We start from the raw sequence: 56,790 nt of genomic DNA, 5'->3' as shown, positions 1-56,790 counted from the left end.
CCCATAGGAGTCTGCGCTGACCCGGCGCCGCCAAAGTGCCTTGCACCAAAAGTGTATAAAGCGAATAAGTTGATACTTTTTCTTTTTAAAAGGAGAAAATGTCTATACAAATTCTTGGCTCATTGATCTTCAACACCGCTTAGTGAAGCCGGCCGAACGAAGACTCCGGCTAGAAGTACAGTGAGTCGGGAGACCCCGCAGGCGCAGCCGAGGGAGCTCCCGCACTGCCTTAGGCTGCGCGAAGTCAGGCCGTCTTCACTTATCGGCTCTTTTTTTGAAAGAGAAAGACTTTGTCTATACACTAAAGAGCATGCAAGTATGCCCTTTTTTATTATGTAAAAAAAGAAAAAAGCTATTCCAATTGGAACAGCTTTTCATTTTACAAGTATGGAGACTATCGGGATCGAACCGACGACCTCTTGCATGCCATGCAAGCGCTCTCCCAGCTGAGCTAAGCCCCCATGATGAAAGTATGTATCTTGTAGCGTCTATGTTAAATTATACTTGTTTTTTTATTTTATGCAAGATTTTTTCAAAAAAACTTCGGGGGATTATTCCCCACGAAGTCGTTTTTCAAGCTCAGCTTTCTTTTCTTCGAATCCCGGCTTACCCAGAAGCGCAAACATATTTACTTTATATGCTTCTACGCCCGGCTGATCAAATGGATTTACTCCAAGAAGGTATCCGCTGATTGCGCATGCTTTTTCGAAGAAATAAGCTGTGTAGCCGAATGTGTAGGCATCCATTGCTGGAATTGATACTGTTAAGTTCGGAACACCGCCATCAGTATGGGCAAGAAGCGTTCCTTCAAAGGCTTTGTTGTTAACGAAATCAACGGTTTCACCCGCAAGGTAATTTAGCCCGTCCAAATCATTTTCCGCTTTTTCAATTGTTAAGGACTTACGTGGATTTTCAACGCGAATAACTGTTTCGAACAAGTCGCGCCGTCCTTCCTGCACATACTGGCCTAATGAATGAAGGTCTGTCGAGAAGTTGGCAGATGACGGATAAATTCCTTTAAAATCTTTTCCTTCACTTTCACCGAACAGCTGCTTCCACCACTCAGAAAAATATTGGAGCCCCGGCTCATAGTTGATCAACATTTCAATCGTTTTTCCTTTATTATATAAAACATTACGGACTGCTGCGTACTGATACGCTTCATTTTCTTCTAGTTCAGATGAGCTATACGCTTCACGTGCATCGCGCGCTCCCTGCATCATCGCTTCAATATCTGCCCCAGCAGCTGCAATTGGCAGAAGACCTACTGCTGTAAGAACAGAATAACGTCCGCCAACATCATCCGGAATAACGAATGTCTCGTACCCTTCTTCATCCGCAACGGTTTTTAGTGCGCCACGTGCTTTGTCTGTTGTTGCGTAAATACGGCTCTTTGCTTCTTCTTTTCCGTATTGCTTTTCAAGAAGGTCGCGGAACAAGCGAAATGCAAGTGCCGGCTCTGTTGTCGTACCAGATTTGGAAATAACGTTAATGGACCAGTTTTTTCCTTCAAGCACTTCAATAAGGTCACTCATGTATGTAGAACTAATGTTGTTTCCTGCAAAAAATACTTGCGGACCATTGCGCTTTTCAGAGGAAAGCACATTATAAAAGCTGTGATTCAGCATATCAATGGCTGCGCGGGCACCAAGATAAGAGCCGCCGATACCGATAACTACTAAAATGTCAGAGTCCTGGCGAATTTTTTCGGCAGATTTTTGGATGCGTGCAAATTCTTCTTTATCGTAATCAACTGGAAGATCGATCCATCCAAGGTAATCACTGCCTTGTCCTGTTTTTTCATGCAAAGAATGATGCGCTACTTTTACAGCATCCTTTAAATAATCAATTTCATGTTCACCAAAGAACGGCAGTGCATTTGAGTAATCAAACTTAATGTGCGTCATGCTTTATAACCCTCCATCTAAACAGTATTTTTCCACTTAACTGTATACGACTGTACGCCGTTTCGCAAGAAAAAAAACAAGAAAAAACCGGGCTTAACTCCGCCCGGCTACAGTGATGCATGCAAGATTGCAACCACGTCTTCCCGATCCAATTTGGCAAAATTCCCAAACGGCCCATTAAATAATGTTTTTTCCGCCATTTCTTCCAGTCGGCTGTCGTCAATATCATAGTCAGACAAACGGGATGGCGCTTCGATCGATGTCCAGAACGCACGCAGTGCTTCGATGCCTTCCAGGCCTATTTCACGGTCTGATTTTCCTTCCGGTTCCACATCAAATACACGTACTGCCAGTTGCTTGAAGCGTTCCGGCTTCACATCAATGTTATGCTTCATCCAATTGGGGAAAAGAATCGCAAGACCGCCGCCATGTGGTATATCGTACACAGCTGATACTGCATGCTCAATATTATGCGTTGCCCAGTCGCCGCGGTATCCCATTTGCAGCATGCCATTCAGCCCAAGTGTTCCGGCAAACATCACTGTTTCACGCAGCTTTTCGTCCTGTAGGTTATTCATAAGCGCAGGAGCTTTTTCTACCAGCGTTTTCATTGTTCCTTCAATCAAACGGTCCTGAACGTCCGTCTGTTCCGCGTTATGAAAGTATTGCTCCAACATATGTGACATCATATCTACAATGCCATAGACCGTTTGATCGCGCGGTACAGTCAGCGTCCATTTCGGATCACAAATTGAAAATTTCGGGAAGGTATGCGGGCTTCCCCAGCCGAGCTTTTCATTTGTATCCCAATTTGTAATAACGGATCCTGAATTCATTTCGGAAGCTGTTGCCGCATGAGTTAAAATCGTTCCAAACGGCAGCGCGTCTTCTACAGCTGCTTTTCGTGTAATAAAATCCCATGGGTCTCCATCAAATTTTGCGGCAGCGGCAATCGCTTTGGTGCAGTCAATCACACTGCCTCCGCCCACTGCTAAAATAAAAGAAACATCATTGGCCCGGCACAATTCCGCACCGCGCTTGACTGTGGAAAGACGAGGATTCGGCTCTACACCTGAAAGCTCTGTAATATTAAAGCCTTGCAGCTGCTCAATGACTTCATCATACAGACCGCTTTTTTTAATGCTGCCTCCCCCATAAACAAGAAGAATGTTTTCGCCAAACGAGGCGACATTGTCCCGTAATTGTGTCACCGTTTCTTTGCCGAAAATCCACTTTACCGGGTTCCAATAAACAAATTGATTCATCATTTTCAGCTCCTTTTCTTTTTCATTATGCGAAAGAAACTGTTTGCTTTTCAACTGATTGACCTCGGCACACAAAAAAACCGGCTGATTATCAGCCGGTTTAAACCCATCCTCTAAACTTGGAAGCCTCTGCCGCACGGCGCACACCGACCATATAGGCCGCAAGACGCATATTGACACCGCGTGTTTGGGCAACTTCGTAAATATTATTAAATGCTTTTATTAAGTTGTCATGCAGTTTTTTGTTTACTTCTTCCTCTGTCCAATAATAGCCCTGATTGTTTTGCACCCACTCAAAGTAGGATACGGTTACACCGCCGGAGCTTGCTAATACATCCGGAACAAGCAGGATGCCGCGTTCTGATAATATTTTCGTTGCCTCAAATGTAGTCGGTCCATTTGCTGCTTCTACAACAATGGACGCCTTAATATTATGAGCATTTTCAGCAGTAATTTGATTGGAAATTGCTGCCGGCACTAAAATATCACAATCCATTTCTAACAGCTGCTGATTAGTAATCGTGTTTTCAAATAGCGTCGTAATGGTCCCAAAGCTGTCGCGACGGTCCAGTAAATAATCAATGTCAAGCCCATCCGGGTCATAAAGCCCGCCGTACGCATCCGAAATACCAACCACTTTCGCCCCGGCATCATGCACAAATTTCGCCAGAAAGCTTCCTGCATTCCCAAACCCCTGTACAATTACACGAGCGCCTTTGATATCAATATTCCGTTTTTTGGCCGCTTCGTGAATACAAATCGTTACACCTTGAGCAGTCGCTTTTTCACGCCCATGTGAGCCTCCAAGGGCAAGCGGCTTTCCAGTAATAAATCCAGGTGAATCAAATTCACGAATACGGCTGTATTCATCCATCATCCAGGCCATAATTTGAGAATTTGTGTAAACATCCGGAGCCGGAATGTCTTTTGTAGGGCCCACAATCTGGCTGATAGCCCGAACATAGCCACGGCTGATATTTTCGATCTCGCGCATAGACAATTGACGCGGATCACATACTACGCCGCCTTTTCCACCACCATATGGAAGGTCTACAATTCCAGCTTTTAGCGTCATCCACATCGATAGCGCTTTCACTTCTTCTTCATTTACTTCAGGGTGAAAGCGGACGCCGCCTTTTGTAGGGCCGGGTGCGTCATTATGCTGTGCCCGGTAGCCGGTGAAAATTTTAACTGATCCATCATCCATTTTTACCGGAATGCGCACCGTCATCATTCGGAGCGGCTCTTTCAACAGTTCGTACATTTCATCCGTATAACCGAGTTTTGTCAGCGCTTCTTTAATGACATTCTGAGTTGATGTGAATAAGTTTAAGTTCTCAGCCATGTACCTTCGCCTCTTTTATTCTCATTTTTTCATCAGTGATTTTTGCTTCCGTTTTCATTTTCATTGTACGCCGGTGCAACGATCATTCGCAAGCAATCCGTCACCCTTTTTTTCGTTCTTCTTTCATAGACTGCTCAATCCATTCCTGCAGCTTGTCCTGCAGCGGATGAAAACCGTCTCCATCGTCATCAATGCGAATACCGCGCCGGTGGTTCCGGCCTCCTTCATCCGTTGCCCGGATTGATAAGCTGATCTTGCTTTCATCTTCATTTACCGATAGCACTTTCACTGTAATTTCATCGCCCACCGTCAAATAATCATGGACATCGCGAACAAATCCATGTGTAATTTCCGAAATGTGAACGAGTCCCTGGCGGCCATGATCGAGCGCGACAAAAGCGCCGTATGGCTGAATACCGGTAATTTTACCGGTCACAATTTGTCCCGGTTCAAATTTTGGTTCCATCAAATCTCTCCAGTTTTTAATTGGTTTCTTGTTTTATGCGTCGCGATATTATAACACACTTTTGCTTGACGTAACATTAATGACCGGCTTTTTGACAAAAAAAAGAAGTGCCGGTTACATGGCACTTCTTTTCTGCTTATCTAAAAAACGACCGATTCGTTTGATTGCTTCCTGAAGCTGGTTCATCGAAGAAGCGTATGAGCAGCGAATATATCCTTCGCCACCTTCACCAAACACAGAGCCCGGCACAACAGCCACTTTTTCTTCAAGCAGCAATTTTTCCGCGAATTGCTCGGATGTTAAGCCTGTTGACTGAATAGAAGGAAACACATAAAAGGCGCCTCCTGGTAAATGACAATCTAAACCAATTTCCTTAAATGACTGCACCATGTAATTGCGGCGCTGCCGGTAATCTTTTTTCATGCTTTCAACATCTGCCATCCCATGCTGTAAGGCTTCAATAGCCGCATACTGTGCAGGTGTTGACGCACACATCATCGCATATTGGTGGATTTTCAGCATAGCGCGTGAAATGTCTTCCGGGGCGCACGTAAAGCCGAGACGCCAGCCGGTCATCGCAAAGCCTTTAGAAAAACCATTAATTAAAATGGTCCGCTCCCGCATTCCATCAAGTGAGGCGATAGAGGTATGCGGCTGATCATACGCCAGCTCCGCATATATTTCATCGGCAATTACAAGCAAATCGTGTTTTTTGACAATCTCTGCGATAGACTCCAAATCCTCTCGATCCAGCTGTGTGCCAGTTGGATTATTGGGATAACAAAGCAGTACCGCTTTTGTTTTCGATGTAATCGCCGCTTCCAGCTGTTCCGGCTGCAGTTTAAATCCCGTTTTTCCCGTTGTACCGATCGTGACGGCAGAGCCGCCTGCCAGTTCAACAAGTGGAGCGTAGGATACAAAACATGGTTCTACTACAATAATTTCATCACCAGGATCAATAATAGCACGCATCGCAATATCAAGTGCCTGACTGGCCCCGACTGTTACAATCACTTCTTCTTTTGGAGAGTACTTTACTCCAAAGCGTTCTGACATGTAGCAGGCAATTTCTGTCCGAAGCTCCAGCAGCCCTGCATTAGCGGTGTAAGAGGTAAAGCCTCGCTCTAACGAATTGATAGCCGCTTCCCGTACAGACCATGTTGTAACAAAATCTGGCTCCCCGACACCAAGAGAAACGACACCTTCCATTGTCGCGGCCAGGTCAAAAAATTTACGTATGCCGGACGGGCGCATTTTTTCCACAGACTGTGCAACGTAACTTTTTTTCGTTAGTGTCATTATGGCGACACCACGATTCGGTTGTCTTCACGCTTCGATGCATAAATCATGCCGTCATGCTTATATTTTTTTAATTGAAAATGAGTAGTAGTTGAAACAACAGAGTCAAGTGTAGATAATTTTTCGGAAACAAAGCGGGCAATCTCGTTCATTGATCTTCCTTCTACCGTGACCGACAAATCGTATACACCAGACATCAAGTAAACCGAGCTGACTTCTTTAAAGCGGTAAATCCGTTCTGCCACTTCGTCAAAACCGACACCTCGCTTCGGTGTGACTTTCACGTCGATCATCGCTGTTACACCTGTGAAATTGTCCATTTTTGCCCAGTCAACGAGTGTGGCGTAGTGGACAATCACTTTTTCTTCCTCCAGGCGGCGAATCGTCTCCGCGACTTCTGTTTCTGACGTACCGATCATTTTAGCAATATCAGCCGCCTCAAAACGTGCGTCTTTTTGCAGAATTTCCAGGATTTCCACTTCTTTTTCATTCAGCTTCATTACAAATCCTCCTCAACGATATCAAAAGCTACATGGCTCATTATAGCAAAAAAGAGAAACGGTTTGTTTAATTAACTAAAATACACGAATATATTTGTTTTTTTTCACAAAGAGCAGGAATGATTATGTTTAATAGAAAGCAGCGTTTTTGCAAGCTGAATAGGGTCCCCTCCCGGCATCGCTGCATCGAAGGAGTGCTCATAAATGCGGCGGATTTTAGCTGCCAGCTTTTCAGCATCATCCTCCTCGTGAACCGCATAAATCGTATCTGCCATTTCTGTGTCGTAAAATCCTTCACCCGCTTTATAAGGATCGAACGTCTGCAATACATCTGCAAGCGCGAAATTCAATTGAGCAGTTTCATTCATTTGTATCACCTTCCAACTTAATGTATGTTTATTGTCAAGGAGAGTGAAAGGCATGTCAAGATTTGATGAAGTCATTGAGCGCCGCGGAACCAATGCGGTGAAATGGGATGGATTAAAAGCAGTATTTGGCCGTGAGGACGTTTTGCCGATGTGGGTGGCAGATATGGATTTCAAGGCGCCTGATGTGGTGATCGACGCGATTAAGCAATCAGCGGATCATGGCGTGTACGGTTATACAGCTGTGCCCGATTCCACACGGGAAGCTATCGTTAACTGGATGAAACACCGGCATGAATGGGCCATTAAAAAGGAATGGCTGCTATTTAATCATGGCGTTGTTCCGTCTATTGGTGCAGCTGTAGAAGCGCTGACAGAACCAGGGGACGCTGTTATTGTACAACCGCCTGTTTACAATCCTTTCTTTGATATGATTGAACGAAACGGCCGTACGCTTGTATACAATGAGTTGCTTCTTCAAGACGGGCATTACCGAATGGATTTTGTAGACCTTGAGAACAAGATGGTGGAGAAGCAAGCAAAAATGATGGTGCTCTGCTCCCCACATAATCCAGGAGGCCGGGTCTGGACAGCGGAAGAGCTGGCGCAAACAGCATCGCTTTGCGAAAAACATGGTGTTATTTTAGTGTCAGATGAAATTCATAGTGACTTAACACGCGCCCCGCATAAACACGTCCCGGTTTCGTCATTGTCAGCGTCATATGCTGATTTCACCATTACACTTGTGGCACCCAGTAAAACATTTAATTTAGCCGGGCTGCAGGCTTCTGCTCTTATCGTACCGGACAAAGCGATTCGCACAAAGCTCCAAACACTGTTTGCCAGACAAGGCCAGTTCACGCTGAATCAAATGGGGATAGCCGGCATGGAAGCCGCTTACCGATACGGCCACGACTGGCTGGAGGAAGTGTTAGACTACATTCATGAAAATATACAGCTTGTAAAAGAGTTTACAGATGAGCATATCCCTGCACTGTCTGTGATGAAGCCGGAAGGAAGCTATCTCGTTTGGGTAGACTGTCGCAAGCTTGGCCTTTCAGACAAAGAGCTGCTTGACCTTTTCCTCGAACATGGTGTTGCGCTTGGAAATGGTGCGAAATACGGTCCGGGTGGAGAAGGGTTTATGCGCATTAATGTCGCCTGTCCACGCTCGGCTGTTGCTGAAACAATGGAACGAATGAAAAGAGCGGTAGAATCTCTTTAATTGAAAAAGCCAAGCCGGCATCCGGCTTGGCTTTTTATACACCTTTTTTGTTTCCCCACACAAATGTATGAAGCTGCGGAAGCACACGTACCCGCTTAAAATCAGGATCCGGCATGACAAGATGAATCAGCCATTCGTATCGCCCGGCTAAATAGGACAGCAGGCGGCTGTCATCCTTTTCGTCAAGCCGGTCATTGCCTACCTGCAGATAAAACGGCACAGTTGGAAACCGCTTGTGTACACCCTTTGCATAATCTAAATCTTCTTCATTAAAAACAACCACTTTTAAGCTGACGGACTGACCGGCTGTCTGTCTTATGATATGAGCCAGTTTATCAAAGTCAGTCTCCATGCCCGAGCTCGGCGGCTTTGGCGAAATCGTCAGTTCGTCAATGTCTTTGAACCAGGGCTGATATTTTGTTCCCTGCGTTTCAAGGGCGGAAGTGATACCTTTTTCTTTAAACAGTTCAAGCAGCCCATCAATATGGGGCAAAAGCGCCGGGTTTCCTCCTGAAATAGTCACATGATCAAATGTATTTCCACCGGCTTCGCAAAGCTCTTCCCAGATTGCTTCGGGTGTCATTTTGCGAATTTCGTCCTTTGCACTCCCATCCCACGTAAAAGCAGAATCGCACCAGGAGCATCGGTAATCACAGCCAGCCGTTCGAACAAACATCGTTTTGCGGCCAATGACCGCTCCTTCACCTTGAACAGTCGGACCAAAAATTTCTAATACCGGGATCATACAAAATCACCTTTTTTCGGACGGAACACCACATAGCTTGTTGGTGTCTCACGCACGAACACCTGCAGACATTTCGGTTTGTTTGGCGTTTCATCCAATTCATTTTGGATCACTTCCCAAATTGTGCGGGCTACCACTTCCGTTGTAGGAAAACGTTCTGAAATATCTTCAGAAAAAAGCCCATCTTCATTTAAAAGAGTATGATCAAAACGTTTATGCACAAGTGACTTGATCAGCTGAAAATTCACTAGAAAGCCGGAATCGTTCAACTGGTCACCGGCAACCGTAATATTTACAAAATACGTATGTCCATGTATATTCCGGCAGGCTCCCGCGTCATCGTGAGGGACATAGTGTGCAGCCGCAAAATGAAAATCCTTATTTAATTCATAGCGGAAATCGTGCGCTGGCGCCGGATAAATTTGCTGCATCATTGCACGCCGCCTCCCTTTTCTTTGAGGTACTGGTCAAGGCCATTTTGACGCAAATGACATGCCGGGCATTCTCCGCATCCAGATCCCTTTACACCGTTGTAGCATGTAAGCGTGCGTTCCCGCACATATTCAAAAGCACCCAGCTCATCAGCAAGCTTCCATGTTTCTTTTTTATCCAGCCACATAAGCGGAGTATGGATCACAAAGTCATGGTCCATCGACAAATTAAGGGTGACATTCAGTGACTTTACAAAAGAATCACGGCAATCCGGATAGCCGCTAAAATCTGTTTCACACACACCTGTAACAATATGGCGAGCCCCCGCCTGCTTGCCCAAAATAGCCGCGAACGATAGAAATAAAAGATTACGCCCTTCCACAAATGTAGACGGCAGCTCTCCTTCTTTTACCTCAATATCAATATCAGAACGAGTCAGTGCACTCGGCGCCAGCTGGTTTAACAGTCCCATATCAAGCACATGATGCGGCACACGTAAATCACTGGCAATTTCTTTAGCCACTTCGATTTCAGCATCGTGCCGCTGACCATAATTAAATGTTACAGCAATGACATCTTTAAATGTTTGTTTAGCCCAGAACAAGCATGTAGTACTGTCCTGTCCGCCGCTGAACACTACAACGGCTTTTTCGTTTTTCAACATATTGGTTTCCTTCTTTCCTATTCGAAAGAAAAGGAACGCGAAGACACGAGAAAAAAACCGGCAGATGACGGTTTTTTTCTTAGTTTTTTATAGAGGGAATTCGCGAACCTCTCCCGCCTGCAGCGGAATGTCTTCTTTCATTTATTTATGAGCCTTAGTTTTTCGGCGTCTTATTGGCTTTTTGGATTTGTTCTTCTAAATGCTTTGTTTTTTCTTCTTCTTTTTTTGAAACACGTTTGATTAGAAGAAACGCGCCGATGGCCATCAGCACAAACACACTCATTGAAATGGCTGCTGGAATGTACTCGCTTTTGTCTTCTGGAAAATATAAAAAATTACCGAAGCCGATAGAAAAAAGTAGACACACACGCTCTGCCCCCATTCGTTGTTCCCGTTTATTATAGCAGGACACCTCCCTAAATCCAACTGTGCAATATTGTTATTTCCATTCGTACAGGAAAATTGATACAATAAGCCATTAAGGAGGGGAAAATATGAATATTGGCGATTTAGTCACAGCCCACTATAAATCCGGTAAGTATATCGGAACAATTACAGGCATACGGCCCGGTACTTATACAGTGAAAATACTATCTGTTTTGCGTCACCCTGCCCAGGGCGATCTGCATAACCCGAACGAAGCGGAAGTACCGTTTTTTCATGAGCGCAAAGCATTGGCGCACTACGAGCAGGCGAATATTCCAGAATCTGCTGTTCACCCATACGAAGAAGCTCTGGCAGACTATAATGAATCTCTTATTGCCGCTGTTCACAAGCTTGAAGCGAGATTAAAAGAACGGCAAAATGCTTTTTCTGCCTGCAGTCTTGAATCACTTCAATCTGTGAAAAAAGAATACGAATTGATGTACAAAGTTTCATTCGAATAGCCCACTTTTGTGAAGAAGAGCCCTTTATTTCCAAACTTATTTCCTTTATTATGGTACATATGCACGTTTAAACCTCGGAAAAGGCGGTTAGTGAATGAGAACGGTTTTAGGATATGTACTCATCATTTTGCTTATTCCTCTCTCTGTTTTAACGTTTTATTATGCGGATGCAGAAGCGGGAAAAGTGAAAAATTTTGATGATTACGTAGAAGAAAAAATAGTCATTAATGAAGTAGATTTGCCTCAGGCAAGCAAGATAAAAGACGCAGATGGTAATACGTATGTTGAACTGCATCAGCCCAACCGGATCGTTGTGTCCGATGACAAAATCCCTTCTTTTTTAAAAGAACTGTTTCTTCAGTCAGAAGACAAACATTTTTATGAGCACTCTGGTATTGACGCTGCAGCCGTTATTCGCGCGTTTCTTGTAAACGCCCAATCAGATGAAATTGAGCAGGGCGCAAGCACCATTACACAGCAGGTAGCCCGCAATATCTACTTGACACAGGACCGGACGCTCGCCCGGAAAATTGCCGAAGTGCTGTATTCGTACCAGATTGAAAAAAAACTAGATAAAGAACAAATACTAGATTTGTATTTAAACGTTATTTATTTTAACAACAACACGTACGGCGTTGAAGCAGCTGCTCAGTATTACTTCCAAAAGCCAGTGGACAAGCTATCAAAAGCACAAATGGCGTTTATCGCCTCCATTCCAAACAATCCGTCCCTTTATGACCCGATTCGACACTTTGAAAATACGAAAAAGCGTCAAGAACGGCTGATTGATATTATGGCACGGGAAGAATTTATTACACCGGAAGAAGCGGAACAAATCAAAAATGAAAAAATCACATTAAATGTACGGAAACGTCTTGATGAATATCCTGACTATTCAACATATGTGATGCATGAATTCAGAGATTTAATTTCGGAATCAGAAGGGTTTGACCAGCAGCTTTTGAATGCAGAAGGCGATGCTCGTAATGCCATTGAGGAAAAGCTGAGCAACCGTGTGGCAGAAGTGCTGGCGTCTGGTGTTATTATCCATACAGCGCTTGATCCAGATATTCAAACCAAAGCAGTGAATGCGGTAAATAATGTACTGGCCGGTTCATCCGTTCAATCATCTGCAGCTGTAATCGGCAATCAGTCGCATGACATCGTCGCCATGTCCGGCGGGAAAGACTTTGAAAAAACAGATTTCAACCGCGCTTTCCAGGGATACCGCCAGCCAGGTTCAACTATTAAGCCTTTGCTTGATTACGCTCCGTATATTGATACGTACGGCGCCAGCGTAAATGAAATGGTATCTGCCGACAAGTATTGCTACCAGGGCTATTGTCCATCCAATTACAGTAAAAGAGAATACGGGATGGTAACCTTGAAGGAAGCATTGGCCAAGTCGCATAATACAGCAGCACTGCGCCTTTTAACCAAAACAGGCATGGAGCGTGCTTACAGCTACCTGGATAAATTTGAATTTGAAAAGGTAACAGAAACAGATCATGTAGCTCCTGCCACCTCACTTGGCGGCTTTGAATATGGTATGACGACGCTGGAAATGGCCAGTGCCTATTCTTCCTTTGTAGATGGGACCTATACGAAGCCCCACGCTATCAAACGGATAACAGATTTTAACGGCAATACGCTGTATGCATGGGACGAAAAGCCGGTCCGTGTTTGGTCAACAGCGACCTCGTACAAAATGCGGGCTTTGCTGACCAATGTAGTGAAAAACGGTACCGGGAAAAAAGCAAACTTTGCCACATCTTATATTGGCGGAAAGACAGGGACAACGAACAGCTATCGTGACCTCTGGTTTGTTGGTTTAACGGAAGGCTATACAGCAGCTGTTTGGACCGGGAAGGATAAATACGAGAATAAATGGGATAACATTCGTTACATGGAATCCTATGCGCCGCACCAGCTGATCTGGAGACGCATTATGAGATAATACACAAAACGCACATCCAAATGGATGTGCGTTTTGTCTTTTTATTATTCGTTTGCTTCGTCGTAAATCGGCACCCAGCCTTCTTTTGTTACAAAAATCCGGACAGCTACTACTTTGCGGTCTTCCATTAGTGTAAAGTAATGTCGCGTGTTGACCGGTACGGAAATCAAATCGCCCGGCTCCAGTTCAACATTGAAAAACTGGCCGTCTTTTGCCTGGATGGCAAAAATACCGTGTCCGCTGACAATAAAGCGAACTTCGTCGTCTGTATGAATGTGGATTTTTTGAAAGTTTGTTAAAAGCTCATCTAGATTCGGTGTGCTGTCAGACAGAGAAATGACGTCGTGCGCCTGGTAGCCGCGGCGTTCTGAAATGTCACGGATTTCCTCACTGAACACATCAAGCACCTGCTGCTTGTCTTCTTCTGACAGAGCATAGTTTTCGCGAAGGTTATTTGGAAGTTTCGTAATATCCCAATTTTCATAAATAACTTCCTGTGCCGCTAGAAACGCATCAATTGCATTTTTATCGGTAATACGTTCGCCTGTTTCCTGGAGTTGAATCACTGCCATTTTTTATCTTCCTTTCAACATCTGTAATTTGATATGCCATGAAAATAAAAATTCATAGGCTTCTAAAAACTTTTTCGCTTCAAATGCATCACGGCCCCACACCGTAATTCCATGATTGCGAATTAAAACAGCACCAGCATCCTGTGTAACATAACGGCCAAACTCTTTCGCAAGTGTTGGAATATCCGCATAGTTCGGGATAATGGGTATTGTAATGGACGCATTCTCTTCCCAAATACCAAATGCTTTAATAATCTCCTGGCCGCTGAATGTCACCTCTCCTGCTTCACCGTACAGCTCGGAAACAACATTGTTATCTACTGTGTGCACATGCAGACTGCAGCCGGCAGCTGTTTTTCCGTATACTTCAACGTGCAGCAGCGTCTCGGCAGACGGCTTGCCGTCAAATCCTTCAATGGCTTTGCCCTGAAAGTCCACAAGCAAAAAGTCTTCATTCGTTTCCTTGCGCTTGTCTTTACCGCTAGCTGTAACCAAAAAAGTCTCGTCGTCTACTTTAATCGAGAGATTTCCGCTTGTACCGGGAAACCAGTCACGGGCAGCCAGTTCTCTTTTAACATCCGCTAAATCATTCCACCTTAATTGCAATGCATTCATTACACTACCTCTTTCACATGGTCGATAACATCCCAAAACGTTTCAAATGGCTTGTGAGAAAGACCAAGCTCCTCGCTTTTTTGCAGCAGCAGATCCCGGGCAATAACAAAATCGGCAAGCTTTGCTGCCTCAAGATCCGTCACTGAATCCCCAATCACAATCATTTCTTGATCCGGCGCAATCCGGCGGACAATGGACGGCTTGCAGCATCCACACTCATTTGTACAATTATCGTCGCACGCATGCGGCCAGTTGATATGAATATGATTGCTGGAAAAATCCGCTGCGTTGCAGTAAATATGATCATCCGGCACGAGACCAGCCAGAATCGGCTTGACAAAAAAATCCATGCCGCCACTGACTATATAAAGCGGAATGCCTGCTTCTTTTGTATACGCGACAAACTCCGCAAATCCTTCTCGAATTTTCGCATCTTCAAGAATAAATTGAGTAATCTCATCCTTTTGAGAAGACGGAAGCAGCGAAAACATTCGGCCCACGCCTTCTTTTATAGAGATTTTTTGAGAAAGAACGCCATCTTTAAGCGCCACCCATTCTGGCGGAGCAAACTGCTTCATAATGGCAATAATATTATCATTCTTTGTAATCGTGCCATCAAAATCACAAATAATAACCGGGTTTTGCATGTTATTTGCTCCCCCATAAATCGAGTGCTGCACGCAGCTCCTCATTTTCCTGTGCCGCCTGCTCAAGCGTCTGGCCGGCTACAACAGCGTCAATCGCCTGACGGAATGCGCGGCCTCCGCCTTCTGCACCATTCGGATGCCCGTGTACGCCGCCTCCTGCATTGATAATGGACTCTTTGCCAAAGTCCTCGTACAGAACCGGTACAAGCCCCGGATGAATCCCTGCAGATGGAACTGGAAACGTTGGTTTATGCACACTGGTTTGGAGGGCCATTTCTGCTGTTTTAAGCGCAGACGGCCGATCAAGCGCCACCGAGCCATACGGAGATGGAAACAGTGTAAAGTCAGCTCCCGCCATCCGCACAAGCTTGCCAAGCATCAGCTCTGTTGAAAAACCGTGATACGGCGCCGATGTGAATGCACCTGAAACAGCAGGATGCGCCATAATTGGCACGTTGATATTCGGATCCTCTGCCAGCTCCTGGAGTACATCCAAGCCGTATGCAAACACATTAAACAAAAACGCCGAAGCACCAAGCTCAATACCCCGATACGCTTTTTCCTTTAATTCACCTGTGCGGCCAGACAAATTAACCGCATAAATGGCTTTTCGGCCGCTCTCTTCGATCACCCGTTTCCCAAGCTTTACCCGCTCTTCAAACGGCGTCAATGGATTATCAAATAAAATTTCATCATCCTTGACAATATCAATGCCGCCAGCGATCTGCGCTTTTAACTGCTCTTCCATATACGCCATATTACGGCCTATGACGCCTTTAAAAATACTCATAAGAAGCGGACGCTCATAAGCGCCAGTCTGTTCACGGATTCCTTCTACACCAAACTTTGGCCCTGGAAAACGGCGGGCGAGGTCTTCGGAAAAAAACAAATCCACCAGACGAACTGCACCATCAAGAGACAGCTTGCCAAATACCGTCACAAGAATTGCCGGCAAATCCGCGCTAAAGTTTGCAGCTGGGTACGCAATCTTCACTTCTGCTCCCCGTCCGTAAACCGTTTCTTCTTCTGTTTCCTGAACGGATAGAACACGCCCTTTATGCTGCTTTAGCTGCTCCTGTTCCAGAAGCGGCAGATCGGTCCACGAACCAATCGTTAAACCAAGTGCGATTCCTTCTGCTTTTTTTTCAAAAGCGCCTTTTTGATCAAACAGGCGGTACGTTGCGATCACTTCGTTCATAGCTTTGCTCCATTCTAAATGCCTACTAGTTTACTAGGATTGTGTCATTTTTCAGTTAATTTGTCAATGAAGCGCCCTCATTCTTCATGGGAAGAAAATAGCCCAAGCTGCCCAATTCGGTCAATGGCTTCCTGAAGCCGTGCTTCCTCCGTCAAAAGCCCAACACGTACATAACCTTCCCCATGAGCACCAAATCCAATACCCGGTGCTGTCACAACATGCGCCTGCTCAAGAAGCAAGTCAGAAAATTGAACAGATGTGTACGGCTTTGGAACTGGAAGCCACGCGAAAAATGAACCGGCCGGAGCCGTGACATCCCATCCGATGGACCGGCAGGCAGCAACTAATGTGTTACGGCGCCCTTCATAACGATCCGACAATTCCCGCACGCAGTCCTGCGGTCCCGAAAGCGCAGTGGCAGCAGCCTGCTGAACGGCACTAAAAAGACTGACGTACATATGATCCTGCAGTAAATTCACAGCAGAAATGACACTTGCATTTCCTGCCAAAAATGCAACCCGCCAGCCGGCCATATTGTACGTTTTAGAAAGCGTGTAAAGCTCCACCCCAACTTCTTTCGCGCCCTGTGACTGCAGAAAGCTGGGCGGCTTCTGTCCATCAAATCCGATTCCGCCATAAGCAAAGTCATGTACGACACAAATATCATGCTCGTGCGCAAGGGCAACTGTTTCATCGAAAAATGCCCGGGTTGCCTGTGCACCAGTCGGGTTATTCGGGTAGTTAAGCAAAAGCATTTTAGCCCGCTCTAGCCGTGCTTTGCCAATTTCTCCGTAATTCGGTAAAAAAAGATTTTCTTCTACAAGAGGCATATAGTCCATTTGAACACCGGCCAGCGCTGCACCAGACCAATAATCCGGATAGCCGGGGTCCGGCACAAGCATATATTCATCTGGATTCATCAAACACATGGGCAATTCAACAAGCCCTGCTTTTCCGCCAAATAAAATGGCGATTTCTGTTTTAGGGTCCAGTTCTACATCATACTCCCGCTTATAAAAGCTGGCAGCAGCTTCTTTTAAAAAGTCCTGTCCTTGAAACGGCGGATATTTATGAAAGTCCGGCCGGTCGGCTGCTTGTTTTAAAGAAGCCACAATATGCTCCGGTGTCGGCTGGTCTGGATTACCCTGTCCTAAATTAATAACGTCATGTCCTGCGCTGACATATGCAGCAGCTTTTTTTGTGAGTGCCGCAAAAAATTGGTCCGGCAGACCCGACAGCAGCTTTGATTGAGTAAATTGCTTCATTCGTTCACCTACTTAAAATTTTCTTGCAATTTCAGTCATAAATATATATATTATTCAACAAATTGTAAATATGTTTGGAGGAATGACCATGTCTTCATATGAACCCCTAACGATAGATTCTGCGGTTGCCCTCGTGAAAAAGCTTGGTTTGCTGGCGGAGACAGATACCGTTTCAGCCAATGAAATTGGCGATGGCAATTTAAATTACGTGTTTCATATAAAAGGAACAGAAAAAAATCTTATTGTTAAACAAGCCCTGCCATATGCCAAAGTAGTAGGCGAAAGCTGGCCGCTGACACTTGAGCGGGCAGATATTGAAAACCGCGCTCTACGTCTGCAAGGTACATTTGCGCCTGCCTATACCCCTAAAGTCTACTATTCTGATAAAGATTTAGCGATTACAGTCATGGAAGATTTGTCTCATTTAACCATTGCCCGGACAGGCCTGATTGATGGAGAAGACTATCCGCTGATTGCGCGCCATACCGGCGAATTTATTGCCCGGACGCTTTACGGAACCTCGGATTTTGCAATGGGGCCGCAGGAAAAAAAGAAGCTGCAGCATACATTTAACAATCCTGAACTGTGCGATATTACAGAAGGCCTTGTATTCACCGATCCATTTTTTGATGCGGAAACAAATGACTTTGAAGAGAGCTTGCGGCCTGATGTAGAAAAACTCTGGCAGGACAGTGAGCTGAAGCTTCATGCTGCCCAGCTGAAGCGTTTGTTTTTAACATCAGGTGATACCCTTTTGCACGGAGACCTTCATACAGGCAGCATTTTTGCAAGCGCTGCTGAAACAAAAGTGATCGATCCAGAATTTGCTTTCTACGGACCATTTGGATTTGACATTGCTCATTTTACAGCCAATTTGTTTATGAATAGTTTATCCCGTGAAGAGGGTCGGCGCGAGCCGCTTTACGAGCATATTGTGACTGTCTGGGATGTGTTTACCCATGAATTCAGCCGGCTTTGGAACGAGCAAAATACAGAAGCATTCGCGCAGACAGAGGGCTATTTGGACTGGCTGCTGGCGGATATCTTCGAGCAGGCTGTCGGCTTTATGGGTCTTGAAATGATTCGCCGGACCATTGGACTTGCCCATGTAAAAGACCTGGATGGCATCGCTGATGATCAAAAACGTCTACAGGCTAAACGATACTCCCTCTCTCTTGGTGCTCATTTTGTTAAAGAGCGGGCTTCGTATTCATCTGCCGATCAGTTAGTTGCATCTGTAAAGGAGGCCATTCGATGAATATTCCACAATCCGTCTTCTGGGAGAATAATTCGATTCAGCTGCTTGACCAGCGAAAACTACCGCATGTAACGGAATATTTAACGTTAGAAACGGTTCCGGCTGTGTTTGACGCAATCAAGTCTCTTGCTGTCCGCGGAGCGCCAGCTATTGGAATTGCAGCCGCTTTTGGCGTCGCATTGTCGGCACTCCGTCATCCATCTGATAACATTGATAAATTAAAGGAGCAGGTATTAATCGACAGCGGCTATCTGTCACAATCGCGTCCGACGGCCGTTAATTTATTTTGGGCCCTGAATCGAATGAACGAAGTGGTTGCCGGATCTGCGACAGCCGCTGCGCTTCGGGAAAATGTGCTTACCGAAGCCCTCGTTATTCAAAAAGAGGACGAAGATGTATGCCGTTCGATTGGTGAACATGCTCTTCCACTTTTCAAAGATGGTAACCGTGTGATGACAATCTGCAATGCAGGATCTATTGCAACAGCAAAATACGGGACAGCACTTGCTCCATTCTTTCTTTCAAAAGAGCATGGAATCAACTTGTCTGTTTTTGCCTGCGAAACACGTCCTGTTTTCCAGGGGGCCCGCCTGACAACCTGGGAGCTGATGCAGGCTGGCGTGGATGTTACGCTGATTACAGACAGCATGGCAGCACACACGATGAAGACGAAAAATATTTCAGCTGTCATCACAGGCGCAGACCGTGTGGCCGCAAACGGAGACTCAGCTAATAAAATCGGCACATTTGGCCTGGCTGTTTTGGCGAAGTCATTTGATATTCCGTTTTATATCGCTGCTCCACTATCTACTTTTGATCTTGATACACCAAACGGTGATGCTATACCGATTGAAGAACGTGATCCAGCTGAAATTACGGAGGTAAACGGAATGCGTGTGGCACCGGAAGGCATTTCAGTGTTCAATCCCGCGTTCGATGTCGCACCAGCAGATTTGATTACCGGCATCATTACAGAAAAAGGAATTGTTAAACCAAATAAGCAGGCTATTGCGGCACTGTTTGCATAAAAAAACGGGCTTCGTTTCGAAACGAAGCCCGTTTTTTTAAAGTGGCAGACCAGCCAGTAAGCCGTTATATACCTTCATGAAAATAAGAGCAAGCAATAAACCAAAGAAAATCCAGAAAACCGCTTCAAACACGATTATCCCAATCATCTGCGGAGTTGTAATATGCGGGCTCAGTTTATAGACGAAATACACCACGTAGGCAACCGCCGTTACGAGAAAAATAATGATCGTTCCGACCGCTGAAGAAAAGCTGACCAATGAAACAAGTCCGCCCAGAAAAAAAATCACAGCCCCAAAACGGGTTTTTTTCAATAGTTCTCCCTCTGCATCTTTCGAGAAAAAAAGCAGTGCCAATTCGTTTGCTGTGTTTGCCAGCAGCTTTAATGTCGCAAAAATCATCGTAAATACGACCATTAAACCGCCGATTACAACGAGATTCACTTCTGTTTTTGTAAAAATGTCGAGCATGGTGTTATACAAGTTTGCTTGTTTCAGTATCTCTACAATGAAGGCTTGTCCAAACATTGAAAGGGATAAGCTGAATAATAGAATGGATAAGAGCGGCATATAGCCGGTTAAATACGAGTTTTTCATCAACATAATTCTCCCCTGTCACAATCAGTCACTGTTCATTATGCAAGAGGTTGATTGTTCTGACAAGTGATTTCCGATCTTTTTTTTGGAAAAAGTCCACAATTTCTGTCAAAATCCGCATAGTTCCTTTGTCGAATTTTTTATTTTTTTTCGTTTAAAACACCGTTACTCTTCATATTTATAACGAGATATCGACTTTTCTTTCGATCCTTGTTTTCGCCTATGCACGATTATTTTTTTTACGTTATAATTTGCATTATACATAAAATATGGGGAGGGATTTTATTTGTCTTTGCTTCACTGGGCCATTCTCGCTCCGTTTTTAATGACCCTGTTTGTTCCATTTATTCATAAGAGAGCATCTGTGATACATACAGGCTGGTTTGTACTGATCCTGCCGATCGTTTTATTCGCGGTCTTTCTACAGTATCTTCCTGTCACGAGAATGAACAGTTCTATTACACAAACGGTCGCATGGATTCCATCACTCGATATTAACTTTACAGCATACATAGATGGGTTAAGTCTCCTGTTTGCTCTTTTAATTACCGGGATTGGTGCACTCGTTGTGCTATATTCTGTTTTTTATTTATCAAAAACAAAAGAGAAGCTAGGTCACTTTTATGTGTATTTGCTTATGTTTATGGGTGCTATGCTCGGGGTGGTCTTGTCCGATAACGTCATTACGCTGTATATGTTTTGGGAGTTTACGTCTATTTCATCTTTCCTGCTGATTGCGTACTGGTATGACCGCGAACGCTCACGTTATGGAGCTTTAAAGTCTATGCTCATTACCGTATTCGGCGGACTGATGATGCTTGGCGGTTTTCTTGTTTTATCGCTTATGGGTGATACCTTTAGCATTCGTGAACTGGCCGCACAGGCACTTGAATTGAATGAAGATCCACTTTTCCTTTTAGCCATGGTTCTTGTTCTGCTCGGCGCTTTTACAAAGTCCGCACAGTTTCCGTTTTACATCTGGCTTCCAGATGCAATGGAAGCACCGACGCCGGTTAGTGCTTATCTGCACTCGGCTACGATGGTAAAAGCGGGGATTTACCTTGTTGCCCGCTTCAGTCCAATCTTTGCCCTTTCCGGCTATTGGTTTTGGATTGTTGGAGCTGTTGGATTGTTCACTATGACATGGGCTTCCTTTAATGCTGTGAAACAAACCGATTTAAAAGGAATTTTAGCGTTCTCAACAGTCAGTCAGCTTGGATTAATTATGTCGCTGCTCGGCGTTGGAGCGGCATCACTTCATGTTGAAACGCTTGACGATCATTTATATACGGCAGCAATTATCGCAGCTGTTTTCCACTTGATCAACCATGCAACATTTAAAGGAAGCTTATTTATGGTGGTCGGCATTATTGACCATGAAACAGGCACGCGGGATATCCGCAAGCTTGGCGGGTTAATGAGCTTGATGCCTGTTACCTTTACGCTTTCTGTCATCGGTGCTTTTTCGATGGCTGGTCTGCCGCCGTTTAACGGTTTTTTAAGCAAGGAAATGTTTTTTGCTTCTATGGTTCATTTACTGGAACTGGATTTGTTCCAGATGGATACATGGGCGATTCTTTTCCCGGTTATGGCCTGGATCGGCAGTGTATTTACGTTTCTTTACAGTATGATGATTGTGTTTAAGGTCTTTACGGGTCGGTTTCAGCCGGAAAAATTAGAGAAAAAACCGCACGAAGCACCAATTGGCATGCTTGTTTCACCAATTATTTTAGCGCTGCTTGTCGTTGTATTTGGCTTGTTTCCGAATCTGCTTTCCTACAGCTTGATTCAGCCAGCTGCCGCTGCCATTGTACCGGCTATTCTGCCGCCGGGCGGTCAGCTCGACGTTCACATTTCCTTTTGGCACGGCTTTAAGCCTGAGCTCTTTATGACCATTGGCGTAATTGTCATTGGCATTCTACTGTATAAACTCATGCCAAAATGGATCAAAATATATGATTACATGCCTGGAAAGGTTACTCTAAATCAGTTTTACAATGCCAGCCTGTACGCAGCAGAACGTGGATCAAACGCGATTACGAATGCTTATATGACCGGCTTTATCCGCAGCTATCTCGTTTATATTTTCACGTTTTTTATTGCCTTACTCGGCTTTACAATGTGGGCAAAAGGCGCTTTTCATTATGATGCTTCCTCTGCTGCGTCGATTGGCCTGTACGAAGCGGGCCTAGTGGTTGTCCTTGCGATTTCCATTGTTACGATTTTACTGGCTAAATCACGCCTTACATCCATTATCGCACTCGGTGCAGTCGGCTATACAGTGTCACTGTTTTTCGTTGTTTTCCGTGCACCTGACCTGGCACTTACGCAGCTTGTTATTGAAACCGTCTCAACTGCGCTGTTTCTTCTTTGCTTTTATCATTTGCCGGCACTATCACGCCACAATGAAAAACGCCGCTTTCAAGCAGGTAATGCACTTGTTGCAGCTGGCGTAGGTGTGATCGTAACATTGATTGGTATTTCGGCACATAGCTCAAAGTTTTTTCCTTCAATCAATGAATATTATATCGAAAACACATATAAAAAAGCAGGCGGCGAAAATATGGTCAATGTGATTCTCGTTGACTTCCGCGGCTTTGATACACTGTTTGAAATTACTGTGCTTTCTGTAGCGGCACTCGGCATTTACGGGTTAATCAAGCTTCGGATCGGGAAAGGCGGCGAAACAAATGAAAACCAATGATGTGATTTTTCAAACCGTCGCCAAAGTTGTTTTTTTTATGATTATCTTTTTTGCAGTTCACTTGTTTTTTGCCGGTCATTACTATCCAGGCGGCGGTTTTGTGGGCGGTCTGCTGACATCAGGTGCGCTTGTTCTGCTTCTTTTGGCTTTTGATATGAAAACAGTCCAGCGCGGCTTTCCGGTTGATTTCAAATGGCTGATTGGCATCGGGCTTTTGTTCTCAATCGGCACAGCTGCCGGTTCTCTACTGTTTAATGTTCCATTCTTTACCCATGCCTACAATTATTTTCAGCTGCCGCTTTTCGGCAAAACCTCGCTGCATACAGCTATGCTGTTTGATTTAGGCGTGTATCTTGTTGTCATCGGTGTAACCATGACCATTATTCAAACGATTGGAGAGAGCGAATAATGGAAATTTTAATGTGTATTGTTGCAGGCCTCCTATTTGCGGCCGCAGTTTATTTAATGCTTTCAAAAAGTCTGCTCCGTATCATTATCGGCACAGGGCTTCTCAGTCATGGGACCCATTTAATGCTGTTAACAATGGGCGGCCTCAAAGGCGGGGCGGTACCTGTTCTTGGAGAGCATGCCTCCCTGTATACGGACCCAATCCCCCAGGCACTGATTTTAACGGCCATTGTTATCAGCTTTGGGGTGACGGCTGTATTCCTTGTTATTGCTTATCGTGCGTATCAGGAGCTGGGTACAGATAATATGGAGCAAATGAGAGGAATGGAAACGGATGATTAATGCCCCCATTTTACCTATTTTAATTCCTCTCGTGTCGGCCGTTTTACTATTGTTTTTACCTAAACACATACAAGCTCAGCGTCTGATTTCTGCTGCTGCTTCTTTGGCTACTGTCGTATCGGCGGCTGTTGTTCTGAATAAAGTGAAGACGGACGGCATCCAAACGATTGATATGGGCAGCTGGCCTGCTCCATTTGGCATCACGCTCGTATCGGATATGCTGAGCATCCTGCTTGTGTTAACGTCGTCTTTTATCACGCTTTGCGTTGTTTTGTATTCGTTCCGTTCGATTGGCAGCGGGCGTGAAACATTTTATTACTATCCAATTGTTCAATTTTTACTGGTCGGCGTAAATGGTTCTTTTACAACAGGAGATATTTTCAACTTGTTTGTTTTTTTTGAAATTATGCTTATGTCATCGTATGTGCTTATTGTAATTGGTGGTACAAGGGTGCAGCTGCGGGAATCAATCAAGTATATTTTGGTGAATGTCATTTCTTCAGCCCTTTTCGTCATCGCTGTTGGGTTTTTATACTCGGTTACAGGTTCTTTAAACATGGCACATATTTCCGTCCGTCTTGCTGACATTGGGGACGAGCCCATCGTAACTGTACTGGCTCTTCTTTTTTTAGTTGTGTTTGGTTTAAAAGGAGGAATTTTTCCGCTTTATTTCTGGCTGCCAGGCTCTTACGCGGCACCGCCTGCACCCGTTTTAGCCCTTTTCGGTGCCCTACTGACAAAGGTAGGCGTTTATGCTATTTTGCGGACTTACACACTCTTTTTCTATCATGATCAGGCATTTACACATGATATTCTAGCTCTTCTCGCGCTTTTAACGATGGTCGCAGGCTCCATTGGCGCTCTTGCTTATAAAGATGTGAAACAAATTCTTATTTACAATATCATTATTGCGGTTGGTGTTCTGTTGTTTGGAATTGCATTAATGACTGAAGACGCGATTGCGGGTACTCTCTTTTATTTAATACATGACATGATTATAAAAGCGGCTTTGTTTATGCTGGGCGGCATCATGATCTGGATTACAGGTACGTCAAAGATGGATAAGATGGGCGGGCTGATCCGACAATATCCAGCTCTTGGCTGGACCTTTCTTACAGCTTCATTCGCGCTTGCCGGTATTCCGCCGCTGTCTGGCTTTATTGGAAAACTATTGATTGTACAAGCCGGTTTTGAAGCAGGAGAATACGTCGGGGCAATTATTGTGCTTCTATCGAGTCTTGCAGTTTTGTATTCAATGGTAAATTTGTTTATGGATGTTTTTTGGAAAAAACCAAAGCTTCCGCAGGTTTATGCAAAAAAACAAACACTCTCTATGTTTGTTCCTGCTGCGGCCCTTGTGGTTCTTTCTGTTTTATACGGCGTTGGAACAGAAGCGGTTTATCCTTATGTGATGAAGGCAGTCGAAGCACTCATCCATCCGGAAATCTACATTGACGCTGTATTAAAGGAGTAGATCGTATGGCTTTTCAAATTTTATTGAATGTTTTTCTCGCCTTTCTGTGGATGTTTTTACAGGTCTCTTTTAGTGCACACACGTTTATTATCGGCTACCTTCTTGGATTAATTGTGATGGCCGGCATGCGCCGCTTTTTTAAAAGCCGCTTTTATCTGCACCGTGTCTGGGCAGTCATCTACTTGTTTCTGTTGTTTTTAAAAGAGTTAATCAAAGCAAACCTGGATGTGTTAAAGCTTGTGCTTCGTCCCAAGTTAAATATCCGCCCGGGCATCTTTGCGCTTGAAACTGAATTAAAGTCAGATTGGGAAGTAACCCTACTGTCGAATTTGATTACACTCACTCCCGGCACACTTGTAATGGATATATCGGATGATAATAGAATTCTTTATATTCATACTATTGATATTGATGATGTATCGGAAGCAGTCGACAGCATTAAAAACTCGTTTGAAAAAGCTATTATGGAGGTGAGCCGCGGGTGATAGAAATCGTTCTTCAAATTTCACTTTTGCTGCTGGCCGCTTCCATGCTCGGGCTTGTTTATCGCCTTGTAAAAGGACCCACTGTTCCAGATCGTGTAGTGGCCCTTGATGCAATGGGTGTGAATCTTGTGTCGATTACGGCTGTTTTATCTATGCTGCTGCATACGAGCAATTATTTGGATGTAATCCTGCTGATCGGTATTCTGGCGTTTATTGGGACAGTCGCTTTTGCAAAATTCTTAGAAAAAGGCGAGGTGATTGAATATGAACGTGATCGGTGAAGTGCTCATTGCGGCTCTACTGCTCATAGGAGCGTTTTTAAGCCTTGTAGCAGCATTTGGTGTGATTCGCCTTCCTGACGTTTACACACGCAATCACGCAGCTTCTAAAAGCGCTACACTTGGCGTGATGTGTATTTTGCTGGCAGCCTTTTTCTACTTTCTTTTTAAAGATGGCTTTTTCAGTTCACGCCTCCTGCTTGGCATTGCATTCTTTTTTATTACAGCGCCTGTTGCAGGCCATTTAATCAGCCGGGCTGCTTACAATTCTGGTGCAAAAATGTGGAGTCAAAGTGTACGGGATGACCTAAAAAACAAAAAAATACAAAAAAACGACTAAAAAGCTGTCCGGCGCCCGGACAGCTTTTTTATTTGTACAGTGTTTGAGCTTCCTCTCCATTTTCCTGGTACACAGTAAGGATTCCTTCGTGCTCTTTTACATATTCCTTCGCTTCATCTAACAGTTCCTGCTTTGTCGCACTGGACCGGATGGCCCGCTTGCCTTGTTCTTTTTTTAGCACCCATCGATCATCTTCATGCTTTACTTCATAACGAGGGCGCCCTTCGTCTTTTTTTCCTTCTGCACTTCTTGCCCGATCGATCGCAATTGCAATAGAACGCCCTTCCTCATAACCTTCGTCAAGCAGTGCATTGGCGATTTCAATTGCTTTATCACGAACATGATCCGGCAGATTTTTCATCGAATCCGGATAATCAGTTTGGCTCCACGGCATAAAAAACACTCCTTTTTGGATGATGTTCCCGCCTCGAACAGAATTTAAACGTTATGTTTCTTTTTAACCGCTACCGTACAGCGGGCCAAACAAATAAGTGCTCCCTCTTCATCCTTTATTTCAATTGACCAGACCATGGTCGATTTTCCGTGATGGACAACAACGGCTGTAGCTGTAACAAAGCCTTCTCGTTTTGATTTCAGATGATTGGCATTGATTTCAAGCCCAAAGCATATTTCTGAGCGGGGATCAATCAAAGCGGCCGCTCCAATACTTGCCGCTGTTTCTGCTAATGCTACCGAAGCACCCCCGTGCAAATAGCCAAAAGGCTGGCGTGTACGTTCATCAACGGGCATCTTCATGACGACGCATCCTTTTTCAACTTTTATCATTTCCATTCCAAGTGCTCCAAGTAATGTATGGTTGGTTTGAATATTCATGAAATCCTCTCCTTTTAAAAAAAGGCGCCTCCAGAAGAGGCACCTTTTTGATTATAACGTCATAGCGGCAATCCAGCCGAAAATAATAACCGGAATATTATAGTGGAGGAATGTTGGTACCACCGTATCCCAAATATGATTGTGCTGGCCGTCCGCGTTTAACCCAGACGTTGGCCCCAATGTACTGTCAGAAGCCGGTGAACCGGCGTCACCAAGCGCCCCTGCTGTTCCAACCAGAGCGATTGTAGCCAGCGGGCTAAAGCCGAGCTCAAGCGCCAAGGGAACAAAAATAGTAGCGATAATGGGAACTGTAGAAAAAGAAGAACCAATTCCCATGGTGACCAGCAGGCCAACTACAAGCATTAATAGGGCTCCAAGAGCTTTGTTTCCGCCGATTGCTGCCGCAGAGTTTTCTACTAATGTTGCTACATCACCCGTAGCTCCCATTACGCTGGCGAAGCCGGAAGCAGCAATCATGACAAAGCCGATAAATGCCATCATACGCATGCCGTTTGTTAGTAATTGATCTGCCTCACTCCAGCGAACGGCACGAAGTATATAGAGTATAATAATTCCGGCCAGAGCACCAAATACCATAGAGTCTGTTAATAGCTGTGCAGCCAGAGCAGCGATAATGGAAATACCTGCTGTGATCAATCCAGTAGTCGTATAAGCAGCTTCATGATCCTCTGACTTCATAGAAACCGGCAATTCCACCCGTGCATATTCCCGTGGCTTGCGGTACGTAAAGAAAACCGCAATAATCAATCCGACAAGCATACCGGCAGCCGGCAGCAGCATTGCTCCTGGCACCTGATCAATCGCTACTTCAAGGCCGCTCTCAGTCATATTGCTTGCGATGATCTCATGGAAAATCTGACCAAAACCAACCGGCAGCAGCATATAAGGTGTGACAAGCCCAAATGTTAAAACAGAAGCTGTCAATCGCCGGTCAATCCGCAATTCATTCATGATTTTTAACAAAGGTGGAATCAAAAGCGGGATAAACGCAATATGAACAGGTACCACGTTTTGCGAAAAGCAGGCCATAATTAAAATAACAAATAAAATGAGCGCTTTTGGCAGCTTTTTCGAGCGTGCCTCCTCTTTATTTCCAATAAACTTTAAAACAAAGGCAACGAGTGCTTCAGGAAGCCCCGTGCTTGATACCGCAACGGCAAACCCGCCGAGCATAGCATAGCTGAGCGCAACGTTTGCTCCACCGCCTACACCTTCAGAAAACGCGGCAATCGTTCCATCCATTCCAAGCCCGCCAATTAATCCGCCAACAAGAGCACCCATAATAAGGGAGAAAACAACATTGACGCGAAGCAGGCTGAGGATGAGCATGATAATGACCGCAAAAACAACTGCATTCATTTCTTTTATACCCCCAACACTTTAATCTGCTAAATTACTAAAGGACCGCTTAAAGATAGCAAATTGCCTGCCCGCTTGTCAATGCACTTTTCTACTATAATAAATAAACAAATTATTCAGATTGATCTGACAGTGCCAAAATGGCCAGTGTCCGTGTCATAACACCTGGCGTAAGCTCGGCACTGCCGGCAATATCAAGGTGTACCCACGGCGTACTTTCCGCAAATTCACCAATAAAGCCGCCGCCCATAATAGCATGGCCTTCACGTCCAGGTGAATTATTTAAATCGGCAACATCACTCGTGCGGATCCGTTTTTTATCATAATCCGTCAGCGGCAGCTGCCAGATCATTTCACCCGCTTCGTGTGATGCTTCCAGCACTTCTTCAAAAAACGGTTCATTATTTGTGAGCGCTCCAGTTTTATCTTTTCCAAGCGCAATCACAACCCCGCCTGTCAGTGTTGCGACATCGACAATTTTACCGGCGCGCTGCTGCTTCGCATACGTAATCGCATCCGCCAGCACAAGGCGGCCCTCCGCATCAGTGTTTTTCACTTCGATTGTTTTTCCTGATAAAGAGGTAATGACATCATCCGGCTTAAACGCATTTGCACTGATCACGTTGTCTGTAGCGGGAATCACCGCCATAACCGGCTGGTCTGGCTGTAGCTTTCCGACAATCTCCATAGCGCCAAGAACAGCCGCTGCTCCGCCCATATCCGTTTTCATGCCGACAATTCCATCTTTCGGCTTGATCGAATAACCGCCTGTATCAAACGTGACTCCCTTGCCGACAAATGTCAGTACATTTTCCCATGCGTCTGTTGGGTTATATTTGAGCGTAATCATTTTAGGCGGCTCAACCGACCCTTGAGCAACCGCTAGAAACGCCCCCATGCCGATTTTCTCCATATCTTCACGTTCCAGCACTTCTAGCTCAAAGCCATATTGTTCGGCCAATTGTTCGGCGTGAAGAGCCAGGTCACTCGCTGTCATCATATTCGGCGGGGTGGCGGTTAAACGAATCGCTGTGTTCGTACCATCTGCCATCGTTTTCCCTACTTCGCATGCCGCTTGAATTTCTGTCGGATCGGCTTCTGTATACACTACTACCGCTGATAATTGTTTTTCCGGCTCGTTTCCCGGCGTCCGGTAGCCTGTATACTCGAAGCGGGCCAAAAACAGCGCTTCCGTTAAAGCTTCAGCTGCTTCGACTGCTGTCACATTTTCAGTAACAAAAGAATCGAGCACAATGGCAATGGATTCCAGCCCGTATGACCTGGACTGTTTAGCCGCTTTTTGGACAGACCGGTGAATGGCATGAAAGTCTGCTTCTTTTTCTTTGCCCAGCCCTGCTGTGACGATTCGTTTGGCCGGAATATGGCCAAGAGATGGAATAATGGCTGTATGTTCTTCTTTCGCGGAAAGATCTCCGTTTTTCACAAGCTCTGTTAATTGTTCTGAAAATGCCTGATCCAGCGGCTGGAGCACGCCTTCAAACTTTAATGGCTTGTCGAACAGTCCGACAAGAAGGGCATCTGCTTCCGTTTCAATAAATGATTCGTTTTTAATTGTAAACACCTTCATCACCTCACATGTTATTATAGGGGAAAACGAATGGGAGTGTTGGAATGAGGATTGTATCCCTTTGTCCAAGCAATACCGAAGTATGCCAGTACCTTGGCCTGGAAGATCAAATTGTAGGAGTAGATGACTTTTCTGATTTGGAACGAACGAGGCTCGGTCCCGATTTATCTATTGATATGGATAAGCTGTCGGCTCTACAGCCTGATATTGTACTGGCTTCCCTCAGCGTACCGGGAATGGAGAAAAATGTAGCGGCGCTGGAGCAGCGGGACATTCCGCATATTATCACGAATCCCCATTCACTTGATGATATCGGGCACTCCATCGGGCAAATCGCTGACGTATGTGGAATAGACGGAAAAGAAGCTCAAAAGAGGTGGATCAATGCGCTCGAGCCATACAGGTCAAGAGTATGGACAACCCATACACGTCTTTACTGGGAATGGTGGCCAAAGCCGTTGTTCACACCGGGAGGCGCCAATTGGCTGACCGAAATCAGTGCATTGTGCGGCGGGACAAATATCTTTTCAGACAGACCTGAACCAAGCGTACAAACAACCTGGGAAGCCGTCATAGAAAAACAGCCGGATGTTATTTTGCTGGCCTGGGTGGGTGTGATGACGGATAAAGTAAATATCGACGTTGTTAAAAAGCGTCCAGGTTACGAAACAACACCTATTTTTGTGCTGGAGGAAAAGAATTTTTGCCGTCCTTCTCCCAATTTGCTTAAAGGGCTCAGGAAGCTAGATTTCCTTTTACACGACAAAAAACGACCTTGATCAGAGGCCGTCTTGTCAAAACATTTGGTAGCCTTTCGCACGAAGCAGCCGCATAACGAATCCGCTTCCAATTGCACCTAAAAAACCACATGACAAAATCGTAATGTCGACCGGCTGAAGCCCGACGATGCGCTCGCTGAGAATGCCGAATGACTCTCCTGCGTTAAACACGTAATCAAACGTGCTGATATTGTCCACAATTGCGATCGTAACAAGTGGATAAATAAAAGCCATAACCCAGGTCATCCGCAGCAGCATATTTAAAATAAACCCGATGCCAAAAAACAGCACAAAAAACAGCAAGGCCGACACGAGCACAGTGGCAATATGCATGAAGTCCTCCCCCTAACCTGTATATGTTTAAGTGTACTGAACCGGCTTCCAAAGGTCAATGAGCGAAAGTGTGACAAAAAAACAGCTTTTTCTTTTTCCAACTGGCAGCTGTCTGGATATAAAAAGCACCGGATACGAGGGGGATGCGTATCCGGTGCTTTATAAAAGTATTTCCTTTTAGAAAGGAAATAAACTTTCCCGTCTTAGTTTAACCATTTTTCTTTTTTTTATTCCTCTTATCCGAAAAAGCGGTACGCCGTGTAGCCAAATTGTGGCCCGGGGTCGGAGATGTCCTGAGAGGTTAAGCCTGGTGTTTCAAACGAGTCAATAACACGGCGCAAAAGCACTGATGTATCCCGACTTTCTTTCAATTCTACAACCGTCATCCAGCAGGCCTCAAGCAGCTCCCGTGCACATGCTTCCGGCTCTTTTTCTTCTACCGGCATCATGTGAAAAAGAATCATCGTATCACTTACATCGTGCCGGATAACTCCGGATCGAATCCCAGCCACTCCACATACGGACGCTTCAATCCCCGTTTCTTCCCGTACTTCTCGGACAGCTGCTTCATCAATCGTTTCACCGGCATCCACAAATCCAGCAGGCAGTGACCATTGACCTTTTAATCCTCCATATGCTTTTTTTACAACAAGCCAGCGTCCGCAGCTGTCAATCACAATACCTGCCGCAGCCAGCCATACTTTTCCCCGTTTCATCGGCACGCTTCCTTCCTTACGATCAATAAAAAAGAGCCGCTCTAAAAAGAGGGCTCTTTTGCTGTTTTACAGAATGTTGAATTTCCCTTTTTTCAAGACAAGTGAAGGGCCGCCGACCATAAAGAGCGCACGGTTATCAATCATTTTTTTCATAAACGAAGCTTTTGTGCCTGTAAGCTTTTTGTCAAATACGACGCCGATCGCATCGTTATCACCAAGCGAGCAAACAGTTCCCTTGATGTCAGGTGTGAACGTTTCAAGACCTGCTTCGCCTTTTACTAACTTCACAAGGTTCTTCGCAACCGTTTCACCCTGCTGCATGGCGATTTGCGCTGTTGGCGGGTATGGGCGATTGATTTCTTCGTTGATCACAAGTGAGCAGTCACCCAGGATGAAAATATCATCATGTCCAGGAGCACGCAGTTCAGGCGTCACTTTTACGCGCGCACGCATGTTTTCGATACCTGATTTTTCGATGATGCTGCTGCCGCGGACACCTGCTGCCCAGACAACTGTGCCTGCCTTGATTTCTTCTGTATCGTTTTCGCCTTTTGCCACAATAATACCGTCAGCTGTTGCGCCTTTGATCGGTGTACCGATTTTGAACTCAACGCCTTTTTTCTCAAGCTGGGCAACCGCATATTTAACAAGCTCAGGGTCAAAACCAGGCAGAACCATTGGCGCTGCTTCTACACAATACATACGGACTTTTGAGTAATCAATATCGTATTCTTTACAAAGCTCGGGAACACGGTTTGCAAGCTCACCAAGGAATTCGATGCCTGTAAAGCCGGCACCGCCGACTACAAATGTTAAACGCTCTTCATTTTTTTCTTCCTCGTTCGCGTATGTAGCAAACTGGAATTCAATATGATCACGCAGCTGGCGTGATGTATTGACATTTGAAATAGTGAAAGCGTGTTCTTTCAATCCTTCAATACCGAATGTTTCTGATTCCCCGCCAAGTGCGATCACAAGGTAGTCATACTCCACTTCACCTGTATTTAAAATAACTTTCTTTTCATCTGTTTTAATATCTTCTACTTCCGCGCGAATAAACTCTACTTTGCTGCGGTTGATGACTGCATCAATATCATAGCGTACGCGATCGTGATGCATGGTGCCTGCTGATGCTTCATGGAGCCATGTTGTTTCATAGTGGTAATCATTTTTGTTGATTAGCACAATATTCGCTTCATCAACAGATAATGCTTTTTGAAGACGTGTAACGGTAATAAGACCGCCATAACCGGCGCCTAATACTACAATTTTCGGCTTTCTCACTGTCATCTTTATCCACCTCTACTAAGATATTCACGCAAAGAATGTGATAGTCTTCACGTATAAGTTTAAAAAAATACCTTTTACAATTTGTCACAAAATGTTAACAATGTGCATAACTAGTTTTATCATAGACGCTTTGTCTGCTTTTTTCAAGTTATTTGGACAAGAAATTTCAAATGAGACTTCCTTCATGATTTTTTGTAAAATGAGAAATAATAAAGCATAAACAGCATATACATCATTCTTACGGCTTGTTTTACATAGCTCAAAAAGGGGGATTTAACATGACAGACATTACTATTATCGGGGCCGGTCCAACCGGTTTGTTTGCTGCTTTTTATGCCGGTATGCGCGGAGCGTCCGTTAAAATCATTGAAAGCCTTCCGCAGCCGGGTGGACAGTTATCTGCTCTTTACCCGGAAAAATTTATTTATGATGTCGCTGCGTTTCCGGCAGTGCGTGCCCAGGAGCTTGTAGACCGTCTTGTTGAACAAATGAACCGGTTTCCCGTTGAGCTTTGTCTTGAAGAAGCCGTTCAGTCTTTGGAGAAAAAGCCGGATGGAACCATTCTTCTTGAAACAGATAAAGGAAAGCACGAAACAAAAGCTGTTATTATCACAGCGGGCAACGGTGCTTTTCAGCCGCGCCGCCTTGAGCTTGATGGAGCTGATGCTTTGCCGAACGTTCATTATTTCGTGAATGACCTTGCTTCGTTTTCGGGACGCCGTGTCGCCGTTCTCGGCGGCGGTGATTCCGCTGTGGACTGGGCCATGATGCTTGAATCAGCCGCAGAAGAAGTAACCATCATTCACCGGCGCGACAAATTTCGTGCCCATGAGCATAGTGTCGACTTGCTTCATGAATCACGTGTTACCGTCATGACACCGTTTGTTCCTGTGTCATTTGACGGTCACACTCTTGCGCTCGAAGAAGTAAAGGGAGATCGAAAAGAAGCACTCGAAATCGATGACCTTATCGTGAATTACGGCTTTATTTCCTCACTTGGACCCATGAAAAATTGGGGACTGACGATTGAAAAAAACTCGATTGTTGTCAACTCACGGATGGAAACTAATATTCCCGGCGTTTATGCGGCCGGTGATGTAGCTACTTATGAAGGCAAGGTGAAACTGATTGCGACTGGCTTTGGAGAAGCGCCGACCGCTGTAAACAATGCAAAATCCTTTATTGATCCTGATGCAAAGGTTCAGCCGCTGCATAGTACCTCCTTGTTTTAACTCTCCTTATGGAGGGTATATAGATAGGAAAAGGAAAAGGGTGGTTCACTATGCATGTACTTGTGATTGGCGCAGCCGGTACAACGGGACGTCTCGTTGTACAAAGTCTGGCTGAAAACATTCAGCATCATGTGAAAGCAATGGTCCGTAAAACCGACCAGATGGCGGAGATGGAGCAGCTTGGCGCCAGACCGGTGCTGGCTGACCTGGAGCAGGACTTCAGCTACGCCATGAACGATGTAAACGCCGTTATTTTTGCAGCCGGCTCCGGTTCTTCCACCGGACCTGAAAAAACAACCTCCGTAGATCGAAACGGAGCCATTAAAGCGATTGATTTAGCTGTTTCACATGGCATTAACCGTTTTGTAATGCTCAGCTCAATGGGAGCAGACCGTCCCGATGCAGGCCCGGAACTGATGCAGCATTATCTTCAAGCAAAGCACGATGCTGATGCTCATTTAATGAAAAGCGGACTTACCTATACCATTATTCGACCCGGCGCTCTGACTAATGAGGCGGGAAGCGGAAAAATTGACGCGGCACCTCAATTAGCCGACCGCACCAAATCAATTGCTCGTGCCGATGTGGCCGGGGTGCTCGTCCAAAGTCTGCTTGCACATGAAACAGAGAGCCGTATTTTTGAGATTATAGAAGGCGACGTTCCGATTGCGGAAGCGCTCAAAAAAATATAAAAAAACCGCCCGGCTGTCGGGCGGTTTTTTTACTGCTTAAGAAGCAGCAGGTTTTGTTGTTTGCTCTTCCTGCGAATTTGTCCATTTTTGAACATTTTCCTCGCCAAGGAAGGTTACATCCTGTTTCGTTTCTAGTCGAACTTCTTTTACTTTTGCTCCACGCAAATCAATGACCTGTCCTTTTTGCGGCGTGGAAATGATAATTGTATTGTTTGCCAGTCCTTCTCCTTGAAGCACTGCAGAATGCTTGATGACAATCCCTTCCTTAAATACGGATTGTGCATCTATATCCACATGAACACCTGGCTTTGCAATGGTGATTTTCTTGGCTTGCATATTTTTAATATAGCGAATATTTTCCGTGTTTGGTTCATCTGCGAAAGTCGTATGGATTACGACTGGATCATGATCACTGGCACGTCCATGCTCTTCCATGAATTGCGAGTTGGTATGAACAATATCTACTTCCGTCGAAGAAGCCATATTGTTTGTCACCAAAATATGATCAAGCACTTGTGCATTCCCTTGATAAGAATAAGTGAACCGCTCATCTGCCGGCACTTTTTCAATCATATTTGTTAACTCGGCTCCTTTTAAGATAGAAAGCGAATCTGTAAACTCGAAGTCATTAAAATCGCCGACAAGTACTACATTCGCATCAGGATCAGCTGCTTTTACATCCTTCACAAAGCCGTTTACAATAGCAGCAATTTTCTTACGCTGAATCTCACTGCTTAAAATAGGCGGCTGATTTTGTCCAAATAGCGGCTCATCCCCACCTTTAGAATTAAAGTGGTTGGCCACCACAATGACCTTTTCTCCATTAAACATAAATTGTGCTGCGACCGGTTTCCGGCTGCTTTCAAACGCCTCATTTTGCGGATCAATCCGGCCCGGGTTTACTGTTAATTTTCCATCTTTATAAGCAACCGCTTCTGTTGGGCTTCCTTTTTCTCCTTCTACAAGTGAAACACGCTCAGGATTATACAAGAAACCGACGCGAATATTTCCGCCGGGCTGGCCGCCGTCCATTTTATCCTCCGGTACTACATCTGTGTATACGTAAGATGGCCCTCCAAGCGCTTTGATCGCCGCAATTAACGCAGCAGCACTTTTTGATGCATCCGTCGTTCCAGAATCAGCCGGTCCATCATTGTCCTGCACTTCTGTCACACCTATAATGTCCGGTGATTTCATTCCACTTACAATCCCTGCTGCCAGCCGGTTTGTTTTATCTTCACCGGAAACAGTTGAGAAGTTTTCAAGATTGTACGAGGCAATCGTTAAACTATCTTTTGTTCCAGTAAGGGTTGTTTCTTCTCCCTTTAATCCTCCGTCAATCAGCGCTGGCACTTCATCAACGAGTACTTTAAAGTTACTGAATCCGTAGCTGACGACACCCTGCACGCTTCCATTAAAGGAATCTCCTGTTTTGGCAACGAATTTTTCATCGTCCAGATCAAGGTGAATGCGTTCCGGGTTGAAATCATCTGCCGAAATGCGAAGAGCACCAGCCGTTGTATTTGTTTCCATATTGCCCGGTACCACTACAACCTCTCCGTATCTTTGCGGGGCCACAATTTTCGGTTTGTTTACTTGAATAAGCATTCCCTCTACGCTTTCGAAAAAGTCAATTCCGTCCTGCTCCGGATCAAATGTGTTAAGTTGGTCGTTATCAATTACTTTCGTCGGCATCATTCGATCTTCATTTAAAACGACCGGCTGAGGAAGCGCATATCCGGATTCTTTTTTCTCTATAGCAGAAGCGTTAATTTCTGTGACAGGAAGGTCGGTCTGCAGCTTTTCCGCATACCCTTCGAGCACCCATTCTTTTACCGTTCCGTCTACTGAGACAAGATCCCCTTTCGCCAAGCCGTGAGACTTCTTGTAAACAAGAATTCCTTCAGATGTTTGGTCGTTATCATCTGCTTCCACACTTTGCATGTAGAAATTGCTGCTGTCAACAATATGAGTGACAACCCCTTCTATGTTTTCAACAGACAAATTGTTATAAGGAGATGTATGTCCGGCACCTTGAATATCATGAATTCGGATAACATCCTTTTGAATCACATACGTGAATTCCGTTACAGCACTGCCGTTTAATCCTTCCTTGAATGCACGTGCGTTAATTGTCGTATCTGCATCAATTGTGATCGCCTCTGTATAAGGTGTGCTGTTCTGATCAGGTACAGATCCATCTGTTGTATAGCGAATTTCCGCTCCCTCTGTTGAAGAAGCAAGGGTAACCGCTGTTCCTGCTTCTACAACACCAGCCGATGGATTTGCTGTTACCGGCTGTACAGTAGAGGAGTCCGCCGTAATATCTTCCGCTCCGCGCGGGATAAGCTGATAGGTGTTGTTGTAAGAGCCGAGCACACCTGTAATAGAATCATAGTTTGTATTGGCTGTTAACAGACCTGCATCCTGCGGGCGAATTTGAAACGTGTTTCCTTCACTATCCGTCGCTGTGTAGTTTCCGCCAGAAAAAGTTGACACAGACACCTGCTCTATTTTCACAAGCATCCCTTCCACTTCTTCCTTCAAGTCTGATGCGGTAACTGTTTTAGGAGAAGGAACCTCTCCTTTTCCTAAAACAGTTACACCGCCAGCTTGAACGGCGATTTCAAGAAGTGTGTTATAATCATCAATTTTCCCTTTTGCATCTACTTTGTCCCCAACTACTACATCCATGCCATTTCCGTACAAAACAATACCTGCTTCTTCGTCCTGTATATAAACTGTATTGCCCAGGACAGCAGTGACAGTTCCAGACGTCGATACATTTGTGCCTTCCGCTTTTTGGCGGACGGATGAAATTGACTCTTTCTCTACGTCTACCGGTTCTTCAGGCAGCGTAGGTTCTTCTGTGTTTGTCCCATCTACAAAAGTAATCGCGCTGGGTGATTTCAAACCCGGTACAGCAAAGTAAGCTGTTAGTGTACCAGTTACCCGCACTTTTTTGCCTAGATTTTCAGGATGGTCAGCTAAATTAATACCATTACGAAAATCCGTTGTCAGCTGAACGGGTAAAATCTTGGCCGGATCTGTTTCTCCTGCCTGATCAGCAATGCCAAAATTTGTATCCTTATATTTAGCAGGATCTGTTGTATAGCTGCTTCCTGATACCGCATAGCCGACAATATACCCTTCTACCGTGGCTGTACCTGAATTGCTGGCAATGGCGTCTCTAACGGTTATCGATGCTGCACTCACCTGCACTTGTAGCGGAAGCAAAGTACCGATCAAGAACGCAACAATCAATAAAGCTTGTACAATCTTTTTCACTGATAAAGCCCCTTTCTATGTGTGGTTGGTCGTTCGGTAAATACCTCCCTCATTGTAATCTACTTTCTATTTTAAAATAGAATCTTTACAGATAATTTAAAAAACTTTAATAATAGGATAAAACAGGAATAATTTCCTTACTGTTATCTTCGTTTAATTATCACTTTGTCCTATTGTATCTAAGCCTTTTCGTATAGGAACCATTTTACTGTCCATATTAAAAGCAAAACTTTTTAGGAGGCAGCAGTTTGCACAACGATCTCTGGCTTGGACAATTGCTTTTTTTGATTTTTGTTTTTTTCTTCGTCGTAATCCCCCTTATCTCGGTCTGGTTCACGCAAAAAAAGAAATCCAGTCAATAAAAAAGCCAGGCTGTATCTATTGATACAGCCTGGCTTTTTTCGATATTAGCAGTTTTCCGGTGTTCCGGTTTCTGTTTTTGTACGGAATGAGGAGCCGCAGCCACATGAAGCAATTGCATTTGGGTTGTCGATCGTAAATCCGCCTCCCATGAGTGACTGCTTGTAATCCACCACAGTACCATTTAAAATGGGGGCATCATTTTTTGCTACTACGATTGGAATACCGTGTTGCAGCAGCTCGATATCGCCTTCTTCTGCTTCAGGTGTAAAGCCCATCCCGTAGGATAGTCCACTGCATCCGCCTCCATGAACAGCTACCCGCAGAAACGAACCTTCCTCTTCGTTTTGCTTCATCATATCTTTTATTTGAAAAGCCGCAGCTTCCGTAATTGTTACTACTTGTTGATCCGACAAAGGAATCTCTCCTTTCATTTTCTTTTAGTATACGGTGAATCAAACAAATCCTCAAATGAACCGCTCAATGATTTTTTAGCCAAAACGATTCTTTTAACCCTTAATTCCTGTATAATAAAATAAGTAAAAAGACCTCAACAAAAAACAAAAAGGAGGATTAACCGTGTCTGATGCCCCATTATTTTATGATAAATCCATGAAGTGTCCTCATTGTAAACTATCCTTTAACACGACAAAAGTCCGTAAAAGTGCCATTAAAGTCATTGGTCATGACACAGATTTAAAACCGCTTTATGAAGCAGGAGGCGTGAATCCTCTTTTTTATAACGTTCATGTCTGTATGCATTGCGGCTACTCCTTTACAGAGGATTTCACTCCGTATTTCGCGCCAGGTACAGCAGAGGTGTTAAAAGCATCTGTTTCCGATCACTGGGTAAAACAGGACTTCAGCGGCGAGCGACTGCCGGTCAAAGCAATTAAAAGCTACAAGCTGGCTCTTTACTCTGGTGTACTCAAAAAAGAAAAGCATTTAACCCTTGCCGGACTTGCTCTTCGTACTGCCTGGATTTACAGGGACATGGGACGCAATAAAGAAGAAAAGCGTTTTTTATCCATGGCTGCTCGTGAATACGAGGAAGCTTTTTCAACAGAAGACGTAGCAGAAAAAATGTCTGAAATTAAAGTATTATATTTACTTGGCGAGCTCAACCGAAAGCTGGGACGCAGAGAGCAGGCTGTTTCCTATTTTTCGAAAGTGATTGAACGCCAGCGTGATTCCAATGAAAAACAAATTATAGAAATGGCCCGTGAGCGATGGCATGAATTACGCAGCCAGGCGAAAACAACGTAAAAATCCACATAAAAAACCGGCTGCTTTAGCCAGCATCCGGTTTTTTTGATGTTTAAAACAGCCACGTTTGGTCAATATGTGTATATATATTCGAAACAAGCTCGTCCGGTGTCGCTCCATTTACCACTTCTCCATTCACAAGTGCAAAGGGGGATTCCGAGCAGCGTGTACAGTAGCTTAAGCATCCATATTCAATAACATCTAAATTCGAATCCTGTTCCAGCTTTTCAAATGCTTCCTGTGATCCGCTTGCTAAATTGCTGACACAGAACTCAATAATTGGCTTCATTTTTTTCTTCACCTCACCCATTTATTGTACTATCATTTACATGCAGAAAAAAGCGTGAAGTTTCACGATGTCTGTTGAATAATAGGGCTATCTTCGTTATACTCGGATATGAATAAACGCATGCTATACATATGAATACAAAACAGAGGGGTCAGACATATGAGACATTTAGTTTTGCTTGGAGGCGGATACGGTAATATGCGTGTTTTGCTCAGGCTATTACCAAATCATTTACCAGATGATGTAACGATTACATTGGTTGACAAAGTACCCTATCACTGCTTAAAAACGGAATACTATGCACTAGCGGCTGGAACCGCTTCCGATCACGAAGTGCGTGTTTCTTTTCCAGAGCATGAAAAATTAAACATCGTTTATGATGAAATTATGTCTATCAACTTGGACCAAAAAGAAGTTCAGTTAAAAGAAAAAGGCGCACTTGCTTATGACGACCTTGTGATTGGTCTTGGGTGCGAGGATAAATACCACGGAGTGCCGGGTGCTGAGGAGTACACCTACAGCATTCAGTCCATTCAAAAGTCTCGTGCCACCTATGAAAAGCTCAACAACATGCCAGCCGGTTCAAAAGTCGGCATTGTAGGGGCTGGTCTTTCAGGCATTGAGCTGGCCAGCGAGCTTCGTGAAAGCCGGCCAGACCTTGATATTAAATTGTTTGACCGCGGACCGCGTATTTTAAAAGATTTCCCGCAGCGCTTGAGCCGCTACATTGAAAAGTGGTTTACCGACCACGGTGTAGAGGTTGTCAGTGACGCTAACATTACCCGTGTCGAGCCAGACCGCATTTATAATCATGAAGATGTTTATCAAATGGATGCGGTTGTATGGACAGCCGGCATTCAGCCAAGCCTCGTTGTGCGTGAAATGAATGTAGAAAAGGATCGCTCAGGCCGGGTTGTTTTAACGCCCCATCATAATCTGCCTGGCAATGAACACGCTTATGTAGTCGGAGACTGCGCAAGCCTTCCGCACGCACCAAGTGCACAGCTGGCGGAAGAGCAGGCTGAGCAAATTGTAGAGGTCCTTCAAAAGCGCTGGAGAAACGAGCCACTTCCAGAAAAAATGCCTGAAATGAAGCTAAAAGGGGTCCTGGGCTCTCTCGGTAAAAAGCAGGGCTTTGGCTTTGTAGCCGATCGTGCCATTACAGGACGTGTGGCCCGCTTTTTAAAATCGGGTGTATTATGGATGTACAAATATCATAATGGATAAGGAAAAAACCGGCCAAAGCGGCCGGTTTTTTGCTTTTATAATCCGAGTGAGGTATATTTTACTTCTAAAAATTCATCCATACCGTGATGGCCACCTTCACGTCCAAGACCGCTTTCTTTAAAGCCGCCAAATGGTGCTTGCGCCACGGATGGAAGTCCATCGTTTAGTCCAACAATTCCGTATTCCAATCCTTCACTTATTTCAATCGCTTCGGAAATATTTTCAGAGAAAACATAAGCGGCCAGACCAAATGGCGTATTGTTAGCACGTTCGATCACTTCTTCAGTTGTACGGTACGTGGCAATTGGTGCCAGCGGGCCGAATGTTTCCTCCACCATACAATCCATATCATCTGTTACATTCGTTAGAACAGCAGGCGTAATAAAATTCCCTTCGCTTTCGCCGCCCAGCTCAATGACTGCTCCTTTTTCCTTCGCGTCCTTCAGCTGGTTTTGCACTTTTTCCACTGCATCTTTGTCAATCAGCGGACCAATCGTTACACCTTCATCCAGCCCATTTCCGACACGCAGTTTTGACACTTCCGCTTTAAAGATTTCTGTAAACTCCTGTTCAATTGATTCATGTACATATACACGATTGGCGCAGACACAGGTCTGACCGGCGTTACGAAACTTCGAGCCAATCAATCCTTTGGCTGCTTTTTCGATATTCGCATTGGCTGTTACGATAAACGGCGCATGGCCGCCAAGCTCGAGTGATACTTTTTTCATTGTATCCGCCGCCTGCTTCATAAGCACTTTACCGATTTCTGTTGAACCGGTGAATGTCACTTTACGAACGCGGCTGTCTTCCATCCAGGAGCCTGCAACCGATTTTGAATCACCAGTCACAACATTGATCACGCCTTTGGGAATTCCAGCTTCGTGGGCAAGCTCGACAAGCTTCAGCGCGGTAAGCGGCGTAGAAGACGCCGGCTTCACGACTGCTGTGCAGCCAGACGCCAGAGCCGGACCGACTTTACGTGTAATCATAGCCGCTGGAAAGTTCCATGGTGTGATGGCTGCTACAACGCCCACCGGCTGGCGCGAAACGAACAAACGCTTTTTTGGATCGGATGCCGGAATGGTTTCTCCGTACACTCGCTTTCCTTCTTCTGCATACCATAAAATAAAGCTATTGGCATAACTTACTTCTCCAATGGCTTCCTGAAGCGGCTTTCCTTGCTCTTCTGTCATAATACGGCCAATCTCTTCTTTGTTTTCATCTATCAGGCGATGCCATTTCCGCAATAGTTCAGACCGTTCACCGGCTGTTTTTTTGGACCACGTCCGAAATGCTTCCCAGGCCGCATCGACAGCCTGCCTTGCTTCATCTGCACCACCCTTTGGTACAGATGCAAATGCCTCGCCTGTTACCGGATTGACCACATTTATTTTTTCCTGGGCTGTTATCCATTCACCGTTTATGAACATTTTCCAGTCTTTCACAAAATCCTCTCCTTTTTATCCGTCTACTGTTCTATTGCCTCGGCATCCTTTTTTAAACAATTTTTTCATTTCATATGCCAGTGCTGAGAATAAAGGAATCCCTTCCTCCTTTCTTCAAGGGAGAAATTGCATTTTCAATTTAAAATCATTATAATATATGTATCGAATCGAAAGGAGCCGATGATTCATGCAAACACAAGAACAAGAAATGTTCAGTGAAGTACAGGAAGTACTTGATAAATTACGTCCATTCCTGCTTCGCGACGGCGGCGACTGCGAACTTGTTGATATTGAAGACGGGATCGTAAAACTTCGTCTGCTTGGCGCGTGTGGCAGCTGTCCTAGTTCGACCATTACACTAAAAGCAGGAATTGAGCGTGCATTGCTCGAAGAAGTTCCTGGCATCGTGGAAGTTGAACAAGTATTTTAATGACGAGAGCTGATCCTTGATGGATCAGCTCTTTTTTAAAATTGCAGTACATCTTTGTTTACAAGTGTTTTCGGCGGCCGTTCTTCAAACACGGCTTCTATATTGTCACAGCATGTGTGCATCATTGCCAGCCTTGTTTCTTTTGATGCACTGCCGATATGCGGAAGTGCCACCACATTTTTCATCGATAAAAACGGGTGATCCGCAGAAATAGGTTCCCGGTCGAACACATCCAGCCCCGCAGCGGTAATTTCACCCGCTTCAAGCGCATCAATTAAAGCCTGTTCATTAATAATAGGGCCCCTGCTGGCATTGATAAATATCGCTTCTTTTTTCATTCTTTGAAAATGCTCACGCTGGAACATCCCCCGTGTATCATCATTCAGCGGTGCCAGGCAAACAATAAAATCGGCTTCAGCCAGCATTTCATCCAGGCTGCAATACTGAGCACCCAGCATTTCCTCGGCCACTTCGTGACGCTTTCGATTATGATATAAAATTTCCATATCGAAGCCAGCTGCCCTTTTCGCCACAGCGGTTCCAATCTTACCCATCCCGACAATGCCAATTTTTTTATGATGTACATCCGTTCCAACAAGCATCATGGGCGCCCAGCTTGTCCATTTTCCTTCCTTCATAAACTCGGCTGCTTCAGTCATCCGGCGTGCTGTTGCTAAAAGAAGGGCGAACGTCAAATCGGCCGTTGTATCGGTTAACACATCCGGCGTATTGCAAATGGCTACTCCACAGCGGCTCGCAGCCTCCAGGTCAATATTATCGAAGCCAACAGCCATATTTGCGACCACTTTTAACTCGCCTGCCTGCAAAAGCAATTCCTCGTCCACCACGTCTGATATGACTGTTAACAGTGCATGAGCGGAAGCAGCTTTTTGAAGAAGAATGTTCCGCGGAACAGCTTGATCTTCCTCTGTCCATGTTTCTACGTGGTAAGAAGCAGACAATCTCGCCACTATTTCATCCGGTACTTTTCTCGTTACGTACACAAACGGCTTCACGCAGCGCACCCCATTTCCGATTATTCTGTCTTATTGTATCATTTTCATCTCGAGTATGTCACAATGAAAACGGGTATAGGAATGTCAGTAATACATATAATGATAAAAAAGGTGTGTTGAGGATGAGTATTGAAAAAAAGCGCGTTATGAGTATGTCTGAACAAACCGCTCGCCGCTGGATTGCGGAACGTGGTGTTAAAGTGGATGATATCGCGGAGCTTGTTTTGTATCTACAAAAGCCTTATCATCCTGATTTAAAGCTTGAGGAAGCGGCTGAGCATGTGGAAGCTGTGCTTCGCAAGCGTGAAGTACAAAACGCGATCCTGACAGGTATTCAGCTCGATATGCTGGCGGAAAAAAATGAGCTGGCTGAGCCGCTTCAATCTATTATCAAAACAGACGAGGGCTTATACGGCCTTGATGAAACCATTGCGACAGCCATTATCAATGTGTATGGCACCATTGGCTTAACAAGCTATGGCTATATCGACAAGCAAAAACCAGGCATTTTGCAATTTTTAAATGATAAATCAACCGGGCAGGTGCATACATTTTTAGATGATATTGTCGGCGCCCTGGCTGCCGCCGCGGCAAGCCGCCTCGCCCACCGTGCGGCTCACACAGAATAAGCTTCTTTTTAAAGCCTTCAGCTCCTGGAAAAAGCAAGAAAGCAGGCTGTTAGATAAAGCCTATCTTCCCAGGAAGAAAGCCGCGCGACAAGCGATACGGAAACCGGCCATTTATAAACAACCTGTAAGCCGCCTTTTTTAGGCGGCTTTTTTATTTCTTTTTAAGCGGCTGAACGGCCGGGCCTTCGAGTACCTCTCCCTCATAGGAAAATCTGGAGCCATGGCACGGACAGTCCCACGAGCGTTCTGCATCATTCCATTTTGTTTCACAGCCCATATGAGTACATGTGATATCGACAAAGTGACACTGTCCTTGTTCATCTCTGTAGGCACCCGTTTTTTCGCCATCGACTATAACGACCGCTCCTTCACCCGGCTGGAGGGAATCAACCGTTTTTTCCGCTGTTTTCAGTTTTCCGCTAATTAAGTCTTTTGCCACTTTGGTGTTTTGCCCAACAAACGTTTTGATATCTGTTGGTTTCAATTTCTTCCGTTTCGGGTCGTATAATTCTGCATAACGGCTGTTCCCTTTAACAATCAAATCAGTGATAAGGCCTGCCGCCACTGTTCCACTTGTCATGCCCCATTTCGCATACCCGGTGGCAACATAAATATTGTCATGTGAGTGGCCAATGTATGGAACCTGGTCGAGCGTAATTAAATCCTGGGCAGACCACCGGTACAAAACATCCTGGGCACCGAAATGCTCTTTAGCAAATTCGGCCAGTTTCTCATAATGCTCCATTGTTTTTTGCTTGCTGTTTCCTACCGGATGATTTTCACCGCCAATGATAAGCAGCTGTTCCCCATTTTCAAGAGAAGCGGCCCGAACGGATCTTGATGGCTGGTCCTCGCTTATATACATGCCACTCTTGAATGTATTTGTGCCCTTTACGCCAATGGCATATGACCGCTCTGGATGAAGTTTGGCAAAATATCCTCCATCAAAATCATTAAAAGGAAAATGGGAGGCCACCACAAGATGCTCTCCGGTAATCGTGAAGCCGTCACTTGTCCGGACTGTTTTTCCTTCCACGGACTCTGCCCGCGTATGTTCAAAAATATGAACCTGCTCCGCCATATCCTGAACAAGCGCCTCTAGAAATTTCACAGGATGAAACTGTGCCTGGCCGCGCATGACCAGTGCTTCCTCTACATGAAAGGGAAGATTCATTTGTGCAGAAGCTTGATCCAGTCCTCCATCAATACCGAGCTGCTTATACGCCTTCAATTCTTTTTCAAGCATTGGGCGCATCTCATTTGTCGTAATATACACATAGGCATCCTGCAAAGTAAAGTCACAATCAATTTCCAGCCCATCTACCGTCCGGTTTAAAAAGGCAGCAGCCTCCTGATTTGCTTCATAGTAAAGGCGTGCTTTTTCCTTACCCAGCGTGCGGATTAAATGATCATAGATCAACCCGTGCTGAGCTGATATTTTTGCGGTCGTAAAGCCGGTTGTCCCATCGGTTAATTTTCCCGCCTCGATCAGCACTACCTGCTTGCCTTCCTTCGCCAGCTTCCATGCGGTTAAAATTCCAGTGATGCCGCCGCCTACGATTACCACTTCCGACGTTAAATTGGCTTGCAGCGGAGCGAACGAACGCGGGGCTTCATGATCTTTCCAGTAAGAGATAGATTGCTTTGGAATATACATAAGGGCCTCCTTAAAAGTAGTCATGCTCTTTACATACCCTGGCCCGTCCAGTTTTACCCCAAAAAAAGAAACAGCAATGTGCTGTTTCTTACAATTCCCACTCGTTTAAATTTTTTCTTGTATAGGTCGGCTGAATCTCATACCGTTCTAGAAATTCGGGCTGAGTGACACCTGTATGCACAAGCAGCGTATCGATACCGATGTTAATACCGGCAAGAATATCGGTGTCGTAATAATCCCCTACCATAATCGTTTCTTCTTTTGATGTGCCAAGGACCGTCATGGCCTGTTCCATAATAACCGGCTCCGGTTTACCGATAAAAACCGGTTCTGTTTCTGTTGACACGGATACAACAGATGTCAGCGAGCCGTTCCCCGGAAGAAAGCCGCGTTCAGATGGAATCGCAATGTCACCGTTTGTGGAAATAAAGCGGGCACCATTGCGCACAGCAAGGCAGGCTCCTGCCAGCTTTTCGTATGTAATTCCGCGATCAATTCCTGTCACGACGTAATCAGGGTGTTCATGCGTCACAACCTCGAGACCTTGCTCTGCAAGCGCCTGTAGAATTCCATCTTCTCCGATCACATACACCGTTGCTCCCGGCTTTTCATCATGAATAAACTGCGCCGTTGCGCGGGAAGTAGTAAATACATTTTCCGGCCGCGTATGAATACCCATTTTCACTAGTTTGTCCGCAACCTGTTCCGGCGTACGGGATGAATTATTCGTTACAAACAAGTATGGAAGGCCGGCTGCATTCAAACGGTCTACAAACTCTGGCGCACCAGGGATAATTTGTGTGCCAGCATACATCGTGCCGTCTAAATCGATTAAATAGCCTTTATAACGTGTCATTTTGTTTCTCCTTCTTCTGGTAAAAATGCAGAAACTGGTCCAAGCTCGTGCTCTAAATAAGCGCGGACGCGGTTTGGAAAATCAGCCAGCTCCTGTTTGTTCGCAATCAGCACAGCTGCCAGTTCATCATGCGAAATGGAAATATACTCACGGACAAGCTTTTTACGAAGAGCAATAACATCCTTTAGGGGGGAAGCTTGCTCCGGTAAAATTACTTTTTCATCCTCTAAAATATCGACTATATCTTCGTAGCTCCCAGGATCACGCATAATAAACCCATCAATCATCGCATTGCCGACGTCAATGATTGATTCTATAACAGTTTGAGCGATTCGCTCGAGTGCTGCCCTTTCAATTACTGTACCCCAGGCTGGCTGAGAGTGGAACAAATCGAGCTGCTGCTCCATAAAGCGAAGTGTTGCTTCCATTTTTTTACGGTCAATAAAATACACAGGCCATCCTTCCTTTCCGATTCTATTGTATCATGTGGTACAATGGTTGAAAATGTACAGTGGAGGGCACAGCACATGAGTGAACGTTTTTTTCTTTATGATGAGAAAGATACGACGGTAACGCGTTTTGTCAGCTTTGCCGGCGAGCATAGCCGGTATGACCTGGCGCTTATGCAGACAGACCGCTATTACGGCAAATGGGTCGTTTTGAATCTGCAGGGAAATACATATGCCATTATCGGCCGGGACGATCTGGAAGAGCCAGGTTATATTGAATATGCTTTTAACATGAACGAAGCAGAAGCAGCTGAATTAAAAGAGTTTTTAGCTGAGATTGTGTAAACAAGAAAAAAACCGGTCGATTTTATTGAGCCGGTTTTTTTGGTGCCGCCGTAACGGGCAGCTTTTTTAAAATAAAATAGCCGCAGCCGAAATTACAGTACTCAAGCAAATAATCACGTATGGTAGAAAACTTGTTGTCATAGGATGATTTTTTGTTATCGTCTTCAAAAAATCCTTTTAGCCGAAGCTGTCCGTAACCCCAGTCGCCTACAATGTAATCATATTTAGCTAAAATATCGCTGTAGCGGGCCCGGAAGGCTTCTTCATTAAATCCTTCCGTCCGCTCTTCAACAATTTCATAGCTTTCATTTTGAATCGTAATCATTTAGTTGGCCGCCTGTGCTTCGCCCTGCTCGTGCTTCGCTTTTGCTGCTGCATTTACTTGTTCATCTGCATGGTAGGAAGAGCGAACCATCGGACCCGCTTCACAGTGGCTGAATCCTTTTGACATGGCAATTTCACGAAGCTCCGCAAATTCGTCAGGATGGTAATACTTCTGCACCTTTAAGTGCTTTTTCGATGGCTGCAAATACTGGCCGATCGTCATAATATCTACGTTATTGGCACGAAGATCGTCCATTACCTCAATAATCTCTTCTTTTGTTTCTCCGAGGCCGACCATCAAGCTTGATTTTGTCGGAATATCCGGCTGCATTTCTTTCGCACGGCGTAAAAACTCAAGCGAGCGGTCATATTTTGCCCGTGCACGCACCCTCGGCGTCAAACGGCGGACTGTTTCGATGTTATGATTTAAAATATCAGGCTTTGCATCCATCAGCATTTGTAAGTTTTCTTCAATCCCGCCCATGTCAGAAGGAAGCACTTCAATCGATGTAAAGGGATTTTTACGGCGAATAGCACGGACTGTTTCGGCAAATACATAAGCGCCGCCATCTTTTAAATCATCACGTGCAACGGCTGTTACCACCACGTGCTTTAAGTTCATTTGTACAACCGAATCAGCTACGCGCTCCGGTTCCTGCAAGTCAAGCTCTGTCGGAAGACCCGTTTTTACAGCACAGAAACGGCAGGCACGTGTGCAGACACTGCCCAGAATCATAAAAGTGGCTGTGCGGCGAACAGCCCAGCATTCATGGATGTTTGGGCATTTGGCTTCTTCACAAACTGTATGAAGCTGCTTTTCGCGCATCATTTTCTTCAGTCCTGTGTAATTTTCGTTTGTATTAAGCTTTATTTTCAACCATTCTGGTTTACGCAAGTATTCCTCTTTCGTGCTCATTTTTCCATCTCCAATCAGCTTACACTATACCGCTACTTTATCATAATTATCATATGGCCGCAAAAGGTGTTTATAAAAAGTAAGAGAAAATGTGTCCGGCTGTTAAAATATAAATAAATGAAAAGCTGCAGCCCTGTTTGCATAAAGGCTGCAGCTTTTTCTTCATATGAAATACTCTATACTGTCAGAAGAAACCTTGTTCACTTCGTGCTGTTTTGTGATGATACATCGCTCGTTTAAAGAAAATGTATCGGACCGCAGCCCAAGCCGTAATGTTTCAAGCGGAATTGCATCAGAAAATGGAATGTTAGCGAGGTTCACATTCGGGCCGGCGATTTGGATAAAAGCCGTCTGTAATTTTTTTGAGGGTGCTTCAAAAATCATCCTTTGCAGATCGATTCCTGTTTCTAATATTTTTTCGACAATTTCCATTCTCATTTCTCCGTTACTCTGGCAGATACCGCTCGTGCCGCTTTCCCTGGCTTCTGTGATCACTTTTGAAGCACCCGCCTCGATATCCTCTATGATCCACTCAACCCACTCGGAAGCATTTTGGTGCTGGGATTTATCGCTGTCTTTTGCCCCTACTTCACTAAAAACAATAAAGTCTTTTGAAAACTCTTTGATATAAGCCGCTTTTTCCCGATTACTCATGTTAATCGTGCCATTTGAGATTTCAATATACCGGCAGCCAAACTGGTGAATGAACTTCTTAAACTCGGTTACTTTTTTTTGGCTGATAAACTTCTCAAATAATGTACCGCCGAAAAAGAAATTCACCCCATGCTCCTGAAGGCAGGCAATTTTCTGCTCAAGGTGTTTTGTCACAACGGCAGTTCCCCAGCCAAATTTCACAAAATCAATGTATGCTTCTGAACTATTAATCGTGTCTTGAAAAAGCTGTAACGGCACGCCATTGTCAATTAAAATGGTGACGCCATTCCCTCTAGGCTTACTGCTTCTCCCTGGCAAGCTGAGCCCCGTGTCTCTCATACATTCACCCTCACAATTCTCGGTAAATTATTTTTCTCACTTATTTTCATTACAAAACCTGTGTCCAGCTCTTTCACGCACAAGTCAATATCTGCAGGGTTAAATTCCGGCCTGTCAGCATCGAAGAATTTTTGCGCTGGCTCTGCTGCCCGTATTCTTGAAATCGTATCGTCTCGAAAGCAGCCTGCTTGACCTTCTATAATGGCTTTCATGTATTGGGCGCAGGCAAGATCTTCGTCTCCACTCGGATGTGAAGCAATAATATTGATGTCGGCGTGTGGTCCAGCCAGCTGACGAATGTGCTGGGCTGTTGTTTTCGCATTTGAAAAACCAGTCACAAATACATGGCTGGCGTTCAAAGCATGTAAAGCTGCCCTGACTCCGTTGGTTGTTTTTTGAACCAGTATCTGCCCTTCTACGTTTGCTTCAAGAAGACCTGCCGGAGAGTTATCAAGATCAAATCCAGGAATGTGCAGGCCTTTCTCTTCTCCAGCCAGCATATATTGAGGGGTTTTTTCTTTTAATTGGCGAGCGGAATGCACCGTTTCTGCAAGAAATATTTCTTTTGCCCCCTTTAAGAACGCATAATGAGCAAAAGTAAAAGCGCGGATTACGTCAATTACCACATTGACATCGGCACAGCTCAGCTGGTGAGAGTGGCCCTGATAAATTTGGACTGTCATCATCTGCTCCTCTCCTTTTAAACATTCTTTTGCCTGCTGACAGTTCATACTGGAATTTTGCTTTCTCTCACCTTATCAGCATATGGTAATTTATTCGTCTATTTTTCAGTTGGTTCTTGATTTTTATGCGACTAGGCATATGCTCAGCTTGCTTTTTCATTTCGAACTCTTTTTCTAAAAGCTGAATAAACTGCCTTTAGGAATTCACCTACTTATAGGTTTTGTTTCAGGATGGAGCACGGCTGCTTGTTTTGGACTGAGCCGTATAGGTTTGTTCAGTGAAAAAAAGAGAAGGCGGGCGTCACCCGGATAGATAGGAGCGGAACAGGAAAATGATTACCTTACTGGCTTTTCTGGCAGCCCTTTTTTTTGCACTCAATATCGGTGCAAGCGGAGCTGCTGCCTCCATGGGTATTGCCTACGGTTCTGGCGCATTAAAAAACAGGCGGATTGCATTGGTCATTTGTGGAATCGGTGTTTTACTCGGTGCAGCTTTAGGTGGAGGTGAAGTGGCGAAAACACTTGGTTCAGGAATTATCCCCCAAGAGTTAATCAGTATTCAGATTTCCTTGATCATTCTTTGCTCAGCCGCCATTTCACTTTTTATCGCCAATATTTCCGGTATCCCCCTTTCCACAAGTGAAGTAACGGTAGGGGCTATCGTTGGTGTTGGAGTTGCTTATAAGCAGGTATTTGTTGGTACGCTGCTGACAATCATGCTGTACTGGATCCTTATTCCAGTTGTCGCGTTTTTTCTTGCCTGGCTTTTAAACAAAGGTGTAAAACGGGCAGAGGCAAGACTGTTATTTTTAAAAAAACAAAAATCCGTAAAGATTTTGTCCGTATTAGTCATTTGCACAGGATTTCTTGAAGCTTTTTCAGCCGGTATGAACAATGTGGCGAACTCAATCGGCCCGCTTGCCGCTTCGGGACTAATTTCGATTCAAAACGGTATTGTGATCGGCGGCCTCTTTACGGCAGCCGGTGCGCTCCTGCTCGGTGGAAGAGTCATCGAAACAAACGGGAAAAAGCTGACAAAGTTAAGTTTACTTCAAGGAAGTGCCGTGTCAGGGCTTGGCGGTACACTGGTCATCATTGCGTCTCTTATCGGTATTCCTGTTCCACAAACACAAGTAACGACATGTAGCATTCTCGGTATTGGCTTTTCGGAAGAAGGTTCATCCATCTTTCAAAAAGGGATTATCAGCCGCCTGCTGAAGGTATGGCTCGTCTCCCCTCTGTTTTCCCTGGTTATTTCCTACAACCTCGTTAAGCTGTTTTTGGATTTTGATGTTTATGCCGTTATCGTGGGTGCTTCTGTTTTTGCAGCTACGGTTGGCTCGATCAGCTTGATTAAGCCAATTGGCATTGTAAAACCTGCTTTTCCAAAAGAAGGAAATAAGTTTAAATAAGCTGGATGAGGCGAAATCAAAAAGGACCGGAACCTATGTAGATCGTCCGGTCCTGTCAAGGCAGGGAAAGTCTTCAGTTTTTGATTTCCTTTACCTGAATAAATTTCATAACCATAAATAACATAATCAGCCCTAGTACACCTGCTGTAATATAGCCTGCATTTAAAAATTTTGCCATTACAATCGACATCAAAGGCGGCCCTGCTGCTACCCCCGCAAACCGGGATGCACTGAAAAAAGAGGTAATGGTGCCTCTTTCTTCTTTTTTGATGTTTTCTGTAACAATGGCGTCCAGTACAGGCATAACAGCCCCAATCGCCATTCCCAGGATGCTGGTCACCACCAAAAGAAGGATCAGCTGCTTGCTGACAAAGCCGACAAACACCACACTAATAGACGTAAGAATCAAACAAACAATAAGGATTTTTCTCATATTTGGCAAATTCCCTTTGATTTTGCGCCCAACTGTAAACGCTACAATACAAAGCAAGAAAAGCGGAATCGCTAATATAAAGCCTTTTTTGATATCAAAAATTTGATGTACTTTCTCCAAAATATCCGACAGATAAAATAACACACTGAATAATACCAAAAATACATAAAATCCCAACAGAAAAACGGTGAAAAGCCATTTCCCTTCTTTTTTTAAGGTCTTTTTCGTATTACTGACAAATTCTTTAAATTTCTTTGGCTCTTCCTGCTTTCCTTTTGGCACTTTCACAAAGAAAAAAATCAATGCGATCGAGATTAAACTAAAAGCAGAAATCGCAAAGAAGGGCAAAAACCATAAAAAAGCGGCAAGGACGGATCCAAGGATCGGACTTAACACTTTTCCGAACGTATTCGATGTTTCGATGGTCCCCAGGCAGGCACTTGTTTTTTCCGCATTGTCTTTGTAAAGATCTCCCACAAGCGGCAGTATAATGGGCATTGCTCCCGCCGAACCAATCCCCTGCAATATCCGCCCAATAATAATCCATGTGTAGGGATCCGCCATTTTCCAGGAGGCAAACCCGGCAATCAGACCCCCGATCAAAGCGAGAACCAGGCTCGGTAAAATAACTTTTTTCCGTCCAAGACGATCAGATAAATACCCCGCTATCGGAATTAAAAAAACAGCGGCAACGGAATAACTTGTGATGATCATACTTGATTGAAAAGAGGAGATTCCCACCTTTTTTTCCAGTATCGGCAGAACTGGGATTAACATAGAATTCCCCAGTGTCATGACGAGTGGAATGGAAGCCATACTGACAACGCACCATATACTTACTTTTTCAGCTTGTTTCCCCACGTGCGCACCCCGTTTAATGTTTTTTATAATCGCTCATTAAATGTATGGTCTCCTTGCGTATTCTTTTTATACAGCGGCGCATACACTTTAAAAAGAGGACGAGCACGCCACTTCAAATGCAATTGGGGATGATTTATTGAAAGCCAATAAAAAAACGAAGACTGCACTCACCTTCCGACGTTTCGTCAGAAAGCATTTCCTTATTAGTGTGGGAGCGGTTATGCAGGGATTTGCAATGGGCGTGTTTTTATTCCCAAACTTTATTCCTTCCGGCGGCGGCGCTGGTCTGACTGTGCTTTTAAATTACTGGCTGCATATTCCGCTGAGTATTGCCCTCTGGCTTGTAAATTCGTCTATGCTTTTATTTGCTGTTCACTATTTAGGAGGTATGAGCGCTCTTGGCACGCTTCTTGGCATTACCATTACGTCTATGTCCGTAAACATCTTTAACGTGTATGTAGAATCACCCTTTTCAAATGTGTGGATTGATTTGTTTTGCGGCTCCATTTTTTTTGGCACCGGTGTATCCATTTTATTAAGGCAGGGCGTTTCAAATGGAGGCGTTGGCGTCATTGCTTTAATTATTGCCAAATATAAGCATGTCAATCCGAGTAAGCCACTGTTTTGGATTAACGGCTTTATTTTTCTTATCACAGCTTATGTAATCGCCTGGGAAATTGTTGTCCAAGCCCTTATATGCCAGTGGATGTCCACAAGAACCATTGGCTGGCTGTACACTTTCCCTCGTCCTAAAAACATCCTGACCTTCGACTTTATCTGGCGTAAAAAATAAATCATTCCACAATAAAAATAGGGATGATTAGCTGTTTACTGTATACCATATAAAAAAGCTGGATTGCCTGATCAGGCAATCCAGCTTTTTCTTCGCAAAATATTTAGCAGCGCAGCTTCACATTTTTAATATTTGAACTTGCCACTATTTGTTTTCTTTTGCTTTTTTCACCGCGTGACTAATGCTGGCACCAAGGCCGCCCCAAATGATCACAACGCCGACAATCATCATTACAATTGCACTTGCACTCATTTACATTCCCCCCCTGCCTTGTTTGCCAAAAGGTTTAATCAGCATGAAAATAACACCAACGACTAAAGCAGCTGCGGCAACCAGCCAGCCATAAGTAAATAGGAAGGAAGCGGAGTAGCCTCCATCTCCGTATGGAGTCGTGATATTCTGACGAATATTGTCAAACATCATATAAGCAAGCACGATCGGTGTCACAAATTTCAAGCAGAATTTCCACCATGCACCAAGATGAATATCTGATACCGCATCAGCATGCTGTTTTAGTGCATCCAGTTCTTTGAATACCCAAACGACTAAAATAACTTCGACGAAACCGGCAAAAACAACACCAAATTGATTAATAAAGTAATCCGTAACATCCAGGAAGTTTAAGCCGCCTTTTGTCGCAAATACAAGAGAAAGAACGGCTGCTAACCCGCCGCCAACAAGAACGGAAACAGTACGCGAAATATTGAATTTTTCCTGCAGGCCGGCAACAAATGTCTCTACAATGGAGATAAGCGATGTAAGTCCTGCAAGCGTAAGGGAAGCAAAAAATAAAAAACCGAAGAAGCCATTCGCAACAGGAAATTCATTAATAATTTGCGGAAACACAGCAAACGCTAAAATGACTCCACTTGATACTACTTCATTGACCGGAACACCTTGCTGCTGGGCCATAAATCCAAGAGCAGCAAAAACACCGAAACCAGCCAGTAATTCAAAGGATGAATTTGAAAAAGCGGTGATAAATGCATTGTTTGTAATATCTGCTTTTTTTGGCAAATAACTAGAATAGGTGATCATGATAGCAAAACCAACGGATAAGCTGAAGAAAATTTGACCGTAAGCCGCAATCCATACTTTACCATCCGCAATTTTTGACCAGTCCGGCTGGAAAAATGCTTCTAATCCATCAAGTGCTCCCGGAAGCGTCATAGCACGAATAACAACGATTAAAAATAGAACAACGAGTACAGGAAGCATGACTTTCGTTGCTGCTTCAATTCCTTTTTTGATACCAGAAACTAAGATTCCAAGCGTTACAATCCAAATAACCACAAGCGGCAATAAAACCCCGCTAGCAAACCCGCCAAACTGGCCAGCTTCAGCTACCTGCAGGTAATCACCAAGCAGAAAGTCCTGAGGTGTGTCGCCCCATGTAAGTTTAAAAGAGAAGAATGAATAGGATGTTGCCCAGGCAATAATAACAGAATAATAGGTTGCAATCACAAACGAGATTGCCAGCTGCCACCAGCCGAGCCACTCTGCTTTTTTATTGAGACGTGTCAGTGTTAGCGGTGCTGAACCCCGGTATTTGTGCCCCATTGTAAATTCCATGATAAGAAGTGGAATACCCGCTGTTAACAAAGCAAATAAATAGGGTAGGAAAAATGCTCCTCCTCCATTTTCATAGGCGACAGCTGGAAAACGCCAAATATTTCCTAACCCGATCGCCGAGCCAACCGCTGCCATAATAAATCCAGCGCGGGATCCCCATTGTGGACGATTTTGTTCCATATAAATGGACCTCCTTGAATATGCAAAACATGCAAAATTTTCGTATTTTCAGATAATTTCTGAAGACTTTATTTATTATAATCTTCTTAATAATATTCGTAAATATCTTTTTTATTGTTTTCTTAGAATAATTCAGTAAATTTTAAATAAATTCGCTTTCGCAATAAGAAAAGCCTGCATATTTTCCATATACAGGTCTTTCTTCTAAAAAAACTACTTTTTTCTTTTTAAAATAAAAGCAAACATAGCTAGTA

60 protein-coding genes, 1 tRNA gene, 1 pseudogene and 1 riboswitch are annotated in these 56,790 nt (G+C 44.6%); of the genes and pseudogenes, 22 read left to right on the top strand and 40 right to left on the bottom strand.

What is annotated here, in order from left to right; translation table 11 throughout:
- Positions 1–388: 388 nt before the first annotated feature.
- The 8 genes from VP97_RS16165 to VP97_RS16130 form a co-directional block, all read right to left on the bottom strand.
- Positions 389–461: transfer RNA gene (locus VP97_RS16165), tRNA-Ala, on the bottom strand.
- A 90-nt stretch (positions 462–551) separates the two neighbouring features.
- Positions 552–1,907: a glucose-6-phosphate isomerase gene (locus tag VP97_RS16160; RefSeq protein WP_050183044.1), complete on the bottom strand. Its 1,356-nt coding sequence runs from the start codon at positions 1,905–1,907 to the stop codon at positions 552–554.
- A gap of 107 nt (positions 1,908–2,014) precedes the next feature.
- Entirely contained in the window at positions 2,015–3,172 is a 1,158-nt protein-coding gene (locus VP97_RS16155) for an iron-containing alcohol dehydrogenase (protein WP_050183056.1), read from the bottom strand.
- 100 nt (positions 3,173–3,272) lie between these two features.
- Complete coding sequence (locus VP97_RS16150) at positions 3,273–4,517, bottom strand: Glu/Leu/Phe/Val family dehydrogenase (protein ID WP_050183040.1); 1,245 nt, start codon at positions 4,515–4,517, stop codon at positions 3,273–3,275.
- Positions 4,518–4,617: 100 nt separating this feature from the next.
- The gene (yugI, locus tag VP97_RS16145; protein ID WP_050183036.1) at positions 4,618–4,983 is read right to left on the bottom strand and encodes a S1 domain-containing post-transcriptional regulator GSP13; all 366 of its coding nucleotides are present in this window, start codon (positions 4,981–4,983) and stop codon (positions 4,618–4,620) included.
- A gap of 114 nt (positions 4,984–5,097) precedes the next feature.
- Positions 5,098–6,282 (bottom strand): aminotransferase, encoded by a 1,185-nt coding sequence (locus tag VP97_RS16140; protein WP_050183032.1) that lies wholly within the window; start codon positions 6,280–6,282, stop codon positions 5,098–5,100.
- Entirely contained in the window at positions 6,282–6,782 is a 501-nt protein-coding gene (locus tag VP97_RS16135) for an Lrp/AsnC family transcriptional regulator (protein WP_050183028.1), read from the bottom strand. The genes VP97_RS16140 and VP97_RS16135 overlap by 1 nt, the downstream gene beginning before the upstream one ends.
- 104 nt (positions 6,783–6,886) lie before the next feature.
- Positions 6,887–7,150, bottom strand: a complete 264-nt coding sequence (locus tag VP97_RS16130; RefSeq protein WP_050183025.1) for a DUF1871 family protein — start codon at positions 7,148–7,150, stop codon at positions 6,887–6,889.
- A 52-nt stretch (positions 7,151–7,202) separates the two neighbouring features.
- Between VP97_RS16130 and VP97_RS16125 the strand changes: the two genes are divergently transcribed.
- Complete coding sequence (locus VP97_RS16125; RefSeq protein ID WP_050183023.1) at positions 7,203–8,372, top strand: MalY/PatB family protein; 1,170 nt, start codon at positions 7,203–7,205, stop codon at positions 8,370–8,372.
- A gap of 34 nt (positions 8,373–8,406) precedes the next feature.
- Here VP97_RS16125 and queE read toward each other — a convergent pair whose 3' ends face one another.
- The 4 genes from queE to VP97_RS16105 all read right to left on the bottom strand — a co-directional run bounded on the left by queE (position 8,407) and on the right by VP97_RS16105 (position 10,595).
- On the bottom strand, positions 8,407–9,117 hold the full coding sequence (queE, locus tag VP97_RS16120) for a 7-carboxy-7-deazaguanine synthase QueE (protein WP_050183021.1): 711 nt from the start codon (positions 9,115–9,117) through the stop codon (positions 8,407–8,409).
- A complete protein-coding gene (gene queD, locus VP97_RS16115) occupies positions 9,114–9,551 on the bottom strand; it encodes a 6-carboxytetrahydropterin synthase QueD (protein ID WP_050183019.1) in 438 nt (145 codons plus the stop codon). The genes queE and queD overlap by 4 nt, the downstream gene beginning before the upstream one ends.
- Positions 9,548–10,210, bottom strand: coding sequence for a 7-cyano-7-deazaguanine synthase QueC (gene queC / locus VP97_RS16110; protein ID WP_050183055.1), 663 nt, complete (start codon positions 10,208–10,210; stop codon positions 9,548–9,550). The genes queD and queC overlap by 4 nt, the downstream gene beginning before the upstream one ends.
- Positions 10,211–10,286: 76 nt before the next feature.
- Positions 10,287–10,330: riboswitch (PreQ1 riboswitch) on the bottom strand.
- Positions 10,331–10,367: 37 nt separating this feature from the next.
- A complete protein-coding gene (locus VP97_RS16105) occupies positions 10,368–10,595 on the bottom strand; it encodes a hypothetical protein (protein ID WP_050183016.1) in 228 nt (75 codons plus the stop codon).
- A 112-nt stretch (positions 10,596–10,707) separates the two neighbouring features.
- Here VP97_RS16105 and kapB point away from each other — a divergent pair, with 112 nt between their 5' ends.
- Both kapB and VP97_RS16095 read left to right on the top strand, forming a co-directional pair.
- Complete coding sequence (gene kapB / locus VP97_RS16100) at positions 10,708–11,100, top strand: kinase-associated lipoprotein KapB (RefSeq protein WP_050183013.1); 393 nt, start codon at positions 10,708–10,710, stop codon at positions 11,098–11,100.
- 94 nt (positions 11,101–11,194) lie between these two features.
- Positions 11,195–13,057 (top strand): transglycosylase domain-containing protein, encoded by a 1,863-nt coding sequence (locus tag VP97_RS16095; RefSeq protein WP_050183011.1) that lies wholly within the window; start codon positions 11,195–11,197, stop codon positions 13,055–13,057.
- Positions 13,058–13,101: 44 nt separating this feature from the next.
- Here the strand turns inward: VP97_RS16095 and VP97_RS16090 are convergent, their stop codons facing one another.
- The 5 genes and pseudogenes from VP97_RS16090 to VP97_RS16070 all read right to left on the bottom strand — a co-directional run bounded on the left by VP97_RS16090 (position 13,102) and on the right by VP97_RS16070 (position 17,354).
- Entirely contained in the window at positions 13,102–13,629 is a 528-nt protein-coding gene (locus tag VP97_RS16090) for a 1,2-dihydroxy-3-keto-5-methylthiopentene dioxygenase (protein ID WP_050183010.1), read from the bottom strand.
- A gap of 3 nt (positions 13,630–13,632) precedes the next feature.
- Positions 13,633–14,244 carry a methylthioribulose 1-phosphate dehydratase gene (locus VP97_RS16085; RefSeq protein ID WP_050183009.1) on the bottom strand — a complete coding sequence of 204 codons (612 nt, stop codon included), beginning with the start codon at positions 14,242–14,244 and terminating at the stop codon, positions 13,633–13,635.
- Complete coding sequence (locus tag VP97_RS16080) at positions 14,244–14,891, bottom strand: 2-hydroxy-3-keto-5-methylthiopentenyl-1-phosphate phosphatase (protein WP_050183007.1); 648 nt, start codon at positions 14,889–14,891, stop codon at positions 14,244–14,246. The genes VP97_RS16085 and VP97_RS16080 overlap by 1 nt, the downstream gene beginning before the upstream one ends.
- A 1-nt stretch (position 14,892) precedes the next feature.
- A pseudogene (locus VP97_RS16075) lies at positions 14,893–16,098 on the bottom strand (2,3-diketo-5-methylthiopentyl-1-phosphate enolase); the annotation flags it as partial.
- A gap of 68 nt (positions 16,099–16,166) precedes the next feature.
- Positions 16,167–17,354 carry a pyridoxal phosphate-dependent aminotransferase gene (locus tag VP97_RS16070; protein ID WP_050183002.1) on the bottom strand — a complete coding sequence of 396 codons (1,188 nt, stop codon included), beginning with the start codon at positions 17,352–17,354 and terminating at the stop codon, positions 16,167–16,169.
- Between the two features lie 88 nt (positions 17,355–17,442).
- Between VP97_RS16070 and mtnK the strand changes: the two genes are divergently transcribed.
- A complete protein-coding gene (mtnK, locus tag VP97_RS16065) occupies positions 17,443–18,612 on the top strand; it encodes an S-methyl-5-thioribose kinase (protein WP_425388481.1) in 1,170 nt (389 codons plus the stop codon).
- Complete coding sequence (gene mtnA, locus VP97_RS16060; RefSeq protein WP_050182998.1) at positions 18,609–19,640, top strand: S-methyl-5-thioribose-1-phosphate isomerase; 1,032 nt, start codon at positions 18,609–18,611, stop codon at positions 19,638–19,640. Before mtnK ends, mtnA begins: the two co-directional genes overlap by 4 nt.
- Positions 19,641–19,676: 36 nt before the next feature.
- Here the strand turns inward: mtnA and VP97_RS16055 are convergent, their stop codons facing one another.
- Positions 19,677–20,234, bottom strand: coding sequence for a DUF5366 family protein (locus tag VP97_RS16055; RefSeq protein ID WP_050183054.1), 558 nt, complete (start codon positions 20,232–20,234; stop codon positions 19,677–19,679).
- Between the two features lie 286 nt (positions 20,235–20,520).
- On the opposite strand from VP97_RS16055, the gene VP97_RS16050 reads away from it, so the two are divergent.
- From VP97_RS16050 to mnhG, 7 genes are read left to right on the top strand one after another with little or no spacing between them, the layout of a single operon-like run.
- Positions 20,521–22,938 carry a Na+/H+ antiporter subunit A gene (locus VP97_RS16050; protein WP_050182996.1) on the top strand — a complete coding sequence of 806 codons (2,418 nt, stop codon included), beginning with the start codon at positions 20,521–20,523 and terminating at the stop codon, positions 22,936–22,938.
- Positions 22,925–23,347, top strand: coding sequence for a Na(+)/H(+) antiporter subunit B (locus tag VP97_RS16045; protein ID WP_050182994.1), 423 nt, complete (start codon positions 22,925–22,927; stop codon positions 23,345–23,347). Before VP97_RS16050 ends, VP97_RS16045 begins: the two co-directional genes overlap by 14 nt.
- Positions 23,347–23,688, top strand: a complete 342-nt coding sequence (locus tag VP97_RS16040; protein ID WP_050182992.1) for a Na(+)/H(+) antiporter subunit C — start codon at positions 23,347–23,349, stop codon at positions 23,686–23,688. The genes VP97_RS16045 and VP97_RS16040 overlap by 1 nt, the downstream gene beginning before the upstream one ends.
- On the top strand, positions 23,681–25,162 hold the full coding sequence (locus tag VP97_RS16035; protein ID WP_050182990.1) for a Na+/H+ antiporter subunit D: 1,482 nt from the start codon (positions 23,681–23,683) through the stop codon (positions 25,160–25,162). The genes VP97_RS16040 and VP97_RS16035 overlap by 8 nt, the downstream gene beginning before the upstream one ends.
- A gap of 5 nt (positions 25,163–25,167) precedes the next feature.
- Entirely contained in the window at positions 25,168–25,647 is a 480-nt protein-coding gene (locus tag VP97_RS16030) for a Na+/H+ antiporter subunit E (protein ID WP_050182988.1), read from the top strand.
- Positions 25,644–25,928 carry a Na(+)/H(+) antiporter subunit F1 gene (locus VP97_RS16025; RefSeq protein ID WP_050182986.1) on the top strand — a complete coding sequence of 95 codons (285 nt, stop codon included), beginning with the start codon at positions 25,644–25,646 and terminating at the stop codon, positions 25,926–25,928. Before VP97_RS16030 ends, VP97_RS16025 begins: the two co-directional genes overlap by 4 nt.
- On the top strand, positions 25,912–26,265 hold the full coding sequence (gene mnhG, locus VP97_RS16020) for a monovalent cation/H(+) antiporter subunit G (protein ID WP_050182983.1): 354 nt from the start codon (positions 25,912–25,914) through the stop codon (positions 26,263–26,265). The genes VP97_RS16025 and mnhG overlap by 17 nt, the downstream gene beginning before the upstream one ends.
- Before the next feature lie 28 nt (positions 26,266–26,293).
- Here the strand turns inward: mnhG and VP97_RS16015 are convergent, their stop codons facing one another.
- The 4 genes from VP97_RS16015 to VP97_RS16000 form a co-directional block, all read right to left on the bottom strand.
- Positions 26,294–26,659 carry a DUF2188 domain-containing protein gene (locus VP97_RS16015; protein ID WP_050182981.1) on the bottom strand — a complete coding sequence of 122 codons (366 nt, stop codon included), beginning with the start codon at positions 26,657–26,659 and terminating at the stop codon, positions 26,294–26,296.
- 44 nt (positions 26,660–26,703) lie between these two features.
- A complete protein-coding gene (locus VP97_RS16010) occupies positions 26,704–27,099 on the bottom strand; it encodes a hotdog fold thioesterase (RefSeq protein WP_172656793.1) in 396 nt (131 codons plus the stop codon).
- Between the two features lie 51 nt (positions 27,100–27,150).
- On the bottom strand, positions 27,151–28,479 hold the full coding sequence (locus tag VP97_RS16005; RefSeq protein WP_050182980.1) for a Na+/H+ antiporter family protein: 1,329 nt from the start codon (positions 28,477–28,479) through the stop codon (positions 27,151–27,153).
- 112 nt (positions 28,480–28,591) lie between these two features.
- The gene (locus VP97_RS16000; protein ID WP_050182979.1) at positions 28,592–30,061 is read right to left on the bottom strand and encodes a leucyl aminopeptidase; all 1,470 of its coding nucleotides are present in this window, start codon (positions 30,059–30,061) and stop codon (positions 28,592–28,594) included.
- Positions 30,062–30,111: 50 nt separating this feature from the next.
- On the opposite strand from VP97_RS16000, the gene VP97_RS15995 reads away from it, so the two are divergent.
- Complete coding sequence (locus VP97_RS15995; RefSeq protein WP_050182978.1) at positions 30,112–30,846, top strand: cobalamin-binding protein; 735 nt, start codon at positions 30,112–30,114, stop codon at positions 30,844–30,846.
- 15 nt (positions 30,847–30,861) lie between these two features.
- On the opposite strand, the gene VP97_RS15990 is transcribed toward VP97_RS15995, so the two are convergent.
- From VP97_RS15990 to VP97_RS15980, 3 genes are all read right to left on the bottom strand, one after another.
- Positions 30,862–31,179 carry a YuiB family protein gene (locus tag VP97_RS15990; RefSeq protein WP_050182976.1) on the bottom strand — a complete coding sequence of 106 codons (318 nt, stop codon included), beginning with the start codon at positions 31,177–31,179 and terminating at the stop codon, positions 30,862–30,864.
- Between the two features lie 236 nt (positions 31,180–31,415).
- On the bottom strand, positions 31,416–31,895 hold the full coding sequence (locus tag VP97_RS15985; RefSeq protein ID WP_050182973.1) for an NUDIX domain-containing protein: 480 nt from the start codon (positions 31,893–31,895) through the stop codon (positions 31,416–31,418).
- Positions 31,896–31,961: 66 nt separating this feature from the next.
- Positions 31,962–33,179: an NAD(P)/FAD-dependent oxidoreductase gene (locus tag VP97_RS15980; RefSeq protein ID WP_050183052.1), complete on the bottom strand. Its 1,218-nt coding sequence runs from the start codon at positions 33,177–33,179 to the stop codon at positions 31,962–31,964.
- Between the two features lie 284 nt (positions 33,180–33,463).
- Between VP97_RS15980 and VP97_RS15975 the strand changes: the two genes are divergently transcribed.
- Entirely contained in the window at positions 33,464–34,417 is a 954-nt protein-coding gene (locus tag VP97_RS15975) for an NAD(P)/FAD-dependent oxidoreductase (RefSeq protein ID WP_050182969.1), read from the top strand.
- A gap of 50 nt (positions 34,418–34,467) precedes the next feature.
- The gene (locus VP97_RS15970; RefSeq protein ID WP_050182966.1) at positions 34,468–35,109 is read left to right on the top strand and encodes an SDR family oxidoreductase; all 642 of its coding nucleotides are present in this window, start codon (positions 34,468–34,470) and stop codon (positions 35,107–35,109) included.
- A gap of 36 nt (positions 35,110–35,145) precedes the next feature.
- Here VP97_RS15970 and VP97_RS15965 read toward each other — a convergent pair whose 3' ends face one another.
- Both VP97_RS15965 and VP97_RS15960 read right to left on the bottom strand, forming a co-directional pair.
- The gene (locus VP97_RS15965) at positions 35,146–38,397 is read right to left on the bottom strand and encodes a DUF6359 domain-containing protein (RefSeq protein ID WP_050182963.1); all 3,252 of its coding nucleotides are present in this window, start codon (positions 38,395–38,397) and stop codon (positions 35,146–35,148) included.
- Between the two features lie 407 nt (positions 38,398–38,804).
- Positions 38,805–39,191 (bottom strand): HesB/IscA family protein, encoded by a 387-nt coding sequence (locus VP97_RS15960; RefSeq protein WP_050182960.1) that lies wholly within the window; start codon positions 39,189–39,191, stop codon positions 38,805–38,807.
- A 145-nt stretch (positions 39,192–39,336) separates the two neighbouring features.
- On the opposite strand from VP97_RS15960, the gene VP97_RS15955 reads away from it, so the two are divergent.
- Positions 39,337–40,023, top strand: coding sequence for a DUF2225 domain-containing protein (locus VP97_RS15955; protein ID WP_050182959.1), 687 nt, complete (start codon positions 39,337–39,339; stop codon positions 40,021–40,023).
- 52 nt (positions 40,024–40,075) lie between these two features.
- On the opposite strand, the gene VP97_RS15950 is transcribed toward VP97_RS15955, so the two are convergent.
- Entirely contained in the window at positions 40,076–40,312 is a 237-nt protein-coding gene (locus VP97_RS15950) for a YuzB family protein (RefSeq protein ID WP_050182956.1), read from the bottom strand.
- A 159-nt stretch (positions 40,313–40,471) separates the two neighbouring features.
- On the opposite strand from VP97_RS15950, the gene VP97_RS15945 reads away from it, so the two are divergent.
- The gene (locus VP97_RS15945; RefSeq protein ID WP_050182953.1) at positions 40,472–41,539 is read left to right on the top strand and encodes an NAD(P)/FAD-dependent oxidoreductase; all 1,068 of its coding nucleotides are present in this window, start codon (positions 40,472–40,474) and stop codon (positions 41,537–41,539) included.
- A 35-nt stretch (positions 41,540–41,574) separates the two neighbouring features.
- Here the strand turns inward: VP97_RS15945 and VP97_RS15940 are convergent, their stop codons facing one another.
- Entirely contained in the window at positions 41,575–42,972 is a 1,398-nt protein-coding gene (locus tag VP97_RS15940) for an NAD-dependent succinate-semialdehyde dehydrogenase (RefSeq protein WP_050183051.1), read from the bottom strand.
- A gap of 202 nt (positions 42,973–43,174) precedes the next feature.
- On the opposite strand from VP97_RS15940, the gene VP97_RS15935 reads away from it, so the two are divergent.
- Positions 43,175–43,417: a NifU family protein gene (locus VP97_RS15935; RefSeq protein WP_050182950.1), complete on the top strand. Its 243-nt coding sequence runs from the start codon at positions 43,175–43,177 to the stop codon at positions 43,415–43,417.
- Positions 43,418–43,452: 35 nt separating this feature from the next.
- Here the strand turns inward: VP97_RS15935 and VP97_RS15930 are convergent, their stop codons facing one another.
- Complete coding sequence (locus VP97_RS15930) at positions 43,453–44,433, bottom strand: 2-hydroxyacid dehydrogenase (RefSeq protein WP_050182946.1); 981 nt, start codon at positions 44,431–44,433, stop codon at positions 43,453–43,455.
- A 122-nt stretch (positions 44,434–44,555) separates the two neighbouring features.
- Between VP97_RS15930 and VP97_RS15925 the strand changes: the two genes are divergently transcribed.
- A complete protein-coding gene (locus VP97_RS15925; protein WP_050182944.1) occupies positions 44,556–45,062 on the top strand; it encodes a phosphatidylglycerophosphatase A family protein in 507 nt (168 codons plus the stop codon).
- A gap of 151 nt (positions 45,063–45,213) precedes the next feature.
- Here VP97_RS15925 and VP97_RS15920 read toward each other — a convergent pair whose 3' ends face one another.
- The 3 genes from VP97_RS15920 to VP97_RS15910 all read right to left on the bottom strand — a co-directional run bounded on the left by VP97_RS15920 (position 45,214) and on the right by VP97_RS15910 (position 48,027).
- Positions 45,214–46,719: an FAD-dependent oxidoreductase gene (locus VP97_RS15920; RefSeq protein ID WP_082220401.1), complete on the bottom strand. Its 1,506-nt coding sequence runs from the start codon at positions 46,717–46,719 to the stop codon at positions 45,214–45,216.
- Between the two features lie 88 nt (positions 46,720–46,807).
- The gene (locus VP97_RS15915) at positions 46,808–47,575 is read right to left on the bottom strand and encodes a TIGR01457 family HAD-type hydrolase (protein ID WP_050182939.1); all 768 of its coding nucleotides are present in this window, start codon (positions 47,573–47,575) and stop codon (positions 46,808–46,810) included.
- Positions 47,572–48,027, bottom strand: coding sequence for a DUF86 domain-containing protein (locus tag VP97_RS15910; protein WP_050182937.1), 456 nt, complete (start codon positions 48,025–48,027; stop codon positions 47,572–47,574). The genes VP97_RS15915 and VP97_RS15910 overlap by 4 nt, the downstream gene beginning before the upstream one ends.
- Positions 48,028–48,102: 75 nt before the next feature.
- On the opposite strand from VP97_RS15910, the gene VP97_RS15905 reads away from it, so the two are divergent.
- Positions 48,103–48,369 carry a DUF3055 domain-containing protein gene (locus VP97_RS15905; RefSeq protein WP_050182935.1) on the top strand — a complete coding sequence of 89 codons (267 nt, stop codon included), beginning with the start codon at positions 48,103–48,105 and terminating at the stop codon, positions 48,367–48,369.
- 22 nt (positions 48,370–48,391) lie between these two features.
- On the opposite strand, the gene VP97_RS15900 is transcribed toward VP97_RS15905, so the two are convergent.
- The 4 genes from VP97_RS15900 to VP97_RS15885 all read right to left on the bottom strand — a co-directional run bounded on the left by VP97_RS15900 (position 48,392) and on the right by VP97_RS15885 (position 51,285).
- Positions 48,392–48,694, bottom strand: coding sequence for a YutD family protein (locus VP97_RS15900; RefSeq protein WP_050182933.1), 303 nt, complete (start codon positions 48,692–48,694; stop codon positions 48,392–48,394).
- Complete coding sequence (gene lipA / locus VP97_RS15895) at positions 48,695–49,609, bottom strand: lipoyl synthase (RefSeq protein WP_050182930.1); 915 nt, start codon at positions 49,607–49,609, stop codon at positions 48,695–48,697. It abuts the gene before it with no gap.
- Between the two features lie 162 nt (positions 49,610–49,771).
- Positions 49,772–50,602: a phosphosulfolactate synthase gene (locus tag VP97_RS15890; RefSeq protein WP_082220400.1), complete on the bottom strand. Its 831-nt coding sequence runs from the start codon at positions 50,600–50,602 to the stop codon at positions 49,772–49,774.
- On the bottom strand, positions 50,599–51,285 hold the full coding sequence (locus VP97_RS15885) for a 2-phosphosulfolactate phosphatase (RefSeq protein ID WP_050183049.1): 687 nt from the start codon (positions 51,283–51,285) through the stop codon (positions 50,599–50,601). The genes VP97_RS15890 and VP97_RS15885 overlap by 4 nt, the downstream gene beginning before the upstream one ends.
- Positions 51,286–51,617: 332 nt before the next feature.
- Between VP97_RS15885 and VP97_RS15880 the strand changes: the two genes are divergently transcribed.
- Positions 51,618–52,697: a sulfate permease gene (locus VP97_RS15880; protein ID WP_050182929.1), complete on the top strand. Its 1,080-nt coding sequence runs from the start codon at positions 51,618–51,620 to the stop codon at positions 52,695–52,697.
- A 73-nt stretch (positions 52,698–52,770) separates the two neighbouring features.
- Here VP97_RS15880 and VP97_RS15875 read toward each other — a convergent pair whose 3' ends face one another.
- Positions 52,771–53,946 (bottom strand): MFS transporter, encoded by a 1,176-nt coding sequence (locus tag VP97_RS15875; RefSeq protein WP_050182924.1) that lies wholly within the window; start codon positions 53,944–53,946, stop codon positions 52,771–52,773.
- A 253-nt stretch (positions 53,947–54,199) separates the two neighbouring features.
- On the opposite strand from VP97_RS15875, the gene VP97_RS15870 reads away from it, so the two are divergent.
- A complete protein-coding gene (locus tag VP97_RS15870) occupies positions 54,200–54,784 on the top strand; it encodes a YitT family protein (RefSeq protein WP_342667328.1) in 585 nt (194 codons plus the stop codon).
- Positions 54,785–54,928: 144 nt separating this feature from the next.
- Here the strand turns inward: VP97_RS15870 and VP97_RS23390 are convergent, their stop codons facing one another.
- A complete protein-coding gene (locus VP97_RS23390; protein ID WP_082220399.1) occupies positions 54,929–55,036 on the bottom strand; it encodes a methionine/alanine import family NSS transporter small subunit in 108 nt (35 codons plus the stop codon).
- Positions 55,037–56,536, bottom strand: a complete 1,500-nt coding sequence (locus VP97_RS15865; protein ID WP_050182923.1) for a sodium-dependent transporter — start codon at positions 56,534–56,536, stop codon at positions 55,037–55,039.
- Positions 56,537–56,790 lie beyond the last annotated feature (254 nt).

The sequence above is a fragment of the Domibacillus robiginosus genome (assembly GCF_000966195.1).
Taxonomy (GTDB): domain Bacteria; phylum Bacillota; class Bacilli; order Bacillales; family Domibacillaceae; genus Domibacillus; species Domibacillus robiginosus.
This window is presented reverse-complemented; position numbering and strand designations above follow the sequence as displayed.

Bases quoted from the DNA above. Each gene is read 5' to 3' on its own strand.
- VP97_RS16160 (WP_050183044.1), bottom strand. From the start codon at position 1,907: ATGACGCACATTAAGTTTGATTACTCAAATGCACTGCCGTTCTTTGGT.
- VP97_RS16155 (WP_050183056.1), bottom strand. From the start codon at position 3,172: ATGAATCAATTTGTTTATTGGAACCCGGTAAAGTGGATTTTCGGCAAA.
- VP97_RS16150 (WP_050183040.1), bottom strand. From the start codon at position 4,517: ATGGCTGAGAACTTAAACTTATTCACATCAACTCAGAATGTCATTAAA.
- yugI (WP_050183036.1), bottom strand. From the start codon at position 4,983: ATGGAACCAAAATTTGAACCGGGACAAATTGTGACCGGTAAAATTACC.
- VP97_RS16140 (WP_050183032.1), bottom strand. From the start codon at position 6,282: ATGACACTAACGAAAAAAAGTTACGTTGCACAGTCTGTGGAAAAAATG.
- VP97_RS16135 (WP_050183028.1), bottom strand. From the start codon at position 6,782: ATGAAGCTGAATGAAAAAGAAGTGGAAATCCTGGAAATTCTGCAAAAA.
- VP97_RS16130 (WP_050183025.1), bottom strand. From the start codon at position 7,150: ATGAATGAAACTGCTCAATTGAATTTCGCGCTTGCAGATGTATTGCAG.
- VP97_RS16125 (WP_050183023.1), top strand. From the start codon at position 7,203: ATGTCAAGATTTGATGAAGTCATTGAGCGCCGCGGAACCAATGCGGTG.
- queE (WP_050183021.1), bottom strand. From the start codon at position 9,117: ATGATCCCGGTATTAGAAATTTTTGGTCCGACTGTTCAAGGTGAAGGA.
- queD (WP_050183019.1), bottom strand. From the start codon at position 9,551: ATGATGCAGCAAATTTATCCGGCGCCAGCGCACGATTTCCGCTATGAA.
- VP97_RS16105 (WP_050183016.1), bottom strand. From the start codon at position 10,595: ATGGGGGCAGAGCGTGTGTGTCTACTTTTTTCTATCGGCTTCGGTAAT.
- kapB (WP_050183013.1), top strand. From the start codon at position 10,708: ATGAATATTGGCGATTTAGTCACAGCCCACTATAAATCCGGTAAGTAT.
- VP97_RS16095 (WP_050183011.1), top strand. From the start codon at position 11,195: ATGAGAACGGTTTTAGGATATGTACTCATCATTTTGCTTATTCCTCTC.
- VP97_RS16090 (WP_050183010.1), bottom strand. From the start codon at position 13,629: ATGGCAGTGATTCAACTCCAGGAAACAGGCGAACGTATTACCGATAAA.
- VP97_RS16085 (WP_050183009.1), bottom strand. From the start codon at position 14,244: ATGAATGCATTGCAATTAAGGTGGAATGATTTAGCGGATGTTAAAAGA.
- VP97_RS16080 (WP_050183007.1), bottom strand. From the start codon at position 14,891: ATGCAAAACCCGGTTATTATTTGTGATTTTGATGGCACGATTACAAAG.
- VP97_RS16070 (WP_050183002.1), bottom strand. From the start codon at position 17,354: ATGAAGCAATTTACTCAATCAAAGCTGCTGTCGGGTCTGCCGGACCAA.
- mtnK (WP_425388481.1), top strand. From the start codon at position 17,443: ATGTCTTCATATGAACCCCTAACGATAGATTCTGCGGTTGCCCTCGTG.
- mtnA (WP_050182998.1), top strand. From the start codon at position 18,609: ATGAATATTCCACAATCCGTCTTCTGGGAGAATAATTCGATTCAGCTG.
- VP97_RS16055 (WP_050183054.1), bottom strand. From the start codon at position 20,234: ATGAAAAACTCGTATTTAACCGGCTATATGCCGCTCTTATCCATTCTA.
- VP97_RS16045 (WP_050182994.1), top strand. From the start codon at position 22,925: ATGAAAACCAATGATGTGATTTTTCAAACCGTCGCCAAAGTTGTTTTT.
- VP97_RS16040 (WP_050182992.1), top strand. From the start codon at position 23,347: ATGGAAATTTTAATGTGTATTGTTGCAGGCCTCCTATTTGCGGCCGCA.
- VP97_RS16035 (WP_050182990.1), top strand. From the start codon at position 23,681: ATGATTAATGCCCCCATTTTACCTATTTTAATTCCTCTCGTGTCGGCC.
- VP97_RS16030 (WP_050182988.1), top strand. From the start codon at position 25,168: ATGGCTTTTCAAATTTTATTGAATGTTTTTCTCGCCTTTCTGTGGATG.
- mnhG (WP_050182983.1), top strand. From the start codon at position 25,912: ATGAACGTGATCGGTGAAGTGCTCATTGCGGCTCTACTGCTCATAGGA.
- VP97_RS16015 (WP_050182981.1), bottom strand. From the start codon at position 26,659: ATGCCGTGGAGCCAAACTGATTATCCGGATTCGATGAAAAATCTGCCG.
- VP97_RS16010 (WP_172656793.1), bottom strand. From the start codon at position 27,099: ATGAATATTCAAACCAACCATACATTACTTGGAGCACTTGGAATGGAA.
- VP97_RS16005 (WP_050182980.1), bottom strand. From the start codon at position 28,479: ATGAATGCAGTTGTTTTTGCGGTCATTATCATGCTCATCCTCAGCCTG.
- VP97_RS15995 (WP_050182978.1), top strand. From the start codon at position 30,112: ATGAGGATTGTATCCCTTTGTCCAAGCAATACCGAAGTATGCCAGTAC.
- VP97_RS15990 (WP_050182976.1), bottom strand. From the start codon at position 31,179: ATGCATATTGCCACTGTGCTCGTGTCGGCCTTGCTGTTTTTTGTGCTG.
- VP97_RS15985 (WP_050182973.1), bottom strand. From the start codon at position 31,895: ATGAAACGGGGAAAAGTATGGCTGGCTGCGGCAGGTATTGTGATTGAC.
- VP97_RS15975 (WP_050182969.1), top strand. From the start codon at position 33,464: ATGACAGACATTACTATTATCGGGGCCGGTCCAACCGGTTTGTTTGCT.
- VP97_RS15970 (WP_050182966.1), top strand. From the start codon at position 34,468: ATGCATGTACTTGTGATTGGCGCAGCCGGTACAACGGGACGTCTCGTT.
- VP97_RS15960 (WP_050182960.1), bottom strand. From the start codon at position 39,191: ATGAAAGGAGAGATTCCTTTGTCGGATCAACAAGTAGTAACAATTACG.
- VP97_RS15950 (WP_050182956.1), bottom strand. From the start codon at position 40,312: ATGAAGCCAATTATTGAGTTCTGTGTCAGCAATTTAGCAAGCGGATCA.
- VP97_RS15945 (WP_050182953.1), top strand. From the start codon at position 40,472: ATGAGACATTTAGTTTTGCTTGGAGGCGGATACGGTAATATGCGTGTT.
- VP97_RS15940 (WP_050183051.1), bottom strand. From the start codon at position 42,972: ATGTTCATAAACGGTGAATGGATAACAGCCCAGGAAAAAATAAATGTG.
- VP97_RS15935 (WP_050182950.1), top strand. From the start codon at position 43,175: ATGCAAACACAAGAACAAGAAATGTTCAGTGAAGTACAGGAAGTACTT.
- VP97_RS15925 (WP_050182944.1), top strand. From the start codon at position 44,556: ATGAGTATTGAAAAAAAGCGCGTTATGAGTATGTCTGAACAAACCGCT.
- VP97_RS15920 (WP_082220401.1), bottom strand. From the start codon at position 46,719: ATGTATATTCCAAAGCAATCTATCTCTTACTGGAAAGATCATGAAGCC.
- VP97_RS15915 (WP_050182939.1), bottom strand. From the start codon at position 47,575: ATGACACGTTATAAAGGCTATTTAATCGATTTAGACGGCACGATGTAT.
- VP97_RS15905 (WP_050182935.1), top strand. From the start codon at position 48,103: ATGAGTGAACGTTTTTTTCTTTATGATGAGAAAGATACGACGGTAACG.
- VP97_RS15900 (WP_050182933.1), bottom strand. From the start codon at position 48,694: ATGATTACGATTCAAAATGAAAGCTATGAAATTGTTGAAGAGCGGACG.
- lipA (WP_050182930.1), bottom strand. From the start codon at position 49,609: ATGAGCACGAAAGAGGAATACTTGCGTAAACCAGAATGGTTGAAAATA.
- VP97_RS15890 (WP_082220400.1), bottom strand. From the start codon at position 50,602: ATGAGAGACACGGGGCTCAGCTTGCCAGGGAGAAGCAGTAAGCCTAGA.
- VP97_RS15885 (WP_050183049.1), bottom strand. From the start codon at position 51,285: ATGACAGTCCAAATTTATCAGGGCCACTCTCACCAGCTGAGCTGTGCC.
- VP97_RS15880 (WP_050182929.1), top strand. From the start codon at position 51,618: ATGATTACCTTACTGGCTTTTCTGGCAGCCCTTTTTTTTGCACTCAAT.
- VP97_RS15875 (WP_050182924.1), bottom strand. From the start codon at position 53,946: ATGGCTTCCATTCCACTCGTCATGACACTGGGGAATTCTATGTTAATC.
- VP97_RS23390 (WP_082220399.1), bottom strand. From the start codon at position 55,036: ATGAGTGCAAGTGCAATTGTAATGATGATTGTCGGCGTTGTGATCATT.
- VP97_RS15865 (WP_050182923.1), bottom strand. From the start codon at position 56,536: ATGGAACAAAATCGTCCACAATGGGGATCCCGCGCTGGATTTATTATG.